The 56341-nt window shown below is 67.9% G+C and carries 39 protein-coding genes, 1 tRNA gene, 1 other RNA gene and 1 pseudogene (1 of these 42 running past the window's edge); 20 read left to right on the forward strand and 22 right to left on the reverse strand.

Going from position 1 to position 56341, the window contains the following annotated elements:
• Positions 1-611, reverse strand: the 5' portion of a protein-coding gene (locus ACFE87_RS07550) for a flagellar hook-length control protein FliK (protein ID WP_375459013.1). It extends 259 nt beyond the left edge of the window; 611 of the gene's 870 nt are visible here — the first part of the coding sequence; it begins with the start codon at positions 609-611; the stop codon falls past the left edge of the window.
• 1048 nt (positions 612-1659) lie between these two features.
• Between ACFE87_RS07550 and mnmA the strand changes: the two genes are divergently transcribed.
• The 4 genes from mnmA (at position 1660) to ACFE87_RS07570 (ending at position 5195) form a co-directional block, all read left to right on the forward strand.
• Positions 1660-2817: a tRNA 2-thiouridine(34) synthase MnmA gene (mnmA, locus tag ACFE87_RS07555; RefSeq protein WP_375459014.1), complete on the forward strand. Its 1158-nt coding sequence runs from the start codon at positions 1660-1662 to the stop codon at positions 2815-2817.
• 2 nt (positions 2818-2819) lie between these two features.
• The gene (locus ACFE87_RS07560) at positions 2820-3458 is read left to right on the forward strand and encodes a class I SAM-dependent methyltransferase (protein ID WP_375459015.1); all 639 of its coding nucleotides are present in this window, start codon (positions 2820-2822) and stop codon (positions 3456-3458) included.
• Between the two features lie 109 nt (positions 3459-3567).
• Positions 3568-4845, forward strand: coding sequence for a sulfite oxidase (locus ACFE87_RS07565; protein WP_375459016.1), 1278 nt, complete (start codon positions 3568-3570; stop codon positions 4843-4845).
• A gap of 86 nt (positions 4846-4931) precedes the next feature.
• Positions 4932-5195 (forward strand): hypothetical protein, encoded by a 264-nt coding sequence (locus ACFE87_RS07570; RefSeq protein WP_375459017.1) that lies wholly within the window; start codon positions 4932-4934, stop codon positions 5193-5195.
• A gap of 198 nt (positions 5196-5393) precedes the next feature.
• Here the strand turns inward: ACFE87_RS07570 and ACFE87_RS07575 are convergent, their stop codons facing one another.
• The 6 genes from ACFE87_RS07575 to pimA form a co-directional block, all read right to left on the reverse strand.
• Positions 5394-6425: a phosphotransferase family protein gene (locus ACFE87_RS07575; RefSeq protein ID WP_375459018.1), complete on the reverse strand. Its 1032-nt coding sequence runs from the start codon at positions 6423-6425 to the stop codon at positions 5394-5396.
• A gap of 151 nt (positions 6426-6576) precedes the next feature.
• The gene (locus tag ACFE87_RS07580) at positions 6577-7818 is read right to left on the reverse strand and encodes an acyl-CoA dehydrogenase (protein WP_375459019.1); all 1242 of its coding nucleotides are present in this window, start codon (positions 7816-7818) and stop codon (positions 6577-6579) included.
• Positions 7819-7837: 19 nt separating this feature from the next.
• Positions 7838-8173, reverse strand: a complete 336-nt coding sequence (locus tag ACFE87_RS07585) for a hypothetical protein (RefSeq protein WP_375459020.1) — start codon at positions 8171-8173, stop codon at positions 7838-7840.
• Between the two features lie 28 nt (positions 8174-8201).
• A complete protein-coding gene (locus ACFE87_RS07590) occupies positions 8202-9353 on the reverse strand; it encodes an acyl-CoA dehydrogenase family protein (protein ID WP_375459021.1) in 1152 nt (383 codons plus the stop codon).
• A 139-nt stretch (positions 9354-9492) separates the two neighbouring features.
• On the reverse strand, positions 9493-10704 hold the full coding sequence (pimC, locus tag ACFE87_RS07595; RefSeq protein WP_375459022.1) for a pimeloyl-CoA dehydrogenase large subunit: 1212 nt from the start codon (positions 10702-10704) through the stop codon (positions 9493-9495).
• Positions 10705-10861: 157 nt separating this feature from the next.
• Entirely contained in the window at positions 10862-12538 is a 1677-nt protein-coding gene (gene pimA / locus ACFE87_RS07600; protein WP_375459023.1) for a dicarboxylate--CoA ligase PimA, read from the reverse strand.
• Between the two features lie 258 nt (positions 12539-12796).
• Between pimA and ACFE87_RS07605 the strand changes: the two genes are divergently transcribed.
• Positions 12797-13999, forward strand: coding sequence for an acetyl-CoA C-acyltransferase (locus ACFE87_RS07605; protein WP_375459024.1), 1203 nt, complete (start codon positions 12797-12799; stop codon positions 13997-13999).
• Between the two features lie 7 nt (positions 14000-14006).
• Here the strand turns inward: ACFE87_RS07605 and hydA are convergent, their stop codons facing one another.
• Positions 14007-15455 (reverse strand): dihydropyrimidinase, encoded by a 1449-nt coding sequence (gene hydA, locus ACFE87_RS07610; protein ID WP_375459025.1) that lies wholly within the window; start codon positions 15453-15455, stop codon positions 14007-14009.
• Positions 15452-15825, reverse strand: a pseudogene (locus ACFE87_RS07615) (glyoxalase superfamily protein). The gene hydA and the pseudogene ACFE87_RS07615 overlap by 4 nt, the downstream one beginning before the upstream one ends.
• Positions 15826-15988: 163 nt before the next feature.
• On the opposite strand from ACFE87_RS07615, the gene ACFE87_RS07620 reads away from it, so the two are divergent.
• The 4 genes from ACFE87_RS07620 to ACFE87_RS07635 all read left to right on the forward strand — a co-directional run bounded on the left by ACFE87_RS07620 (position 15989) and on the right by ACFE87_RS07635 (position 21455).
• Entirely contained in the window at positions 15989-16888 is a 900-nt protein-coding gene (locus ACFE87_RS07620; RefSeq protein WP_375459026.1) for a fatty acid desaturase, read from the forward strand.
• Positions 16885-17901, forward strand: a complete 1017-nt coding sequence (locus tag ACFE87_RS07625) for an alpha/beta fold hydrolase (protein WP_375459027.1) — start codon at positions 16885-16887, stop codon at positions 17899-17901. The genes ACFE87_RS07620 and ACFE87_RS07625 overlap by 4 nt, the downstream gene beginning before the upstream one ends.
• A 49-nt stretch (positions 17902-17950) precedes the next feature.
• Positions 17951-20776, forward strand: a complete 2826-nt coding sequence (locus ACFE87_RS07630) for a phosphoenolpyruvate carboxylase (RefSeq protein WP_375459028.1) — start codon at positions 17951-17953, stop codon at positions 20774-20776.
• A 73-nt stretch (positions 20777-20849) separates the two neighbouring features.
• Entirely contained in the window at positions 20850-21455 is a 606-nt protein-coding gene (locus ACFE87_RS07635; RefSeq protein WP_375459029.1) for a pyridoxamine 5'-phosphate oxidase family protein, read from the forward strand.
• A 193-nt stretch (positions 21456-21648) separates the two neighbouring features.
• On the opposite strand, the gene ACFE87_RS07640 is transcribed toward ACFE87_RS07635, so the two are convergent.
• Together ACFE87_RS07640 and ACFE87_RS07645 are read right to left on the reverse strand one after the other, a co-directional pair.
• The gene (locus ACFE87_RS07640; RefSeq protein ID WP_375459030.1) at positions 21649-22101 is read right to left on the reverse strand and encodes an acyl-CoA thioesterase; all 453 of its coding nucleotides are present in this window, start codon (positions 22099-22101) and stop codon (positions 21649-21651) included.
• Positions 22098-23246, reverse strand: a complete 1149-nt coding sequence (locus ACFE87_RS07645; protein WP_375459031.1) for an iron-containing alcohol dehydrogenase — start codon at positions 23244-23246, stop codon at positions 22098-22100. Before ACFE87_RS07645 ends, ACFE87_RS07640 begins: the two co-directional genes overlap by 4 nt.
• A gap of 274 nt (positions 23247-23520) precedes the next feature.
• On the opposite strand from ACFE87_RS07645, the gene ACFE87_RS07650 reads away from it, so the two are divergent.
• Positions 23521-23596: transfer RNA gene (locus ACFE87_RS07650), tRNA-Lys, on the forward strand.
• A gap of 780 nt (positions 23597-24376) precedes the next feature.
• Here the strand turns inward: ACFE87_RS07650 and ACFE87_RS07655 are convergent.
• Positions 24377-24625, reverse strand: coding sequence for a hypothetical protein (locus ACFE87_RS07655; RefSeq protein ID WP_375459032.1), 249 nt, complete (start codon positions 24623-24625; stop codon positions 24377-24379).
• A gap of 1516 nt (positions 24626-26141) precedes the next feature.
• Positions 26142-26672, reverse strand: coding sequence for a DUF805 domain-containing protein (locus ACFE87_RS07660; protein ID WP_375459033.1), 531 nt, complete (start codon positions 26670-26672; stop codon positions 26142-26144).
• A gap of 991 nt (positions 26673-27663) precedes the next feature.
• On the opposite strand from ACFE87_RS07660, the gene ACFE87_RS07665 reads away from it, so the two are divergent.
• Positions 27664-29037 carry a pilus assembly protein TadG-related protein gene (locus ACFE87_RS07665; protein ID WP_375459034.1) on the forward strand — a complete coding sequence of 458 codons (1374 nt, stop codon included), beginning with the start codon at positions 27664-27666 and terminating at the stop codon, positions 29035-29037.
• A 583-nt stretch (positions 29038-29620) separates the two neighbouring features.
• On the opposite strand, the gene ACFE87_RS07670 is transcribed toward ACFE87_RS07665, so the two are convergent.
• Positions 29621-30259, reverse strand: a complete 639-nt coding sequence (locus ACFE87_RS07670) for a GDSL-type esterase/lipase family protein (protein WP_375459035.1) — start codon at positions 30257-30259, stop codon at positions 29621-29623.
• Positions 30260-31311: 1052 nt separating this feature from the next.
• Between ACFE87_RS07670 and ACFE87_RS07675 the strand changes: the two genes are divergently transcribed.
• The gene (locus tag ACFE87_RS07675; RefSeq protein WP_375459036.1) at positions 31312-31497 is read left to right on the forward strand and encodes a hypothetical protein; all 186 of its coding nucleotides are present in this window, start codon (positions 31312-31314) and stop codon (positions 31495-31497) included.
• Between the two features lie 232 nt (positions 31498-31729).
• Here ACFE87_RS07675 and ACFE87_RS07680 read toward each other — a convergent pair whose 3' ends face one another.
• The 6 genes from ACFE87_RS07680 to ACFE87_RS07705 form a co-directional block, all read right to left on the reverse strand.
• Positions 31730-32140, reverse strand: a complete 411-nt coding sequence (locus ACFE87_RS07680) for a hypothetical protein (RefSeq protein ID WP_375459037.1) — start codon at positions 32138-32140, stop codon at positions 31730-31732.
• A gap of 477 nt (positions 32141-32617) precedes the next feature.
• A complete protein-coding gene (locus ACFE87_RS07685; protein WP_375459038.1) occupies positions 32618-41485 on the reverse strand; it encodes a choice-of-anchor I family protein in 8868 nt (2955 codons plus the stop codon).
• 838 nt (positions 41486-42323) lie between these two features.
• Positions 42324-42548 carry a hypothetical protein gene (locus ACFE87_RS07690; protein ID WP_375459039.1) on the reverse strand — a complete coding sequence of 75 codons (225 nt, stop codon included), beginning with the start codon at positions 42546-42548 and terminating at the stop codon, positions 42324-42326.
• A gap of 109 nt (positions 42549-42657) precedes the next feature.
• The gene (locus ACFE87_RS07695; protein ID WP_375459040.1) at positions 42658-43056 is read right to left on the reverse strand and encodes a hypothetical protein; all 399 of its coding nucleotides are present in this window, start codon (positions 43054-43056) and stop codon (positions 42658-42660) included.
• Positions 43057-43077: 21 nt separating this feature from the next.
• Complete coding sequence (locus ACFE87_RS07700; RefSeq protein ID WP_375459041.1) at positions 43078-43500, reverse strand: hypothetical protein; 423 nt, start codon at positions 43498-43500, stop codon at positions 43078-43080.
• A gap of 152 nt (positions 43501-43652) precedes the next feature.
• Positions 43653-43808 (reverse strand): hypothetical protein, encoded by a 156-nt coding sequence (locus ACFE87_RS07705; protein WP_375459042.1) that lies wholly within the window; start codon positions 43806-43808, stop codon positions 43653-43655.
• A gap of 209 nt (positions 43809-44017) precedes the next feature.
• On the opposite strand from ACFE87_RS07705, the gene ACFE87_RS07710 reads away from it, so the two are divergent.
• The gene (locus ACFE87_RS07710) at positions 44018-44845 is read left to right on the forward strand and encodes an SDR family NAD(P)-dependent oxidoreductase (RefSeq protein WP_375459043.1); all 828 of its coding nucleotides are present in this window, start codon (positions 44018-44020) and stop codon (positions 44843-44845) included.
• 17 nt (positions 44846-44862) lie between these two features.
• On the opposite strand, the gene ACFE87_RS07715 is transcribed toward ACFE87_RS07710, so the two are convergent.
• Both ACFE87_RS07715 and ssrA read right to left on the reverse strand, forming a co-directional pair.
• Positions 44863-46719, reverse strand: a complete 1857-nt coding sequence (locus ACFE87_RS07715; protein WP_375459044.1) for an ABC transporter ATP-binding protein — start codon at positions 46717-46719, stop codon at positions 44863-44865.
• A 127-nt stretch (positions 46720-46846) separates the two neighbouring features.
• Positions 46847-47184: a transfer-messenger RNA gene (gene ssrA, locus ACFE87_RS07720) on the reverse strand.
• A 169-nt stretch (positions 47185-47353) separates the two neighbouring features.
• Between ssrA and ACFE87_RS07725 the strand changes: the two genes are divergently transcribed.
• The 7 genes from ACFE87_RS07725 to ACFE87_RS07755 all read left to right on the forward strand — a co-directional run.
• On the forward strand, positions 47354-48319 hold the full coding sequence (locus ACFE87_RS07725) for an MBL fold metallo-hydrolase (protein ID WP_375459045.1): 966 nt from the start codon (positions 47354-47356) through the stop codon (positions 48317-48319).
• Positions 48320-48321: 2 nt separating this feature from the next.
• Positions 48322-49113: an ABC transporter substrate-binding protein gene (locus ACFE87_RS07730; RefSeq protein ID WP_375459046.1), complete on the forward strand. Its 792-nt coding sequence runs from the start codon at positions 48322-48324 to the stop codon at positions 49111-49113.
• A 40-nt stretch (positions 49114-49153) separates the two neighbouring features.
• Complete coding sequence (locus ACFE87_RS07735) at positions 49154-50167, forward strand: LLM class flavin-dependent oxidoreductase (RefSeq protein ID WP_375459047.1); 1014 nt, start codon at positions 49154-49156, stop codon at positions 50165-50167.
• Positions 50168-50275: 108 nt separating this feature from the next.
• Entirely contained in the window at positions 50276-53131 is a 2856-nt protein-coding gene (locus ACFE87_RS07740; RefSeq protein WP_375459048.1) for a bifunctional transaldolase/phosoglucose isomerase, read from the forward strand.
• A 144-nt stretch (positions 53132-53275) separates the two neighbouring features.
• The gene (gene gnd, locus ACFE87_RS07745; protein ID WP_375459049.1) at positions 53276-54256 is read left to right on the forward strand and encodes a phosphogluconate dehydrogenase (NAD(+)-dependent, decarboxylating); all 981 of its coding nucleotides are present in this window, start codon (positions 53276-53278) and stop codon (positions 54254-54256) included.
• Between the two features lie 41 nt (positions 54257-54297).
• Positions 54298-55803 carry a glucose-6-phosphate dehydrogenase gene (gene zwf, locus ACFE87_RS07750; protein WP_375459054.1) on the forward strand — a complete coding sequence of 502 codons (1506 nt, stop codon included), beginning with the start codon at positions 54298-54300 and terminating at the stop codon, positions 55801-55803.
• On the forward strand, positions 55803-56341 hold a 539-nt coding region (locus tag ACFE87_RS07755), incomplete at its 3' end, for a gluconokinase (protein WP_375459050.1). The genes zwf and ACFE87_RS07755, both read left to right, overlap by 1 nt.

Here is a 56341-nt window from a genome sequence, read left to right on the forward strand (position 1 = left end):
TGCATCGTCTCGCGCCTGTCGACGAGGAGATGGGCCGAAACCCGGCCGTCCTCGGCGATGTCGAGCCGCACGTCGATGCCGCCGAGATCCTCCGGCGCAAGCCTGATGTCGAAGCGGTGGATGCCGCCGAGGCTCTTCAGGCCGATCTCGACCGGAACGCCGGAGATCGGCACGCCTTCCACGACCGGATGAGGGCTCGCCTGGGGCATGCTCGGCGGAGCGTCGCGAGCGGCCTGGACCGCGAAGGCGAGGCCCGGTGACGTTGCCGTGATGGGGGACGGCGTGGCGGCGCCGCCGGGGGCGGCGAGTGCGCCAGGGTCGCCCCGCCGGTCGCGCTCGCCGGCTCCGGAATGCTGCGCCTCGGCCGCGGCGGGGCCGGATGAGGCGGCTTGCGACAGCTGCTCCTCCGGTGCGGGTTCTTCGGCCGTCCCCGATACGACTTTGCCCGGCGATGCCGCCTCGGGCGGAGCCGTTTCAGGGGCCGAAGCGGAGCGGGCGTGTCGCGTTTGGCTCGGCCCCGCCGGTCCGGACGCGGGTTGGACTGCGTCCCCGCCCGTGCTGGCCGACGCGGCAACTCCCCCGCCCGCCCGGGCGAGGTCCGGCGGGAGCATGATCGCCGTGCCGGCCGGGCCGGCCGGGGCAGCCGGGGCAGCCGGGGCAGCCGGGGCAGCCGGGGCAGCCGCAACGTCGTCGGGGGCGGGATCGGAGGAGGCGGTGTCCTCGGAGACAATGCGGCCCTCCGGAAAAGCCGGCGGAGACGTCGATGGTCCGGCCCTGTCGAGGACAGCGGCTTCATCTCTTGGCCCGAGAGTGTCGGGATCAGGTGAGGCTCCAGGGCCAGGCACCTCGGCCGCGGGCATCGCGGCGACGGACGCGCTCGGGGGCGAGTCCGGGACCGGTGCAACGGGTCGGGCAGCCACAGTCACGGGGCCGTCTTGGACCGCGTGTTCCGGCATAGCCACGGCCGGCGTCGGGGGCAGAGTCGGGATCGAGACGGTCGCGCTTGGCGCTATGTCCTGCGGCGGAGACGCGGCGACCCCGAGCCTTGCCTCTTCGGCTGAGGTGGTCTTCTTATGAAATTCCCCGGAGGAGGCCGGCTCGGCGTCGGGCGTGCCGGCAGCCTCTGTCTCGGCTGAGAGATCCGGGCTCCGAACCGACTCGTCCTGCGGCATCTCGGGGGCACGAGCCTGCGCCTTGCTCGGCGGGGCTTCGGTGCGGCCTGGCGCGGCCGGGCGGGAGCCCGGAGAAGCCGGATCCGGACGGCCCTTCGGATCGGCGACATCGGAAACGACGAACCTCTCGGCGGGGCGGTCGGCCGCCAACGCCGGCTCCGTCGCCCGCGCATGCGCCGGTCGCTCCGGCCTCATTGGGGCGCGTGCGGTCCCCGGGGGGGACGAGGCGGAGGCTTGGGCAACGGACAAGATGAACGGCTCACGACGAGGGGCACGGGTAGGGGCGCAAGCTCCAGGCCAGCGCCTCCCCTTCTTAAGTGCCTGGAATGATGCGCAGTTCTCGGATCGACCCAGCGAAAGGTCCGAGCCGGGCGGCAGGTTCGGTCGCCGGCCCGGCAAGAAGTGCCGGCCGGCGCGGCCGGAGCCGCATTGTGTGGGGCAGCCCGGCCCGGCTATAGGATCGCAGCGCTGCAGCCGACGACCCCCGATGCCCAACCTTCTCGACCTACCGGGCGATCCCGCATCGACCCGCGTCGTCGTCGCCATGTCCGGCGGCGTCGATTCCTCGGTCGTGGCCGCTTTGCTGGCCCGCGCCGGCTACGACGTGGTCGGCATCACGCTCCAGCTCTACGACCACGGCGCCGCGACCGCGCGGACGGGCAGCTGCTGCGCGGGCGCCGACATCCACGACGCGCGCCGCGCAGCCGAGCAGATCGGCATCCCGCATTACGTGCTGGATTACGAGGCCCGCTTTCGCGAGGCGGTGATCGACCGTTTCGCGGCGAGCTACGCGGCCGGCGAGACGCCGATCCCCTGCGTCGAGTGCAATCGGTCGGTGAAATTCACCGACCTCCTCGACACCGCCCGCGAACTCGGCGCGGCCGTGCTGGCGACCGGCCATTATGCCGAGACACGGGAGACAGGCGGGAGCCGGGCCATCTACCGCGGAGCCGATCCCGATCGCGACCAGAGCTACTTTCTCTACGCCACCACGGCCGAGCAGCTCGCCCGGCTGCGCTTTCCGCTCGGCGGGCTCGGCAAGGACGAGACTCGGCGGCTCGCGCGCGAATTCGGGCTCGGGATCGCCGAGAAGCCGGACAGCCAGGACATCTGCTTCGTGCCGAGCGGCCGCTACGGTGACGTGCTCGGCCGGTTGCGGCCGGATGCCGTTCGGCCGGGCGAGGTCGTGGACCTGAACGGCCGGGTGCTCGGCCGGCATGCCGGGATCGTGCATTTCACCGTCGGGCAGCGCCGCGGCATCGGCATCGCGGCGGCCGAGCCGCTTTACGTGGTGGCGCTCGATCCGGAACGGGCGCGCGTCGTGGTCGGACCGCGCGCGGCGCTCGCCACCTCGCGCCTGCCGCTCCGCGACGTGAACTGGATCGGCGACGGGGCACTCGACGACCTTCCGGCCGAGGGCCTGCCGATCGCCGCCCGTGTGCGGTCGACCCGTCCGCCTCAGCCGGCTTTGCTTCGGGTCGGGCCGGATGGCGTCGAAGTGGAATTGCTGTCGCCGGCCGACGGCGTGTCGCCGGGCCAGGCCTGCGTGTTCTACGAGGACGAGACGCCAGGCGCGCGTCTCCTCGGCGGCGGCACGATCCTGCGCCCGGCCGCGCAGCTGCATCCCGTCCAGAACGCGGCCTGACCATGGCTGCGCAACCGACCACGGCCTTGATGCGCAAGGCCTATCAGCGCTGGGCGCCGGTCTACGACATCGTCTACGACAAGCTGACCGAACCGGCGGCACGCGCCGCCGTGACCGCCGTCGAGCGTAGCGGCCCGCGCATCCTCGAAGTCGGGGTCGGGACTGGGCTCTCGCTCGGCTATTACGGGCCGGGTTCGGAGGTGCACGGCATCGACCTGTCCTGGGACATGCTCCGCCGGGCGAGCCAGAAGGCCCGAAACCGCGGCCTCGCGCAGGTCAGGAGCCTGCAGGTGATGGATGCGTGCCGGCTCGGCTTCCCGGATGCCGCGTTCGATGGGGTGACGGCCCAGTTCCTCATCACTCTCGTGCCCGACCCGGAATCTGCGCTGGACGAGATGGCGCGCGTGCTCCGTCCGGGCGGCGAAATCGTCCTTGTCAACCATTTCGGGCGGGACGAGGGGGCGCTCGCGCGTGTCGAGAGCGTGATCGCTCCGCTCTGCGCCAAGATCGGCTGGAGCTCCGATTTCAAGGCTTCGCGGATCATTGCCTGGGCAAGCCGGCGCTCGCTCGAAACATTGCCGCTCCAGCCCGTCTTCCCGGGCGGGTTCTTCAAGGTGCTGCGAATCCGCAAGCCGCGCTGATCGCCCGATCCTGGGCCAGCCGGAGTACAAACTTCCTCAGCGATGCCGTATCGTGGAACGGGCAGCCATTCGGCGTGTTCGACACGGAAGAAATGGCAGGAGGGCGGACATGGTCGATCGATCGCGCGCGGCGGAAGCCCTGATGTCGTTCGGCGTGAAACCACCCGAGACGACGCCCCCGGGCGCGAGCCGGCGCGGCCTCCTGGCCGGCGCAGGGCTTGCTGCCATCGGCGCCGGCCTGGCGAGTTCGGCCGCCGCCCAGACGACTCCAGGCACGGTCGGCTCCCCGGTCCTCGACGTTCCGGGCAAGGACAAGTCGCTTGCCCTCCTCGGCGATCGCCCGCTCGTGGCCGAGACGCCCGAGGCGATGCTCGACGACGACACGACCCCGATCGCGAAATTCTTTATCCGCAATAACGGGCTCATGCCCGAGGTTCCGGCCGACCCGGAGAGCTGGAAGCTCATCGTCGACGGGGAGGTCGAGACGAAGCTCGAACTGACGCTGGCCGACCTGAAGCGCCGCTTCCCCGCAAAGACGCTCCGGATGGTCCTCGAATGCGGCGGCAACGGCCGTTCGTTCTTCCAGCCCCAGGCGAGGGGCAACCCCTGGACCAATGGCGGCATCGGCTGCGCCGAATGGACGGGTGTTGCCCTGGCCGACGTGCTGAAGGCCGCCGGCCTGAAACCGAGCGCCACCTACACGGCCCACTACGGCGCCGATCCGCATCTCACCGGCGACACGACGAAGGAATCGCTGTCGCGCGGCATGCCGATCGCGAAAGCGACGGACGAGCACAACCTTCTCGTCTTCGCGATGAACGGCCAGCCCCTCCCCCACCTGCATGGCGGACCGCTGCGTCTCGTCGTCCCGGGATGGCCCGGCTCCCTCTCCCACAAATGGGTGACCCGGATCACGCTCCGCGACCGCGAGCACGACGGACAGGGGATGACCGGCACCTCCTACCGGGTGCCGAGGAAGCCGATGGTTCCGGGCGGCAAGGCGGACGAGAAGGATTTCCGCATCCTGGAATCCATGCCGGTCCGGTCGATCATCACCCATCCGGGGAATGGTGGCCGCATGGCGGCCGGTAGCCGCAGCGTGTCCCTGCGCGGGGCGGCCTGGGCCGGCGATCTCACGGTCGCGAAGGTCGAGGTCTCGACCGATGCCGGCTCGACCTGGTCGCCGGCGACCCTAGCGGCCCCGAAGAACCGCTACGACTGGCACCGCTGGACTGCGAGCGTCTCGGTGCCGTCCGACGGCTATTACGAGATCTGGACGCGGGCGACGGATTCCGAGGGCCGCATGCAGCCGCACGTGCCGACGAACTGGAATCCGCAAGGCTATGGCGGCAACGCCATGCACCGCGTGGCGATCCTCGTCGGGTGATCGGCTCTCGCTGGAGGCCAGCGGCGGCCGCTCTCGTCCTCGCGTCGTTGCTGCCTGTCGCTGTCCGGTCCCAGCCGGCGGCGCCGATGCCCGAAGCCGTCGAGGACCTGCCGGCCGGACCCGGGCGCGAGGAGACGTTCGGCCTCTGCGCGGCCTGTCACGCCTACCGGCTCGTCTCGAACCAGGGCATGAGCCGCGAGCGCTGGGACGAGACGCTGACCTGGATGACGCAGCGCCACAACATGCCGGAGCTCCAAGGCGCCGACCGCGACCTCATCCTCGACTACCTGGCGAAGGCTCACCCGCAAAAGCCGCCGAGCCTCGGCGGCGGCTTTCGGCAGCCTTTCTGATCCGGAGTCGGACGGGCTTTGGGCGAAGCCGCCCACCGGTCGTCATTGCGAGGAGTGTGAGCGACGAAGCACCCAGGAATCAGCGCGCGGGCGCTGGGTCGCTTCGCTGCGCTCGCAACGACGGATGTTCAGGGGGCGCAGAGGCCCTGACGAGGTACAGAAAGCAGCCGACCCCCGCCTCAGGCCCCGCGGTCCGAATCAGGACACGAGTTCCCAACCCCGGTTGGCGAGCAGGATCGCACGGTCGCCATGCGAGCCGGCATCGCTCGACGATGCATTCCCCTGCTTCGCCCGGGCCAGAATTCCCTCGAGGATCACGGCGAGGCGGAACAGCGCGAAGGCGAGGTGGAACGGCGTGATCGCGTCCGTGCGGCCGGTCCGGCGCTGATAGGCGGCGACATAGGCGGCCTGGTCCGGAATGCCCAGCGCGGCGAGGTCGAGGCCGCGCATCCCCCGGAAGGCCTCGGGCGGGTTGATGTAGGGCAGGCAATTATAGGCGAGGTCGGCCATGGGATGGCCGAGCGTCGACAATTCCCAATCCAGGATGCCGATCACGCGTGGCGCGTCGGGCGCGAAGATCATGTTGTCGATGCGGAAATCGCCGTGGCAGATGGCGGTCTCTTCGCTGTCCGGCACGTGGCGCGGCAGCCATTCGGCGAGCTTGTCGATGGCCGGGTTTTCGCGGGTGCGCGACCCCTCCCATTGCTTCGACCAGCGCCCGATCTGGCGCGCGAAGTAATTGCCCGGCCGTCCGAAGCCGTCGAGGCCGATCGCCTTCCAGTCGGCGAGGTGCAGTCGGGCGAGCGCATCCGCCATCCCTTCGTAGATCGCGGCCCTCTCCTCCCGCGGCAGTTCGGGGAGGGTCGGTTCCCAGAAGATGCGGCCGCGGAGCCGCTCCATCAGGTAGAACGGCGTGCCGATGACGGAGCGGTCGTCGGAGAAGAGGATCGCGCGCGGCACCGGGACGTCGGTGCGGGAGAGCGCCTCGATCACCCGGTACTCGCGGTCCACCGCATGGGCCGATGGCAGGAGTTCGCCCGGCGGCTGTTTCCGGAGCACGTATTCGCCCCGGTCGGTCGCGACCAGGAAGGTCGGGTTGGACTGGCCACCGCGCATCTGGCGGAGCTCGGCGAAACGCTCGCCGAGCCTGTCTCCGATCAGGGCGGCGAGCCGGGTCGTGTCGAAGCGGTGAGCCTCGCGGACCGGGATGGTTTCGGAGATATCGGTCACGGGTGATCCACAATCGGCGTCATGCTGAGGAGCGGGCGGAGCCCGCGTCTCGAAGCACGCAGGACGGCTCCGGTGCGTGCTTCGAGACGGACCGCTATGCGGTCCTCCTCAGCATGACGCGGTGCGTGGATCGGCAGTGCCGGGCTGGCCATCACTGCACCGGGGCCGCCGTCCCGCCCCGCATGTTCGAGCCCTGGTGCTTGCGCAATTCCATCTTGGCGATGGTCTCGCGATGCACCTCGTCCGGGCCGTCGGCCATGCGGAGCGTGCGGGAATGGGCGTAGGCGTGGGCGAGGTGGAAATCCTGGCTCATGCCGCCGGCGCCGCAGACCTGGATGGCGCGGTCGACGACCGTGCAGGCGACGTTCGGGGCCACGACCTTGATCATCGCGATCTCGGCCCGGGCGCCCTTGTTGCCGACCGTGTCCATCATGTGCGCGGCATGCAGCGTGAGGAGCCGGGCCTGGTCGATCTGCATCCGGGATTCGGCGATCCAGTGGCGGGTCACGCCCTGGTCGGCGATCGGCTTGCCGAAGGGGTGGCGCGTCAACGCGCGCTGGCAGAGCGTCTCGAGCGCGCGCTCGGCGACGCCGATCGACCGCATGCAATGGTGGATCCGGCCCGGGCCGAGCCGCCCCTGCGCGATCTCGAAGCCGCGGCCCTCGCCGAGGAGGATGTTCGAGGCCGGCACCCGGACATTCTCGTAGGTGATCTCGGCATGGCCGTGCGGGGCGTCGTCATAGCCGAAGACGCTCAGCGGCCGGACGATCGTAATCCCGGGCGTGTCCATCGGCACGAGGACCATCGATTGCTGGCGATGTTTCTCGGCCGAGGGGTCGGTCTTGCCCATCAGGATCGAGATCTTGCAGCGCGGGTCCGGCGCGCCGGTGATCCACCATTTGCGGCCGTTGATGACGTAATCGTCGCCGTCGCGCCGGATCTCGGTCTGGATGTTGGTCGCGTCCGACGACGCGACGGCCGGCTCGGTCATGGCGAAGCAGGACCGGATCTCGCCCTCCATCAAGGGTTTCAGCCAGCGCTCCTTGTGGGCCTCCGTGCCGTACCGGATGATGGTTTCCATGTTGCCGGTATCAGGCGCCGAGCAGTTGAACGGCTCGGCCCCGATCGGCGAGCGTCCCATCACCTCGCAGAGATGCCCGTATTCGACATTCGAGAGGGCGTCGGGATCGTGGTGCTTCGGCACGAACAGGTTCCAGAGACCCTCGGCCTTCGCCTTTCGCTTCAGCTCCTCCATCACGGGCGGGATGGTCCAGCGGTCGGCGGCCTTGGCGACGAAGTGCTCGTATTCGTGCTCCGCCGGATAGACGTGCTCCTCCATGAAGGCGGTGAGGCGGTCGCGCAGCTTTTCCGCGCGGGGGGAAATTTCAAACACGGTGCACTCCAATCCGACTTCAGGCCTTGCGAAACTTGTTCACGTCCAAGAGGGCGAACCGTCCGGCGGTTACGCGGTCGGGTTTCCAGCCCTGAGGGAAGTCCTCGTCGCACGCACCATGGTAGGTACCCCAAAACATTCTCGGCGTCTCAGACCCTGAACTAAAAATCCTGTAATTAGGCGCGTACCCATCACCGGTTACTCCGAATTGCACCGTTACAGGATCGTTTGTCGTAAGGCCTTGCTTGCACATATTTTCAAAAACACTTTGGAAATAGTCCGCCCTAGCAGCGCTACCCCGCTTCTTTTGAATCTCACCAGCTAGTTCTTCCAGAGTCATGTCGGTGCTGAGCATGGCTGCCTCTCGGTTATCCCTTGAATGCTCACGCCGTCCCGAACAGGCCGCCGCTTTCGGCGAGCCTTGCGAGATGGAAATCGGCATCGCCGAAAAGGGTCTCGATCACGGTCATCCGCTTGAAATAGTGGGCGACCCGATACTCCATCGTGACGCCGACGCCGCCATGGAGTTGAACAGCGCTCTGCCCGATGAAGCGGCCGGAGCGGCCGATCTGGACCTTGGCGGCGGAAACGGCGCGGGCGCGCTCGGCCGCGTCGTCGGAGCCCGACATCATGGTCGCGAAATAGGACATCGAGCGCGCCTGCTCGCTGGCCACCACCATGTCGGCGGCGCGATGCTGGAGGGACTGGAACGAGCCGACGGAAAGCCCGAATTGCTTGCGAGTCTTCAGATACTCGACCGTCAGGTCCTGCATCTCGCCCATCAGCCCGACCGCCTCGGCCGAGAGTGCCGCGATCGCCTCGTCGACCACGCGCTCCGCCGCCGCGAGCCCCCCCTCGGGATCGCCGAGGGCGGCATCCGGGCCGACCCTCACGGTCTCGAGCGTGATCTCGGCCGCCTGCGCGCCGTCCTGGGTCGGGTAGCCGCGCCGCAACACGCCGGGCGCGTTGCCGTCGACCAGGAAGAGGCCGATCCCGCCGCGGTCGCGCCGCCCGCCGGCGACCCGGGCCGTGACGACGAGCTTGTCGGCGGTCGCGCCGTGCAGCACCACGCCCTTCTCGCCGTCGAGCACGAAACCCTCGCCGTCCCGCTTCGCCCGCGTCTCGACATCCGCGAGATCGTAGCGCGAGCTCCGCTCGACATGGGCGAAGGCGAGACTGGTCTCTCCGGCCGCCACCTGCGGCAGGATCTCGGACTGCTGCGCCGCGCTGCCGCCATGGCGCAGAAGGCCGCCGCCCAGCACGATCGTCGCCAGATACGGCTCGATCACGAGCCCGCGGCCGAAGGCCTCCATCACGATCATGGTCTCGACCGGCCCGCCGCCGATGCCGCCATGCTCCTCGGAGAAGGGCAAGGCGAGAAGGCCGAGTTCGGCGAAGGTCGCCCAGTTCTCCCGCGAGAACCCATCCGGCTCGGCCAGGAAGCGCTTGCGGCTCTCGAAATCGTAGCGATCCGCGATCAGTCGATCGACGGAATCCTTGAGAAGGCGCTGTTCGTCGGTGAGGTCGAAATCCATTCACTCCCCCAATGTCGTCATTCCGGGGCTCGCGAAGCGAGAACCCGGAACCCACTCGCATCCAAGCCCGTGCGGGCCATGGGTCCCGGGTCTGCGCAGCATCACTGCGTGCTGCAGCGCGCCCGGGATGACGGGTAAATCAAAGCCCCAAGATCGCCTTCGCGATGATGTTCCTCTGGATCTCGTTCGAGCCGCCATAGATCGAGACCTTGCGCCAGTTGAAGTAGGTCGGCGCGACGGTCGAGGCCCAATCCGGCCCGATCCCCGGCTCGTTCGAGAGACGGGAATCGTCCTCCTCCTCGGGGCTGTAGGGGAGCGCGTAGGGGCCGACGACGTCGAGGAGAAGCTCGGTCGTCATCTGCTGGATCTCGGAACCCTTGATCTTGAGGACGGAGGAGGCCGGATCCGGCTTGCCGCGCTCGCGCGTCCGTTCCGCCGCGACGACCCGCATCTGGGTCATCTCGAGCGCCTTCAGCTCGACCTCGGCGGCGGCGAGCTTCTCGCGGAAACGGGGATTCCGGATCATCGGCTCGTCCCCGAGCCGCTCGATCGAGGCGAGCTCACGGATGCGGCGCAGGCGCTCCTTCGAGACCCCGACCCGGGCGATGTTGGTGCGCTCGTTGCCGAGCAGGAACTTGGCGTAATCCCAGCCCTTGTTCTCCCGGCCGACAAGGTTCGCGACCGGCACGCGCACGTCGTCGAAGAAGACCTCGTTCACCTCGACGCCGCCATCGATCGTCTGGATCGGCCGGACAGTGATGCCCGGGCTCTTCATGTCGATGAGCAGGAACGAGATGCCCTCCTGCTTCTTCGCCGCGCCCGGGTCGGTGCGTACGAGGCAGAAGATCCAGTCGGCATATTGGGCGAGCGTGGTCCAGGTCTTCTGGCCGTTGACGATGTAGTCGTCGCCGTCCCGCACCGCCTTCGTCTTCAGCGAGGCGAGGTCCGACCCGGCGCCGGGCTCGGAAAAGCCCTGGCACCACCAATCGTCGAGCCGGGCGATGCGGGGCAGGAAGCGCGCCTTCTGCGCGTCCGAGCCGAAGGTGTAGATCACCGGCCCGACCATGTTGACGCCGAAGGCGAGCGGCGACGGGGCCGGAAAGCCCTGCAGCTCCTCGAGGAAGATGTATTGCCGCACCGGGTCCCAGCCGGTGCCGCCATATTCTTCCGGCCAATGCGGCACGGCCCAGCCCTTGGCATGCAGGGTGCGGGTCCAGTCGACCAGATTTTGCTTCGAGGCATGCCGGCCCTGGACAAGCTTCTCGTGCAAAGCGGCCGGGAGATTGTCGCGGAAGAAGCTACGCACCTCCTGGCGGAAGGCGGTCTCCTCGGGGGTGAAACGAAGGTCCATGGTGGTTTTCCTGCTGCGGCTCGCCCCCCCTCACCCTGTCGCTTCGCGACTCGACCTCTCCCCACCGGGGAGAGGCTTCGGGCCGCACCGACGCGCTCCCTCTCCCCAGCAGGGAGAGGGTCGGGGTGAGGGGGTTGCGCCCTTCCATTGATGCTGTTCACGCCGCGCCCCTCTGCGCCGCAGCCTTCGCCCGCTCCTCCGCGCGCAGTTCCAGCTTCGACAGCTTGCCGACGGCGGTGCGCGGGAGGGCGGCGCGGATGTCGAGGGCCGCCGGCATCTCGTGGCGGCCGATCTTGTCCTTGAGGAATGTCTGCAGCGACTCCAGCGTGAAAGGCTGGTGACCCGACCTGAGCTTGCAGAAGGCCTTGGCGGCCTCGCCCCGGTAGGAATCCGGCACGCCGACGACCAGCACCTCTTCGACGGCAGGATGCTGGTAGATCGCCTGCTCGATCATCTGCGGATAGACGTTGAAGCCGCCCGAAATGATCATGTCCTTCTTGCGGTCCGTGATGAAGAAGAAGCCGTCCTCGTCCATGTAGCCGATGTCACCGGTCAGGAACCAGCCATGGACGAAGGCGGCCGCGGTCTCCTCGGGCCGGTTCCAATAGCCTCGCGTGACGTTCGGGCCGCGGATGCGGATCTCGCCCGTCTCGCCGGGCGGCAGCACGCGCGAGGGATCGTCGAGCGCGCAGATGTCCATCTCGACGCCCGGCAGCGGCAGGCCGATCGTGCCGGATTTGCGCGGCCCCGCCCCGAGCCGGTTCGTGCCGGCCGGCGCCGTCTCGGTCATGCCCCAGCCGCCGATGAGGCGACGGCCGGTCAGCCGCTCGAACCGGTCCGCGACCTCGATCGGAAGCGGCGCCCCGCCGGACCCGGCATAGACGAGCGCGGAGAAGTCGCGGCTCTCGATTCCGGGCGAGGCCGCGAGCGCGATCCACATCGTCGGCACGCCGGGGAAATGCGTGGCGCGGCCCACCTCGATGTCCCGCAAGGTGGTCTCGACGTCGAACCGCATCCGGAGCAGCAGCTTCGCGCCGCGCTTCAGGCCGCGCAGCAGGATCGTGGTGAGCGCGTAGATGTGGAAGAGCGGCAGCACGCAGATCATGCTGTCCCGGCCGGTGCGATCGTTTTGCATCGCCTGGAACCAGATCTCGTACATCGAGACAGCGGCGGTCAGGTTCGCGTGGGTGAGGATCGCGCCCTTCGGGAGCCCGGTCGTTCCGCCCGTATATTGCAGGAGAAGGATGTCCTCCGGCCGCACCTCGGGCCAGGAGGTAGGCGGCGCCGCCCCGGCCATGAAGGCGGAGGCGGCGACGACGCCCGGCCCAACCGGCAACGGCTGCCGCGGCGTGCCGGACGGGCCCCAAGCCTCGTCCTCGCCGACGATCATGAGGTCGAGATGGCCCTGTGCCAGCATCGCGGCGGCGCGGTCGGCCATGCCGGCGACATTGGTCGTGACGACGACGCGCGCCCCGGAATCGGCGAGTTTGTGGACCAGTTCGCGCTCGGCATCGAGCGGCGAGAGATGCACGATGCGCAGCCCCGCCGCGGCCGCGCCGAAGAAGGCGATGGGGTGGTAGGGCGTGTTCGGAAGGTAGAGCCCGAGCGTTTCACCGGGCTTCATCCCGGCCGCGATCAGGGCCGAGGCGAAGCGGAGCGCTTCGCGGCCAAGCTCGTCATAGGAGATGTCGCGGCCGCGAAACTCGATCGCGGGCGCCCCGCCGTAGGTCGCGGCGGCGTCGGCCAGCAAGGTCGGGACGGTCGAGGGCACGATCGGCGCGCCCCAATCGAGGCCGGCCGGATAGGAGCGCTCCCATGCGAACGGACGGGGCATTCGGCCTCTCGTCCCCGCACTGGTCGGGCTCGCCATCTCCATTGCTCCCTCCCTGTCCGCCTGTGGGCGACGGAATGACGCCACTTCGAATCTTTGCCGGCGCCCTGTCAATTCGCATCCCGTCGAGGGCCCGACCCTCCGGCGTCGGGTTGTGCGCGTCGGCAGGGCCAGCCTCGATTGACGCCCCGCGAGCCCCGGGACGATAACGAACGAACGCGGCCGCGGAGCCGCCGGCCGCGGAGGCGGCCAGGAGGAATCATGCGCGAAGCCGTCATTGTCTCGACCGCCCGCACCCCGATCGGCAAGGCCTATCGCGGCGCCTTCAACGACACCCAGGCGCAGGCGCTCGGCGGCCACGCTATCGCGGAGGCCGTGCGCCGGGCCGGGATCGAGCCCGGCGTGGTCGAGGACGTGGTGATGGGCGCGGCTCTTCAGCAGGGATCGAGCGGCGGCAACGTCGCGCGCCAGGCGGGGCTCCGGGCAGGGCTGCCCGACACGGTCGCCGGGATGAGCATGGACCGGCAATGCGCCTCGGGCCTGATGGCGATCGCGACCGCCGCGAAGCAGATCCTGCATGACGGGATGGAGATCGCCGTCGGCGGCGGGCTCGAATCGATCTCGCTCGTCCAGAACGAGCACCAGAACCGCTTTCGCGGCCAGGATCCCTGGCTCGTCGAGCATGTGCCGCAGATCTACATGACCATGTTGGAGACGGCCGAGACCGTCGCCGACCGTTACGGCGTCTCGCGCGAAGCGCAGGATTCTTACGCGCTACAATCGCAGCAGCGCACGGCCGCCGGCCAGGATGCGGGCCGCTACCGCGACGAGATCGCGCCGATCACGACCACGATGGCGGTCGCCGACAAGGCGACCGGCGAGGTCACGATGCGCGAGATCACGATCGACAAGGACGAGGGCAACCGGCCGCAGACCCGGCTCGAGGACCTGGAGAAGCTGCAGCCGGTCTTCAAGAACGGGCTCCGCATCCAGGAGGGCCGCTTCATCACGGCCGGCAACGCCTCGCAGCTCTCGGACGGCGCCTCGGCGGCCGTGCTCATGGAAGCCAAGGAAGCCGAGCGGCGCGGCCTCAGCCCCCTCGGCGCCTATCGCGGCATGGCAGTCGCGGGCTGCGACCCGGACGAGATGGGGATCGGCCCGGTTTTCGCCGTGCCAAAACTCCTGAAGCAGCACGGCCTCACGGTCGACGACATCGACCTCTGGGAGCTGAACGAGGCCTTCGCCGTCCAGGTCCTTTACTGCCGCGACAAGCTCGGGATCTCGAACGAGAAACTCAACGTCGACGGCGGCGCGATCTCGATCGGTCATCCCTACGGCATGTCGGGCGCCCGGATGACCGGCCATCTTTTGATCGAGGGCAAAAGGCGCGGCGCCAAATACGGGATCGTGACGATGTGCGTCGGCGGCGGCATGGGCGCCGCCGGGCTGTTCGAGATCTACTGAGGCCCGCTCAGCCGAGCAGGAGCGCGATCTCAGGCGACGGCGTCCCCAGCGGGCGCGCGGCCTCGCCGGCATCGCGGGCCAGGAAGCGGCCGGAGCCCGGCTCGGCCCGGAGCGCGCCGTCCTCGACCAGGATACGGCCACGGCCGATCACCGTCTCGGGCCAGCCCCGGACACTGCGGCCGGCATAGGGCGTGTAGCCGGACAGGTCGTGGGTGAACCCGTCCTCGATCAACACCTCGCGGTCCGGATCCCAGATCGCGATATCGGCGTCGCCGCCGACCGCGATCGAGCCCTTGCCTGGCAGGTTGTAGATCCGGGCCGGGTTCGTGGCCGTGAGCTCGACGAATTTCCGCAGCCCGAGCCGGCCCTTCGACACCATCGCGTCGAACAGGAGCGGCAACCGCAGCTCGACGCCCGGCATGCCGTTCGCGATGCCCTTGAAGGTCGGGTTGGCGCCCGAGGAGAACTTGCCGGTCGCGTCCAAACGGTATGGCGCGTGGTCGGACGAGACGACCTGGAGGTCGCCGAGTTCGAGCGCGCGCCAGATCGCCTCCTGGTCGGAGGCCTCGCGCTGCGGCGGGCTGCACATCCATTTCGCGCCCTCGAGGCCCGGCTTGTCGAGGTCGGACGCCGTCATGAAGAGGTATTGCGGGCAGGTCTCGGCGAAGACCTTGATCCCCTCGCCGCGCGCCCGGCGGATCGCGGCCGCACCCTCCTTGGTCGAGACGTGGAAGACCATGACGGGCTGATCGAGCATCCGGGCCGCGGCGGCGAGCCGGTCGAAGGCCTCGGCCTCCGAGGCCCGGGGATGTGACATGGCGTGATAGCGCGGCGCCGTGAAGCCCTTCTCGAGCAAGCGCTTCCCCATCCAGCTGATCATGCCGTGGTTCTCGGCATGGACGCAGACGAAGGCCCGGTTCTGGCGCGCGGCCCAGAGGACGTCGAGCAGCTTCTCGTCGTCGACCCTGAGCCGGTCGTAGGTCATGAAGATCTTCACCGTCGCATGCCCGGTCCCGACGAGTTCCGGCAGGTCGATCGTCAGCGTCTCCTCGGTCGGGTCGGCCAGGATCATGTGGAAGGCGTAGTCGACCACGGCGCCGCGCTCGGCCAGCGCGTGATAATCCGCCACGACCGTCTTGAGCCGCATCCCGACATGCTGGGCCGCGAAGGAGATGATCGTCGTCGTGCCGCCGAAGGCCGCGGCTGTCGTCGCGCTCTCGAAGGTGTCGGCGTTGAGGAGGCCGTTCGCCGAGAGCTGCTCGACATGGCAATGCGGGTCGACCCCGCCCGGCAGCACGAGCTTGCCGCCGGCATCGATCTCGCGCCGGCCCGGGCCCAGATCTCGGCCGATGGCGACGACCTCCTCGCCCCGGATCGCGACATCGGCTTCCATCACGTCCGACGCGGTCGCGACCGTGCCGCCCCGGATCACGAGGTCGTAGGCGGGGTCGGTCATGGGCTCGTCCGTTCGCTGAAGGTGATACGGTTTCCGAAAGGGTCGGACATGCGAAGCTCGCGCGTCTCCCAGGGCGTCGCTTCGATTCCGGGCCGGCCATAGCCGTAGCGCTTGTGGTCAGCTCTCGATGCAGATCGTCGAGCCCGACCGTCTCCACCCGGATGTTCGCGCCGGGCGAACCGTCGCCGTGATGTTCGGACAGGTGGAGGACGAGGCCGGCCCGCGCGATGCCCATGTAGAGGGGCAGGTCCGGCGCGAAGCGGTGTTCGAAGGCAACCTCGAAACCGAGCCAGCCGAGGTAGAATTCGCGCGCCTTCTCCTCCGAGAAGATGCGCAGAACCGGGATTGTGCGGCCGAAGCTCGGAGACATGAGGCGGCACAAAAGCCCGTCTCGGGCCCCTTTTCAAGCGCGCGGGACGCGTATCTCTCCGACGGGGGATGCCGTCGCGGCGATACCGATCCCGATCGTCCCGGCGGGCCGGAGCGGCACGGATCATGCAGCGGAGACGGCGTCACGCGGAGAACGGGCCGGCATGTCGGCGGCGGTTGAGAAGATCCTGACGGGCGCGGAATTGCGCAGCCTGTCCGTCCGGTCGGACTGGCGCGGGGCGGCGCGGCTCCTCGTCCATGTCCTCCTGCTCGCCGGAAGCGGCTGGCTCGTGTGGCGGGCAGGCCCCTGGACGCTGCTGCCCGCGATGCTGCTCCTCGGGATCGTGCAGGCGGCGCTCTTCGCGCCGATCCACGAGACGATGAACATGACGGCCTTCCTGTCGCGTCGCGCCAACACGGTCGTCGGGTGGCTGGCGGCCTGCCCGTCGCTGCTGAACTGGCATTTCTACATGGCGTTCCACCTCGCCCATCACCGCCACACCCAGGATCCCGAACGCGACCCCGAACTTCTCCTGCCGGCGCCCTCGACGCTCGACGGCTATCTCTGGCGGGTGATGGCCCTGCCCTATTGGCGCACGCGGCTCACCGTTCTTTGGGACGGGATCCGGGGCGACCTCTCGGCCTATCCCTATATCGTGCCGCGCGCCGCACCCCGGATCATCCGCTCGCTCCGGGGGATGGCGCTGTTCGTCCTCGCCTGCGCAGCCCTGTCGATGGCCCTCGTCGGCTGGTGGGCGCCGCTCGTCTTCTGGATCGGGCCGCAGCTGCTCGGCCAGCCCTTCCTGCGCCTCTATCTCCTCACCGAGCACACGCTCTGCACGATGGACGATAACGGCCTGACCAACACCCGCACGACCTTGACCAATGGCTTGATGCGGCTCGTGATGTGGAACATGCCCTTCCACACCGAACACCACCTCTACCCGTCGATCCCGTTCCACCGCCTGCCGGAGGCCCACCAGGCCATGCGCGAGCGGCTCGGCGTTCTCCAGGACGGCTATGCCCGCTGGCATATCGGCTTCGTGCGCTCGCTCCGCACGTGACCGGCTGGCCGACCGAGACAGGGCTCTTCGCGCTCGGCGACCTGACGCTGCAATCGGGCGCGGCCCTGCCCGGCGCCGTGCTGAGCTGGAAGACGCACGGCGCGCTCTCGCCCGCGCGCGACAACGTCGTCCTCTACCCGACGAGCTATTCGGCCCAGCATCCCGACCTCGAATGGCTGATCGGCCCCCAAGGCGTGCTCGACCCGGGCCGCTGGTTCATCGTCATCCCGGACATGTTCGGGAACGGCCTCTCCTCGAGCCCCTCAAACAACCCGGACTGGCCGGGCCTCGTCACGGCCTGGGACAATGTCCACGCTCAGCGCCGCCTGCTGTCGGAGCAATGGGGGATCGACCGGCTGCATGCCGTCTACGGCTGGTCGATGGGTGCCCAGCAGGCCTATCACTGGGCCGCCCTGTTTCCCGGGATGGTGGAGCGGGCGGTTGTGAATTGCGGCAGCGCCCGCACGGCGACGCATAACCGGGTCTTCCTGAAGGGTCTGATGGCGCTACTCGAGGCGGCGCCGGAGCATCTGGGCGGCGGCCGGTTCGGCGCGGAGCCGAAAGCGGCGATGCGGGCCTTTGGCCGCATCTATGCCGGTTGGGGCCTCAGCCAGGATTTCTATCGCGCCGACCTGCACCGCACCGCGCTCGGCGCCCCGGATCTAGACACCTTCCTCCGTACCGATTGGGAGGAGCGTTTTGGCCGCCGTCGCGCCGCTGACCTCTACGCGCAGCTCCAGACCTGGGAGGCCGGCGACATCAGCCGCGACGCGCGCTACGGCGGCGATCTCTCGCGAGCTCTCGCTGCGATCCAAGCCCGCATGCTGCTCATGCCGGGCGAGACCGACCTCTACTTCCGCGTGGCCGACAACGCGGCCGAACTGCCGCATCTTGGCCGGGCCGAGCTGCGGCCGATCCCGAGCATCTGGGGTCACCGGGCCGGCAACCCGTCCACGAACCCGACAGACGCCGCCTTCCTGAAGGATGAAGTGAGGGCCTGGCTCGACGCATAGCGACGCCGACTCTCGCGGTGTGAGCCCCGGAGCGGCTGGAGACGAAGCCATGGACGCTCTCCCGGACGAGGATCAGAGGCGCGAGCGGGCGGCGGACCTGGCGGACGAACTCGCGGGTGAGATCGACCGGGCGCGCGAGGATGCCCGGGAGGACCCCTTCGGCAACCCGGTCCTCCGCGTCGCGCTCTGGCTGACCCGCCATTTCGACCGGGGTGAGATCGGTGAGGAGGATGCGCTCGCCCTCGTCCAGCATCTCGGCCGCGGCGCCGTGCTGGACCGGGCGGAGCGGCTCCGCGCCTATGTCGGGCTTGACGCGGCCGGCCCGGAGCCGCTGCAGGCGCTGGCGAGGGGCAACGCCGAGGCGGCCGACACCTTCGCCCGCTACAAGGACGAGACCGAGCGCTTCCGCTTCGCGGCCGTCTTCACCGCCCATCCGACCTTCGGGATGACGCGCGACCTCGCCGGCCGGATCGCCCGGATGGCCTCGCAGGAGGAGCCGGGCCGGGAAGAAATCCTCGGCCAAGACGAACTCACCTTCCGGCCCGATCCCGGCATCACGCTCCAGGACGAATTCGCCCAGGCCCGCTTCGCGGTGCTGCATGCCCGGGACGCGATCGACGGGCTGAACGGCGCGCTGCTGGACGCCGCCCGCCGGCTCTGGCCGGATCGCTGGACCGAGCTCGCGCCTCGGCCGGTGACGCTCGGCTCCTGGGTCGGCTGCGACACCGACGGCCGAACGGATATCGGCTGGTGGGACACGCTGCGCTACCGGCTGGAATCGAAGCGCGGCCAGTTCACCCGCATCCTGCAGAAGCTGCCGGACCGGCCGGCCATCGCCGACCTCCGGACGATGGTCGCGGACGCCCTCGCCGCGGTCGAGCGACAGCTCGCGCTCGCCCCTGCCCTCGCCTCGGAGCCGTCGCTCGAGGCCCTGCGGGATTTCGCCCTCGCCCTCGTCGGCGAGCGCGAGACGGCACTCCCGGATTCCGCCGGGCTGATCGCGGCGCTGGACCGCGCGCTCTGCGCGACCGGCGACGACGATCTCCGGATGACCCTCTGCCTCGTCCGGGCCGGCTGCGTGGCGCATGGCGTCTCGATCGCGCTGCCGCATTTCCGGCTGAACGCGTCGCAGCTGCACAACGCGATGCGTCGCACGATCGCGCTCGACGGCGAGCCGACCGAGCCGGCGCAGCGACGCGCCTATCTCGGCGCCGTGAACGGCGCCCTCGACAAGGTCGCCGCGCTGCCGGTCGATTTCGGGTCGCTCGCGGCCGAGCGCGCCTCGGCGTCCCGGATGATGATGACGGTCGCCCAGATCGTGAAGCATCTCGATTCCTCGCGCCCCGTCCGCTTCCTCGTGGCGGAGACCGAGACCGGCTACACCCTGCTCTCGGCCCTCTGGCTCGCCTGCCGCTTCGGGGTCGCCGACCATGTCGAGATCTCGCCGCTCTTCGAGACCGCCGAGGCGCTCGAACAGGGGCCCCGCATCATCGACGAGGCGCTCCGGAGCCGGCATTTCTGCGCCTATCTCCGACGCCACGGCCGCTTCTGCATCCAGTTCGGCTATTCCGATTCCGGCCGCTATGTCGGCCAGATCACGGCGAGCTACTGGATCGAGCGGCTGCGGCTGCGCCTCTCCGAACTCCTCACCCGCTACGGGCTCCAGGATGTCGAGCTCGTCCTCTTCGACACGCATGGCGAATCCGCCGGGCGCGGAGCCCATCCGGCGAGCCTCGCCGACCGCCTCGCCTATCTGGCCCCACCCTGGACGCGGCGCCTCTTCGACCGGGCCGGCATCCGGGTCGTGCGGGAATCGAGCTTTCAGGGCAGCGACGGCTATCTCCTTTTCGGCACGCCGGAGCTGGCGGGCGCCACCATCGCCCGCATCGCCGAGGACGCCTTCCGGGCGCCGGAGGCGGACGAGGCCGACCCGATCTACGCCGAGCCGGACTTCGCGACCGAATTCTTCCAGACCGCGCGCCAGGAGATGACGGCGCTCGTCGACGACCCGGGCTATGCCGCGCTGATCGGCACCTTCGGGCCCTCGCTCCTCGACAAGACCGGCTCGCGTCCCTCCGCCCGACAGGCCGAGGGCTCGGGACCGGCGACGATCCGTCATCCGCGCGAGCTCCGGGCGATCCCGAACAACGCGATCCTCCACCAGCTTGGATGGCTCGCCAACAGCCTGCACGGGCTCGGCCACGCGGCCTCGCGCGCGCCCGATCTGTTCGGCGCCATGCGCGAGCGCTCCGACCGGTTCGACCGCGCCTATCGCCTGGCAGAGCACGCCATGCGGTCGAGCGACCTCGACGTGATGCGGGCCTATGTCGATTCCCTCGATCCCGGCAGCTGGTTCGACCGGGCGCGCCGCACTGGCCGGGAGGGCCGCCGCGAGGAGCTGCTCGGCGTCGCGGCCGCGCTCCGCCGGCTCGACCTGTCGCCCGCCTTGCGCCGGCTCTTCGGCACGCTCACGGCCGACTGGCTGAAGCTGAAGGCCGCCGCGGGCGAGACGCCCGGCATGTCGGTGCGGCTCACCGCCCTGCACGCCCTCCGGCTCGCCGTCATCCACCGGCTCTGGCTGTCCTCGGCGCACGTCCCGGATTTCCGGCCGCAGGACGGCGTCACGCGCGCGCTCTTGGCGGAGCGGATCCTGCGGCTCGACATTCCGGGCGCGCTCGCTTTCCTCGCCGGGGTCTTTCCGCTCCAGCCCGACCCGACGCTCGGACTCGATTTCGGCGAGGCACCCGGCCCACGGGAAGGCGGCGGCACCTACGAGGCCCTGCACCGCGATCTGCTGGATCCGATGCGGCGCAGCTTCGACCTCGTCCGCGAGATCTCGGGCGCCATCCAGCACGAGATCGGCGCCTTCGGATAGCGCCCGGCCTTCCTCTTGCATGAGGCCTGGACCCACGCCCGTCCAAAGCCGGGACCGCCAGCCAGGAGCCCCGATGACCGTCCAGGCCCGCGAGACGCTGCGCTCGCGCTTCGGCCCGATGCTGCCCTTGGCTGAACGCAAGGTGCTGCCGCGGCTCGACGGGCATGCCCGCGCCTTCATCGCGCTCTCGCCCTTCCTGGTCCTCGCCTCATCCGACCCGGAAGGCGGCGTCGATGCGAGCCCGCGCGGCGATCCGCCCGGCTTCGTCCAGGTGCTGGACGACCGGACGCTGCTCCTGCCCGACCGGCACGGCAACAACCGGCTCGACACCTTCTGCAACCTCCTCGGCGGGCCGCAGGTCGGGCTGATCTTCTTCGTGCCCGGCATCGGCGAGACGCTCCGGGTCAACGGCACGGCGGAGGCGACCTTCGATCCCGACCTCCTCGCGGCCTGCGCCGTGAACGGGCGGCCGCCGATCGCCGGCCTCGTCGTCACCGTGCGGGAGGCCTTCTTTCACTGCGCGAAATCGGCGATCCGCTCAAAACTCTGGGACCCATCCCGCCACCTCGACCGCAGCGCCTTCCCGAGCTTCGGCCGCATCATCGCCGACCAGACAGAGAGCGACGCCGACGAGATCGACAGCCGCACCGAGGACGGCTACCGCACCAAGCTGTATTGAGGCCCGAGGAGACACCGCGAGTCGCCCTGCTGCGGAGAAGATGGTTGGAATCCGGCGGGGCCGCGCCTGATCCCTCCCCGGAGGGGAGGGCCGAGTCGAAGCGGAGCTTCGAACCGGGGTGGGGACAACCCGGCCGGGTGACCCCACCCGGCTCGCGCTGACGCGCGAGTCCGCCCTCCCCTCCAGGGAGGGATCAGCCCGGTGGCGGCCCGACCACCAGCGGCAGCAGCGCCGCCTTCAACGCCTCCGGCAACCGCACGGGCCGGTTCGTCGCGCGATCGACATAGACATGGACGAAATGGCCCTGGGCGGAGGCGGTGTCGTCGTCGTTCCGGAACAGGCCGATCTCGTAGCGTACGCTCGTCGTCCCGAGCCGGGCGACCCGGAGCCCGGCAGCGACCCTGTCCGGAAAGGCGACCGAGCTGAAATACCGGCATTGCGTCTCCGCCACGAGACCGACGATTGGGCTCCGCAGCGGGTCGAGGCATCCGGCCTCGATCAGGTGCTGGTTCACGACCGTATCGAAATACGAGTAATAGACGACGTTGTTCACGTGGCCGAAGACGTCGTTGTCGGCCCAGCGCGTGGTGATGGACCGGAAAAGCGGGAAGGCTGCCCGGGTCTCCGGCCCCGGACGCCCGCTCACAACGCCGCCTCGTAGATCGCCAGCGCATCCTCGTAGGCGAGGTCGCGCGGGTTGTTGATGAGGAGCCGCGTCTGCTTCATCGCGTCCTCGGCGAGCTTCGGCAGGTGGTCGCGGCCGATCCCGGCCGACCGGAGGCTCGTGTCCAGGCCGAGCTCCGGCGCAAGCCCGGCCAGCGCGGCGACGAGCTGCGCGGTCTTCTCGGCCGCGTCGCCGCAGGCGCCCGGCACGATGATCCCGGCCAGCTCCGCGTAGAGCGCCTCCGTCGCGGGCGCATTGAACCGCACCACATGCGGCAGCACCATCGCGTTCGAGAGCCCGTGCGGGACGTGGAACAGGCCGCCGATCGGGTAGGCGAGCGCGTGCACCGCGGCGACCGGCGCATTCGCGAAAGCCATTCCGGCCAGCATCGAGCCGAGCAGCATCTGTTCGCGCGCTTCGCGGTTCGTGCCGTCACGGCACACGGTCCGGATGTTGTCCGACAGGAGCCGCAACGCCTCGCGGGCGAGCGCGTCCGAGAGCGGGTTCTTCAGCCGCTTCGAGGTATAGGCCTCGATCGCATGCACCATGGCGTCGATCCCGGTCGCGGCCGTGACATGGGCCGGCAGCCCGAGCGTCAAGTCGGCGTCGAGGACGGCCCAATCCGGCAGGAGCGGAGGCGAGACGACGCCCTTCTTCTCGCCCCCGCCGGTCGTCACGATGCAGATCGGCGTGACCTCGGAGCCGGTCCCGGCGGTCGTCGGCACCAGGACGAGGGGCAGCCGCGGCCCCTTCGCCAGCCCGATCCCATAGATGCTCTCGAGCTGCTCGGTCCCGGCCGCGAGCAGCGCCGCGAGCTTCGCGACGTCGAGCGACGAGCCTCCGCCGATCCCGAGGATCCCGTCGGCGCCCATCGCCTCCGCAGCCGCGGCAGCGGCCGTGACCACGTGATCGGGCGGGTCGGCGACGACGGCGGCGAAGATCTCGAACGCCACGCCGCTACGCTCCAGGCTCTCCAGGGCCGAGGCGAGAAGGCCGGCCGCGACGATCCCCGCATCCGTGACGATCAGGACCGAGCGGCAGCCGAGCCGCGCGAAGATCCCGCCGAGCTTGGCCGACGCTCCCGCCTCCACCAGGATGGACGGCGTCGTCTGGAAGGTGAAACCCAAGCCGTCGCTCCTCTCCGGCCGGTGGCCGCCCAAATGCTCGCTCCGGCGTCCCCGGACGGGGGCGCAACATTCCTCACGCCCGAAGCGAGATCAACACCGCCCGCCGCATCGGCCCACGATCATGGGCGAAGCTTTCGCACGCCGCCCTGGTTACGGATGGCATTCGCGCGCCGAGCGGCTTTCGGGCGGCGCATCCTTGCGGCGCGCGGTGGACAGGGCGGGGGCACTTTGCTAGAGACCGCGCCTCCTGAGGCGCCCGGCGTCGACGGGCGATGGGCGCATAGCTCAGTTGGTAGAGCAGCTGACTCTTAATCAGCGGGTCCTAGGTTCGAGCCCTAGTGCGCCCACCATCGCCTTCAAGGACTTAGCTGGATTTCGGCGGAACAGTCCGGGATCACGCAGATTTGCGGACTCGTTGCTGACCTCGCGGGGCGGTTTTCGAGACGAGGTGGAGTTTCACCCGACCCGCGTCGGCAATGAAAATGCCCTTGCCGTCGGCTGCAGAGATTCAGGGCTGGCGCGGGGGGACCCGACCGGGGGTTTGAACTCCCAACCGGTATGGGGGTCGAGCGCTCAATTCTTCGGGCTCCGACCGAGGGGCGTGGAGGCAAGTTCACGCCTCTCCTGTCTATATCCCTCTCCGGCAACAGTTCCGAAGCGCATGCGGCTGAGATCAGCCGGCTAATCCATGTGGCTGGGCTGGACATTCAGTGGACTGTCGCCGCGGACCGGAAGGGCTCGTGATGCCCCCGGCGCCGCCCGAGGCGATCGGGCGGGCGGTGGGACGGTGACGGAGTGGCCGAAGGGCATCGGGCCAAGCCCAGCCGGGGAGGGAGACCAGTGATTGATGAAGCACCCGTCCCCATTCCTGCCATTGGGCGGCGCGGCGCCAACCTGCACATCCGAGCCGACGATCGACTCACTCTCGACGCGCATCTCGACATCTTGCCCCTGCGTCTCGCGGGCTTCGGCATCCTGATTGCCTGAGCATCCGGTGGCGCATGCATGCCACCTTCATCGATCGGCTCGCGGTGATCCTGCTCGTGGCCTTCGGGACGAGGTTGCTGCTTCGGTGAGCGGCACACTGCGCTGAACTGACTGCATCGGCCGGGAGCGTTGGGTCCCGCTAGTCAGGGCTTAGCCACGAGCCGAGTAACCCAACTCCACATGTCGTGCGTCTGATAGCCCGCCGCGAAGAGAACGCAGAACACGAGCGCCACTCCGTAGCCCATCGTCGACAGTGCGAACTGGATTGGTTGATCGTTGATGTCGTGGTCATGGTACTCGCCGGTCATTTGACCGGCTCGAAGTCCGTTGATCAGAAGGACAGCGCAGACCACGCCCACCCCGGCCATCATCAATCGTTCACTGGGCGACATGATTACACCTCTGCCCGATGTGATGCCTGTCCGGTAAGCACACAGAAGAAGCGCCAGAACTGGTCCCAGGTGAGCCCCAGCCCTCGCCACACAAGAACGAACCCGAGCAGCGACAGGACGCCGAACGCAACCGTGAACTGGGCAGGCTGCTCATCCCGGTACCAGCTACCGTACGGCCCGGGGCTCATTTTGATCCTTCCAGTGTTGAAGGACCATCCGAGCCAACCGATCCAGATGACAGCCAGGACTGCCGCCTGCGCTTGCTCGCTCCCCATCGCCGCGTCCTCGCTTGCGGGCGCCACCTTCGCAAGGGGGTGTGAATCAACCGTTGAACCCTGGCCTCGGCACGTTTCGTCCGGCCGCCCACACCCGGCAAGGTGGCGGGGGTTTCCGCGCGTCGTCTATTCCTTGGGAATCGGCTTTGGCCGAGCGGCGGACGTCGGCTGCGTTCCTCGCTTCCGTCGCATCGCGAAGCTTACCAGGATGGCACCCGTGATGAGCACGGCCACGGCCACAGGCCATGGGAACTGGTCGGCCGCCCCGAGAAAGATCGCCCCAGCCGCCACAATCGACACGAAGGCTGTGAGGACGAGTACGGCCCAGGTCATTCGATGCGCTTCGCACGCAAGGCCCACACCCGGCAAGGCAGCAGGGGTTTCGGTGCGTCCGTTACGCTGCCGATCGACTCGCCCGATGCTCCGGTCCTCGACGGGACGTGACGTCGGCTGCCTCGCCGAGCTTCGTCTGAGACAAGCCGAGCATGGTCCGGCGGGCGCCGATTGCCTGTCCGATGTCCACGTCGACCTGATCAGGCCATTTCGTGTTCACGCCTTCTCCTGCGTCTTGATCACGTGACGCGCGGAAGCCCGACTGACGGGTTGAAGAGAACAAGGCGATGGGCCCGGCGACTACCCGTCGGTTCGAGAGTGGTTCTGATTGCCCGACGACGGTAGCCGAGCCGTGGACACGATCGCGAGTTGGGCGTCAGGCCCGTCCGCCTAGGCTAATCTTGGGCCGCGACGCCGCGCGGTTGCCGAGATCCGAGCCGAACGTGCGGAACGCAGACCGGCACTGGACCGCCATGACTTGGCGGATCATCCCAGCCATATGAGCGAGCCGCGTCTCGCTGCACTGCTCGGCGATTGCGAGCCCAACCTCCCGAAGGTGCGCTCGCCCGTAGCAGAACACTGCCAGCCTGATCCGAGCGTCCTCAGCCATCTTAGCCACAAGGGACAGCACACCTTGAGGATCGGCTCGATGAAGCCCCCCAGCTTCTCCAGAGGCACCGGGCAGACGGTGTCCCATTCAGCTCCGCCGGACTCGTTCGCCATCGTGATCTGTCCCGCGTCGAAGGCCGAGAGATGAGCCCGCCAGCGGCAAGGGACCGTTGACCACGACAACGCGTCCGGATCACCGCGCGAGCGCAGCCGCGCGTTTCGGACAGGCGGGCCGCCGCGCCCCCAAAAACCAAGCGCGTACAAAACCGCGCAAGGTGGCGGGCTCCCGGCGTGCGAGTTCAGCGTCGGCCGAACGAGGCCCTGATTGGCGCACCGGCGCCTCCCTGCATCGATAGGGCTTCCACGCGGGTCGGGCGGGGCGGAGCTGTGGTCATTGGTGTGACGTCGTCCTCCGTGCTGGGCCAGAACAGAAGGCAAGCCAACATGACCAGGTTGAGCATCAAGCCGAACGCCGTCTGAGAGTCATGGGCCGTGGCAAACCTGGGCACGTAGACAGCTACGCAGATATCGAGAACCGCGATCGATCCCCAGCCAACGATGACGACGAATGGATCCCAGCCAATGTCCCGGAACCGCTTTGCCATCAGCGTCAGCGTGAACCAACCGTAAATCGGCATTGTGACGACGAGGATGGTCGCTAGCAGCCTGGGTGGGATCTCACCCCCGGAATGTCGCACACCGAAGCTGAGGGCCAGCCCGATGATCATTGCGAAGATTACGAACGTCAGTAACGCGGCCAATGCGAGAGTAAGGAGGAAATAGCTAAGCCGCCCGATCCGGCCTCCAAACCCGAGAAACGTACTCAGCATGACGCGCTATTCCCATCAACGAAGGCTGGATAGCAAACAAGTGTTGAACGATTGTGAAGCCACGATGCTGCAGGACTGATGTTTTCCCACCTGAAAAGCTCATGATAAACAATCTCTGTGGCGAGAACGGCCGCTGCCCGCGCGCGGCCGCCATCACATCTGTCCGTCACGGCGTCGGGTGACGGACAAGCAGCTTTTCCATGCTACGCGCTGTGCCGACCTTCTGCCACGACTGTGGTCGATCGTCCTTGTTGTATCAATAGCTTCAAGTCAGCGCTGATCATTGCGAAAAAAAGTCAGGGACCCTAGAGTGGTCCTCGCTGTCACCGCGTCGGACTTGGTCTCGCGCGAGACGGTCTTGGTGTCTACTCCGCTCGACGCAATCCATGCCTCGTCCGAAGCCGGCCGGAAGCCGTCTCTCCCTCGCGGAGAGCGATGCGGAGCAAGATGCCACCTGCCTACCATCACCTCACGCGCCTTCCACTGCCTCGCACGTTAGCATCAGTCGCCGCGATGCGCGCGTATCACCCTCACGCGAACACGAAAGGCCAGCAGCGCGATCATACCTCGGCAAGCAAGCTTTCGCTCTCAGCTCCAACTTCTCGGCCGATCGCTGATCGATCCCCACGAGTCAACTGTCAGCCTGATCGACCGCCCTGACCAGCTGGTCGATCTCGCGTGATCGCGGCCATATCCTAGGCGCCAGCGACCAGAATGAGGCCGTCGTCACCGAAATACGTCGAACGACGGCAAGCGCTGGATAGGAGACCGTACCGGAATCCGGGAGCCAGGTGCAGGATCGATTCAGCATCTTCCGGGCCTGAGAAGCGGGATCGTGTGACGTTCATATCTCCTCAAGCGACTCCCCCGCAGACACTATGGGATGTGCGCGTACATACTCATTCAGGCGCGGGAGGAGCGACTTTCCCGTCGCGCTCGATACAGGGAGGTGTCCCTTCGGTGGAGCCGCAGCGAGGCCGGATCCGTTGCATTGACCCTAGGACTTCTGGCGCCCCTGCTGTTCGGGTTCGTCGGCATAGCGGTCGACTACTCGACGTGGAGCGCACAACAATCCCGCCTGCAGAAGGCGGCTGACGCTGCCGCGTTGGGCGGTGCGCGCGAACTCCAGCTCGGGAAGCCGGACGCCGCACGATTGCAGGCAATCGTCGAAAGCATTGTGACAGAGATTGCACCAGTGCGGGGGCGAGATGGGCCCATCTCTGTCGAGGCCTCGCTCCTTGGAGGTCAGTCCGGAACCCAGACCAGCAGCTCAACGACCTCAAAGGACGGCCAGGCTCGAGGCGTCAAGGTGACCTTGCGGCAACGAAAAGACGCGATCATGAGCAAGATCGTAACCCCGACGCTGACGGATATTGAAGTGTTTTCGACCGCCTCGATGTCTGGGGGGGCGGTGGTGTGCGTCATAGGTCTCGACGAGACCTCCGCGGATACGATCAGGCTGGATCAGCGCGCCCTGATCACCGCTCCGGGCTGCGCAGTGTACGCGAATTCCACAAATTCGGTCGCGATTCGATCGGAAAACCAGGCGCGGGTAACGTCGGTCCTGACCTGCTCTGCCGGGGGTTATCGCCAATCGAGCAGCATGAACTTTCAGCCGAGGGCGCCAACGACGGATTGTCCTAAACAGCCGGACCCGCTGACTGCCCGACAGCCGCCCCCATCGAAAAGTTGCAGCCTCGACGCCAAGCCCCTCGTGCTGAACGGGGTGACCCGGACACTCAGTCCTGACACCTATTGCGGCGGCCTCGTCGTGGACAAGGGCGCAAGAGTTACGCTCCTGCCAGGTGTGTATGTCATGAAGAACGGTCCTCTGATCGTCGGGCCAGGAGGATACGTCACCACCGCGAAGACGGGGGGCGACGACGAAGATGATGACGATGACGATGACGATGAGGGTGGAGGTTCGTCGACCGTCAACACCGGGTACCTCCGTGGCACCAACGTTGGAATCTACTTCACCGGGTCCGTAAAGCCGGAAGCTGACGGCAAGATCCGCGTCATGAAGCTGATGAAGAATTCGGTTGTCGAACTCACCGCGCCCAAGGATGGCGTAATGGCGGGCCTTCTCTTTCATGAGGATCGCTCGTCCGCGCCCGATCGCCGGTTTGAAGTCCTGAGTGATAGCGCACGTCGCCTTGTGGGCACGATCTATATGCCTCGAGGGATATTCAACGTCTCAGCGAATCAGAGCGTGGCGGACCAGTCCGAGTATACGGCCATCGTGTCCAAACGGATGGAGCTGTTCCAGGCCCCCAACCTTGTTCTCAACACTCGGTACGGCGACACCGATGTCCCTGTTCCCGAAGGGATCGGCCCAAACAGTCAGGTTCGGCTTACAAGGTGAGGACCCGCCCCCGCGGTGCTGCGGTCCGCTAGCGGTTTGGGCAGTGGTGGACGATCGACGGACCCAAGCAATGGTCCTGGAATGCGAGCGGGGATCTCACCACGTCCCATGTGCTCGAGCTGCCGCCGGACGCGATGACCCTCTCGGGGACGATCGCGTGGTCGCTGGCGCGGCAGGTGACGGCCGCGGGGCGGGCGTGACCACGGTCGTCCGACAATGAGCGCTGCGGTCGCGCTAGCGATGACCCTGGTCCCCGCCAGACCTGCCGGGCCGCCTCTTGTTTGCGGCGCAGCATTCGCAACGCGCAACGCTCTTGCCCGGGAAGAGGCTGCGCTATGGTGCCCGATTTCACCCCAACTGCCGTCGAAGAGCCAAAGCCTTAATGCAAAGCTGAACAGGCTGCCGAGGTTCCGAATGCAGACCTCGCTCGGGCGCATAGCCTTTAACGGTTTGCTGTGGATCGCGGAGATCTATGCTCGACTGCGGGAACCCCGGGCGACGCCCGAAGGGAGCTTCGATCCGTCGAGGCTCTTGGACGCGATGTGAAAATGCGTGTTTTCCGTCCCTTGAATGAGCTCATAGGTCAGCGGCGAAGCCTCGCAGCGACGGGCCCTCGCACGAAGCGCTCGGCAGTTGGTAAGATGCCGGCCACCATCACCGCGACGCCCTCTGGTGACGGGTGAGTTCGATCGAAGATCGTGAATCGCGCGTCGGATGCGAGCCCTGCGTAAATGTCCGCGTAGTAGGTGGATCGGTAGCGTCGCGCGACCGCACGGAAGATGCCGTTGTAGGGAGCGCCGGCCGCGTCGGTGAACCTGATTCCGGCGACGAGGACCGGAATGCGCCGCGCCGTGAGCCGCCGCACGATCTCCGCTAAAGCAGCTTGCGCAGCCCCTGGGTCCTGACGCTTCAGCTTATCGTTCGCGCCCAACTCTAGCACGACGCCGTCCGTTCCCTCCGGGACGTCACGGTCCAGCCGGGCCAGCCCGTCCGCAGCCGTATCACCGCTGACAGCAGCATTGGTGACCACGACCGGTAGGCCACGTTGCCGAAGCGCGCGCTCCAGGACAGCCGGAAAGGCCGTCGAAGAGGAAATCAGGAACCCGGCGCTGAGACTGTCACCGAGGACCACGAGGTGGATCTGCCGGCCTTGCTGCGCCTCACTGGCTGGAGCGGCCAATACGACGGCGACGAGCGCCAGCCATGACGGTTTGCGGAACATCGAGGTGCTACCGAGCCAGGAGGAATGCCTGCCCTCGTTACGGCCGGGAGCATCGGTTGGTTGCAGCCCGCCACGTATCCTGGACGATGTGTCAGTTCCTGACCGAGCGCGACATTGCAGCACCGGCGCCGAGTGTTGCGAGCGCGAAGAAAGTTGGCGTCGTGAGTTCCTGGTCCAAGGGCCGGCCTTCGGGGACGGGTCGACGAATGAGGGCCGGCCTTGCGTCTGACAACATATGGCCTGCTACCGTGAACAAGGATGCACCTTCGTCTCACCGAAGAAGGCCGTCAGGTCCGGCCGCCTTCCTCCAGGTCACATCACCCCGGTCTCTGTCGCGCTCCCGCGCTCTGTCTTGTAAGAGTAGGAAGGACAGGAGCGGGCGCCGTGTCCGTAGTGATGGCCATCGGCAGAACAGGGCCTGCCAGCTTCGCCTGCGGGAGCGCAGATCAGGCTCTCGTCAAGGCGGACGAGTTGACCGATCGCGGCTTCAAGGAGCTCCGGATCATCGATCCGAATGATAAGGAGGGGACCGCAAGCGCTCTGGAACGATCGCTCTAGCAGCGATTGCCAGGTTCACCGCCCTCAATGCGCCATCGCCCAGGTAGGAGGGCCCTGGCCCACTAACACGAACCAGGGCCCCGGCTTTCGCCAGCACGAGAGCTGGGCGGTTCAGGTGACCAGCGAGAGCCACACTGATGCTACCGTGAATGGGCCAACCAAGAAGCGGTTGCTCAAAACATAGTAAAAGTCGCCGTTTGTGCACGGGTGCCTGTGACCCGCTCCTCGCCAGGAGCGACCGCCTCCCACTCGTCGCACCACCCCTTGCTCATCGCGCCGCGGTCGCGGAGCTGACACCGCCCGCCAAGGCCCGCATAGTCGCCGTGCTCGAGCGTGATCGCGCGTTTGCGGGACAGCCGGTTCGGGCCGGGGACATGAGTCGAGTCCGGTCGGCTGCGAGTCTGCCGCATCCGAAGCTGTCCCCGCTGGCTATCGGCGCTATGTCCGACGAGCCGATCTTCCGAGTCCAAGCGTTCGAAGACCGAGGAGACCAGGTGGTCACCGGTGAGATCGTGCCGGCTAAAGACGCTGCCGAAGCTGTTGTGAAGGCACTCCAGGCAATGGCGAGATTCGGCGGTGCGGCCGTCCTACGTTTCTCGCCGACGGGCGACCACGCCGCCCTTCATTCGACTTACGGCGAGGTGCCCAAGAGCTTCGCCGACCGCTATCGCCAGCGTTGACGCGGGCCGCAAAACGGCGGCCGAACGTGATCGTAGCTCAGCCTCGGCATTGTCTCACACTGGCCAGAGCCAGGGCCGAGAGGATCCCCTGGAAGACGACCGGCAATCCTGCTTGCCCGGCAATGTCGCCCATGCCGACAGCGGAACGGACGGATGCGGGGGCGTTCCCGACACGGTGAGAAACGGCGGAGGCGCGAGCGACCGAGGCCCGGGATATCGAGGACCGATCACACTACCGACTGCAATACGTGGCCAAAATCCCCTGCGCACTCTGAAAGCGGTTCGACATCACGCCTTGGGTGACTGAGGTGAAAACCAGCGTGAGGGGTTGACGCGTTCCATCCTGTCGCTGCTCTGAACCTCGTACCACGACGCCTTGATTGCTTTGCTGCCATCGGCCCTGCGCGACCAGGGGGACGGAAAAGCCAGCCGTCATCGCCGTATAGCTGCCCTGAGCCTGAAACCCGCCGTTTGGAAACAGGGCGAGGCCGAACTCGTAGATCCAGTTCTCAAAACGATTGTTGCTCACCGACTGGTTGGCGTGGCGGCAGCGCCACTGACCAGCGGCTCCCCCGCCCTGCGCCGACACTGGCCAGGTCGGGATCCACCACAGCAGAGCCGCAAAACAGATCCTGGCGAGCATTCCGCGACCCCCGAACTCTTACCCTCTGTGCTCATGTTGCAGAGATGCAAGCTCGTCAATTTCGGATCGCTCAGAAATGCGGCCTAGCGCCCACCATCGCCTTCGAGGGTTTGAGCTGGATATCGGAGGTCAGCAAACCGAACATCGCCTGGACCCCGGTGAACGCTTACCTGCCGCCGGCATCCGATGGCCCAGGGAGGTCGAGGCGCGCAGAGCGCATGTTGGCGTCGACCGCCGGGCATGCTCTGACACGCCGACCTTTATCAAACGCTCCGCGGGGGCGAACGCGGTCGTAAGCGGCGAGCGCTCGATCCGGCGGCATCAGCGGTGCGCCGCGAGATCGCCCTGCCTCACCTGGGGGGTCTCGTCCCAGCCCCCGATCCCTCTAGGTCAAGTCGACTGGCCGACGACCTAATCCTGATCCCCGCCCTGCCCGTGTGAGCGAGGGCGAGCCCTCGCTCACACCTTGCGGAAGCCCTAGATCTGCCAGCCGTTGCGGCCCTCGGCCTCACCGAACACGAGATAATGCTGGAGGGGGTCGATATCGGCCGCTGCGACATCCGGGTTCGCCGCAAGGTAGCCGTTCGTCGAGAACTCGCTCGACGGGTTGCGGCCTTCTTCCCACCCATAAGCCTCGAAATGGAGGAGCGGGCTTATGCCGGCGGCAGCCACGTCCGGGTTCGCAGCGAGATATTCCCGGGTCGAGAAGAAGGCGTCGGGGTCGCGGCCTTCCAGCCAGCCGGAGGTGAGGTAATGCTGCAGCGGATCGACGCGCGCCGCCGCGACGTCCGGATATTGGGCGAGGTAGAAGCCCGCGTCGAAATCGCCCGTGATACCCCGCACGCTCTCGCCCGGGAAGATGGCCCTGCCTTCGGTCGCGCCCTGACCGAGCGCATGCGCGAGCGGGTCGATCCGGGCCGCCGCGACGTCGGGATTTTGGGCCAGGTAGGCCAGGGTGCTGAATTCCGGGCCCGGGTCGCGGCCCTCCTTCCAGCCGAAGACGTCGTAATGCTGGAGCGGGTCGACTTTCGCGGCCGCCACGTCCGGGTTCTGGGCGAGGTAGGCCTTCGTCGAGAAGAGCGCGTTCGGATCGCGGCCCTCGAGCCAGCCGAACTGGGCGTAATGCTGCTCAGGATCGACGTGAGCCGCATACACGTCGCGATTTTGGGCGAAGTAGAAGAGGTCGTCGACGAGCGGCGTGCCGTCCTGTTCGTCGATCTGGCCGTCCGTGAAGACGAGGCGGCCGACCCCGGTCACGTCGCGCGTCACTCCGTCGGGGCCGGTCAGCAAGGCCGCCCCCTCCTCGAAGGTGAGAGTCGCGAAGAGGAAGGCGAAGCCGAAGCTCGCCTCCGCCGCCGGCGGGTTCGCGGCGACGCTGGCGGTCAGAGAGGCCGTGGCAGTCGCGCCGTCGCCGTCCCTGACCGTGTAGGTGAAGCTGTCGACACCCGCGAGCGTGGCGACGTAGCTGAACTGGCCGTCCGCAGCAAGCTTCAGCGTGCCGTGTCCGCCCTCGACCGTCACCATCCCGGAACCAGGAACCGCGACCGAGAGGCTGTTCGCGAAGCGGATCGAGGTGACCGCAAGCGTGTCGCCGGTATCAGGGTCGCTGTCATTCGCGAGCAGGTTGCCGGTCGCGATCGTGTGAGCCAGGGGCGCGAGGCTGTCGGGCTCGGCATCCGGGGCGGAGTTCGCCGGCAAGCCGTCCAGAACGGCGTCGGCGCGCAGGTTCAGATTCTCGATCCTGAGGTCGAGGCTCGCCGGCGTGTCGGCGATCCCAAAGGCGTCATCGGCCGTCGGGAACTCGGCCCTGAGGTAATCCTGGAAGGCCTTGATCTCGCCGAGGGCGTTCGCGGGCGTGGCCGTGACGAAGTCGAGCGTCTCGGCAACGGGCGCCGACAGGGTTCCGTCCTGGAGGAGATAGCGGAAATTCTCCCCGTTCGCCTTGACCGGGTAGCCGTCTCCGCCATTCGCGGTGAAGTTCAAGGTGACGACGCTGATCCTCGCCGGAGCGTCGGCGACCACCTGCCCATTCCTGACGACGGTCGCCAGGAGACGGTCCTCATCGTCGTAGAGAGCGACGGTCTGGACCTTCTGACCGGCCGGGAAGTCGGGATCGTAGGAGAAGCGCACGCCGCCGACCTGCGGGAAACCGCCATTCCCGGCCGGGAGCCCCGCCGCGTAGTTTAGGATGTTCAGGAGACCCTGCGGCGTGGTGTCGAACACCATCAGCTTGTTGTCGAAGCGGAGCGCGTTCTCGGCATCCAGCTGTGAGATCGCCCCTTCCGGCTTGTTCGCGGTCGGATTGGCGGCCGGGGGAAGCTTCTGGCCCGCGGCCGTGTTGTTCGAGCCGTCCGATACCGATCCGATCGAGGCCCGGATGCCGCCGCCATTCTTCAGCGAGACGACCAGCGTCTGGGACGGGTCGATCGCCTGGAGGGCGGCCGTATTCGCATCGGCCGAGATGTCGCCGAGATTGGTCTCCTCGGACCGGCCGAACACGCGGTCGCCCTCGAGATAGACGTCCGTGAAGCCGAAGATGTTGCCGTCCTTCGAGGCGATCACGTTGTTGACCGCGTTCGTGATCGTCTGGACCTTCTGGCCGATCGATCCGGTCGCGAAAGCCAGGCCGATGTCGGCGCCGTAGGCCGCCTGCAGGTTGGCCTGGGTGGAGGCATAGGCGCCGCTGATTGCCGGGTCGAGGCTCGAGAGAACCAGCTGACCGTTAGCGTCGAAATCGACCACCAGGCGACCGAGATAGGTCGATTCACTGTCGGTGGCGACGATGAGGGTCGGCGCGCCGTCCGCCCCAGCCGTCACGATCGGGTAGGATCCCTGGAAGTTGGCGTCGTGGCCCGGGAAGGCGGCCGCCGCGTCGGTCGAGTCGCCGAGCCGCGTATGGCTGCCGGCCGCCACGATGATATCCACCCCGCGCAGCAGGCCCGCGAGCGTCTGCTCGTTCGACAGGAGCTGGAGATGCGATGTCAGGATGATCTTGTTCACGCCTTGGGCGATGAGCGCGTCGATCACCGGCTGCAGCTGCGTGGCGAGCAGCTGCATGTTGTCGACCTCGGTCGTGTTGTCACCCGGCTGCCCGTTCTTCGGGAAGCCGTTCACCTCGGTGCCGGTCGGCGAGGAGATACGCTCGAGAACCTGGGTGGTCGCTCCGACGATGCCGATCCGCTCGCCGCCTTCGGTGACGATCGCGGATGGCGCGACCTTGCCCCTGATGGATGAGGCTTCCTGGCCTCCGGCCACCACCGTTCCGCGGATGAAGCTGTCGCCGGAGAAGTCGAGATCGGCCGACAGATACGGGAATTGCGCGCCGACCCAGCCCGAAGCAGGAGCATAGGCGCCGTTCAGGACCGACGAGCCGAGGTCCCATTCGTGGTTGCCCAGGGCGGAAGCCGAGACCCCGAAGGCATTGTAGATCGCGATGTCCGGGCGACCGAGAGCCGTCGTGCCGCCGACGATCGGGTTCAACGACGGGTCGGCGCCGGCGTTCAGGAAGGGGCCTGGGATGATGTTGTCGCCGCCGGCGAGCACGAGGCTGTTCACGTACTGGTCGTCGAACCGGTCGATCAGGGCGCCCATGATCGGCGCGGTGGTCGGCGTCAGGGTCGAGCCCTCGCCGTCGGACATGTGCAGAAGCTGAAGGGTGTAATTGGCCACCGGGGGCATCTCCGTGGTGAAGTCGAGTTGATCGGTCGCGAGGCCCGCGAAGCTGTTTCCGGCGTTGTCCGTGATGGCACCCGTCGGGATGATCACGTCGTAGGCAGCCCCGGCGGCGAGATTCGCAGTCGGGTTGATGGTCACCGTCGCTCCGCTGACCGTGACCTGCGAGGCATCGGTCACGGCGATCGTCTGGACGTCGCCGGCGCCGTTCGTGATGGTGATGGCGCCGGCGCCCGCCTGGACCGCTTCGCTGAAGGTGAGGACGATGTTCGAGGCCGCCGAGACCTGGGTGGCGTTGTCGGCGGGGGTCGAGGAGACGAGCGTCGGAGCCGCGACATCCGCGAGCTGGCCCGCCGCGACCACGCGATCGGAGAATGCGAAGCTCTCGACATTCACGACCGTATCGGTGCCGTCCCCACCCGCACCGCGATTGTCGGCGATCACGAAGCCGCCGCCCTGCTCGGTCACGGTGTAGTTCGACCGCGCCCCGGTGAGGACGAGGGTGTCGCCAGCGGCGCCGTTCGCGCCGCCGTCGACCGTGTCGTTCCCGGCGCCGGCCGCGACCTGGTCGTCTCCACCGAGCGCGCTGATGACGTCGTTGCCGCCGAGGCTGCCGCGCGTGCCGCCGAACCGTGCCGTGTATGAGGCCTGATCGAAGGTGTCGTTGCCCTCGGTCGCGATCGCGGCCGATCGCGAGAAGAGAAGGGACGAGACCGACGGATCGTGGTCAGAGATCTGGGTCGCGAATTCCGAGTTGATGTGGACCACATCGACCTCGGCCGAGCCGTACAGGTTGTTCGAGACGAGGATCTGGTCGAGCGCCTGGGCGTTGCCGTCGAAATTATACGAATAGCGCTCCGCGACGGGCAGCTTCTCGAGAAGCTTGCCCATGACGGGCGTGCTCGGGGCGAAGATGCTGGCCGTCCCGTCCGGGTTCGCCTGGGTGCGGACCACCTGACCGGTGATGAGGTCGATGACCGGGAAGAATTGGAAGTCGTTGAAGTCGCCCAGAGCGACGACACGGTCGTCCGTGGCCGAGGCGTTCACGAGAATGCCGTCGATATAGGCGTTGACGATCTCGGCCTGACCCTCGCGCTCGTTCTGGGTCGTGCCAGCTGCCGTCTGCGCCGCCCCGTTCAGAGGATCCGCGTAGAGCGGCAATTCCAGGCTGTTTCCGATCAGCGGCAGCGATCCGCCCTTCGAGGAGAGGTGGTTGTTGACCGTCCAGAACGTCCCGCCCTGGGCGTCGGTGAAGCCGACCGGCGACCACTCGATCGGCAGCGACTTGCGGGTCGCGGCGAAATCGCTGTCGCCCTGACCGATCTGGTTTGCCGTCGGCGCTTGCAGCACCTTGGCGCCGTTCGCGTCGGACACGATCGTCGAGAGGCCGTTCCGGTCGGTCGGCGTCACGCTATCGGCCCGATACAGGTAGGCGACGCGCTGGTTGCCGCCCGGGATTCCGCCGACCGTGTCGTCAATCGGCAGCGAGTCGATCGCGACGTAGCGCGGGCCGCCCCGCGCCGTGATCGCGTCGATGAGCTGCGACAGCGTGAGGGAGGCGCTGACGGTCGAGGAATTCGTCGCGCCGTCGTTGTCGAGCACTTCCTGGAGCGCGATGATCTCCGGCGTTCCGAGACTGCCGATGATCGCGTCCGCGAGCCCGTTGAACTTCGCCTGCGTGGTTGCGACGCCGTCGACCGGCTGTCCGACCGGGGCGAGGTTTTCGACGTTGAAAGTGGCGACCCGCAGCCGGTCGAGATTGGCCGTGATCGTCGTGGTCTCGGGGGTGATCGTGCTCGGCGTCAGCGTTACGGCTGCCGTCGGATTCAGGTCGTAGAACCCGAACTCGTAGCCCACGATGCCGGTGACGTCGCCGAGACGGTCGCCCGTCGCAGTCGGGACCGGGGTCGCGAAGCCGACGCGATCGTCGAGCTGGATCCGCTCCGGATTGAAGTCGAAGATCTTGTCGGCGGGCTGCAGCGTGCCGGGCGTCGTGTCGCTGATCGTCAGGCCGCCGCGGTCGTTGACGGAGGGGTTCGGCCCGACATCGTAGCGGACGACGATCTCGCCGAAATTGCTCCGGAACGGCCCGGTCGTGACCACGTCCTTGATCGTGACGAGCATGCCCTCGACCGATTCGTAGAAATCGGTGCCCTGGGTCGCCGGGTCGTAGACACCCATGGCGTCGTCGTCGCCGAGGCTGACGAGCGGCGGCAGGCGGCCACCGGCGCCGAGCAGCGTCGCGGCCGGCAATGCAATGTCTTGGGTCAAGACCGTTACGGTCGGGCTCACGATCTCCGTGAGGCTGAGGTCCCCCGTCCGGCCCGCGCCGACGAACTCGTCGACCGTCCCCGTCACCACGACATTCGCCCCGATCGTGATCCCGGCCGCCGGGGCGGTGCCCGTGAAGACGAAGACCGCATCGGAGGTGGCGACGTCACCGTCGCCTGTGGCGTCCTGAATGTAGAACCCGTTGGACGCGCGCGCCGTGACGATGCCCTGCGTGCTGACGACCTGTCCGTCAAAGGCGGAGAAATGGGTCGCGCCCTGGATCTGGTAGATGGCGGTCAGATCGTCGGCGACGATCGTGCCCGTCGCGACGCCGGCCGTCGGGCTGACGGCCGCCGCGATGCCGCCTTGGCTGTTTGCGGCGCCGGACAGCGTCAGGCTGAAGGTCTCGCTCCGCTCGTTCGCGGCATCGCCCGAGACGGTGATCGTCACGACCGTCGAGGTCTGGCCCGCCGCGATCGTCCCCGTGATGCTGGGGAGCGCGCCGCCGAAATCAGCCGCGTCCGCCGGGCTCGCACCCGAGCCCGCGGCGCTCGCCGTAAAGGTGAGGTCGCCGAGGGTGCCGTTCGTGCGCTCGACCGTGAAGCTGTAGGCGGTCGTTGCGCCCGAGGCGCCCTCGTTCTGCGAGATCGCCAGCGACCCCGGCACGAAGCGGAGTTCCTGCGCGAACCCTTGCTGGAGCGCCGCATACACCGTCGCACCGCCGTTTCCGTTGACGGCGGACGCGACCTCGTTCGCGGAAATAACGAGGGCCGTCCCCGTCGGATTCTGGTCGGCCGCGATGAAGGTCAGGACCTCCGGCCCGAAATCGACGGGCTGCCCTGCGGCAGCCGGGACGGGCGGGACGTAGCTGACGTAGTTGGCGTTGCCGGGATCCGTCACATCATAGACGATGACGCCGCCCTGACGCTCGAGCGCCACGAAGGCGTAGGTCCGGCCGCCGACCTGCCCGATCGTCACTCCTTCCGGCTCCGGGCCCTTGTCGTCGGACCGGGTGTCGAAGGTGTTCGGACCCTGGTTCTGATTGAACGTGCCGGCCGGCGTCGCGGCCGCACCGGGCTGCGCGGCGAAGATCTTCTCGAACTCGCCGCCGGTCTCGCGCACCTTGGTGACGGTACCGTCGCCGTTGTCGCGGAAGATCGAAATCGAGCGACCGCCGAGCGTATGGACCTGGTCGATATCACCGTCGCCGTCGGTGTCGCCTAGCTTCGTCAGGACGTTCAGCCGCCGGTATTCGGCGTTGGTCTTCAGGTTCACGATCGAGGGATCGAGCACGACCGACGCGCTCGACAACCGGGCGACGTCGGCATCATCCGCGCCCGAGATGACGCGCTGGTCGCCTTCGTTCGCGGTGATGAAATAGGTGGCCCCACCGACCTGGTAGGAGGCGATCGAGTCCGGCTGCAGAAGCGCATTGAACGGCTTGGCCGTGATGTTGATCGCGGCTGCGCCCGCTGTGCCGTCCTGATCGGACGCGTCGAACTCGTTTCCGGCCAGCCGATGGTCCACGCTGCCGAGCGGCTGGATCGCCACGATCGAGGGCGCCTGGCCCGGCGTGATGTCCAGGATGGCGACGCCGTTCACCTCCTGCAGGACCACATAGGCGCGGGTGCCGTCGGCCGAGATGGTGATGTATTCCGGCTCGATATCCTCCGAATTTCCCCGACCCGGGAAGATCGCGAGGCCCTTCGATTGCAGCAAGGCCTGATTGACGGCCTCGGCCGCGGCGTCGGCTCCGTCGAGCGCGCCAAAGCCGATCGTGCTCACGACCACCGCGCTGGCCACGTTGGCGAGACCGCCGGTCACGTCGATGACCGAGATGCCGCCGGCCGTGAGGATCGGCGCCGCCGTCGTGCCGGCCGTCTCGGCCTCGTTCGCGACCAGGATGCGGTTCCCGTCCGGCGTGAACACGAGCTGGTCGGGCCCGACCCCGACGGTCAGGATCTTCTGGAGCCCACCATTCTGATCGAACAGCGCGACCCGGCCGGCTTGGCTTCCGTCCGCATTGGCATAGGCGACGGCCACGAGGCCATTCTTAACCGCGACCGAGTTCACGCTGCCGAAGCTGTCCAGGCCCGTGAGCAGTATCTCGCCGGTCTTCGCGAGCGCGCCGGCGGACGAGATCGAGACGATCTCGATCCGGCTCTCGTTCGTGTTCTGGACGTAGAGCCGGCCCGTCGTGCCGTCGTAGGCCACGACCTCGGCATTCGGCAGGACACCGGCCGTGGCGGGATTGTCCGTCGTCGCGTAGGCGCCGAGCCGCACGAGCTGAAGCGCTCCGCTCGCGACCGGGGCCGCGCCGGCGAGCCCGGCAAGCGAGGCGGCGGCGTCGTTGATCTGGATCCCGCCGACCAGGAGCGGCGCGGCGCCCGGGGCGGCCGTCGTGAAGTTCAGCTCTCCCGCCTCGAGGCCGGAAACGGCGTTCTGCGTCCCGACGAAGGAATTGCCCGCCGCGTCGGTGAAGGCCGAGCCCGGGATGATGACGTTGTAGGCCGTGCCCGCCGCGAGCGCCGCAGTCGGGTTGATCGTGACGGTGGTGCCCGAGATCGTGACCTGGGTCGCGTCCGTCACGTCGATGACGACATCCGCCCCTGCCGCCGGGCGCAGGATGATGTTGCCGCTGCCCCGGACCACCGCCTCGTCGAAGGTCAGGACCAGGTCCGACCCGACCGCGATCGCCGTCGCCTCGTCGGCGGGGCTCGAGGTCGTCAGGACCGGCGCAACGACATCGGTCGGCGCAGGCGCCTGGCTCGAGACCACGATGTCGTCGATGCCGACCCATTCGTCGTTGCCGGCGGCGTTCGTCGTCAGGATCCTGACCTGGAGGCCGGCGGCATTGTTGGCGTCGGCCGGCAGCGTCAGGTCGAAACTGGTGACCTCGGTCGCGCCGAGGCTCGTGACGTCAGCATCGTACCCGCCCGGCACGTTGGTCCACGCGCTCGTGTTGCTGAGCCGATACTGGACGGCAAGTTGCTGCGTTGCGTTTTCCTCGTTGCCCCCGGTGACGGTGCTGTCGATATCGCGCGCCGTGAACTGCACGCGCACGTTCTGACGGCCGGTCGAGTCGAGATAGATGACGAGGTTGGGCGCATCCGCGGTACCCGAGCCCTGGAAGGCGACGGTGGGATTGGTGATCTGGAATTCGGCGACACCGCCGTTGTTGATCGTCGTCACCGTCTGATTGGCGATGACGTCGACGGCTTCGGTCGTCGAGCCGGTCAGCGTCCGCGGATCGACGTCCACGGCAGAGCCCGTGCTGATGTCGCCCAGATATCCCACGACGCTCGGGACGGTCGCCCAGCTGTCGTTCGCCGTGATCAGGCCGGTATTCGTCCAGTCTTGGCTGAAGTTGCCGGTCGAGAGCTGAAACGGGGTGGTCGACATACTAACTCCAGCGGTTTGCAACACATCACCTTCTGGTGAATTGCTGCATCGTTATTTACATACTGAGCCGAAAGACGAGTGCGTACTTTCAGCTCTGCTCGATGACTGAAGTGGCTCCCAGTCATTTGTGAGCCACCTGCAAAATTACTGCGCCTGAAGCCGGCGCGGTCGTCGACGCGGCGACGATGCCGTCGCGGCGCTAGTCAAGCATGGGCAGTGCGTCGTGAGAAAAGTGAGCAGGGCAGAAATCTGCGTCGCCCGGCCAGATCTTTCCTGCAGACAACCGATAGAGACACGTCATTCGAAAACAATTCGCGAGTGAAACCTCTCGAATGAAGGTACGAATCCTCATAGCCCCTCCTCCAACACGAAGAGAGACTTGCCCTATGGTCCCGGTTGCCTGAACGGACGGGGGTAGAGTTTTGTCGCCGCGTCCAGGCCCGGGGCTTATGGGGGGGCTATATGACGGCTGAATGAAAGTGGCTGGTCGGAACAGAGCTTTGTCTCGGCCGCGTTAAGATTTTTTTAAGCGGTGACCCGGCTGTCGTTCGCCGGCCTACGGATGCCTGGCCTCAGGCGAAGGCGCCTGGCGCCGGTTTGCGCCAGCCATCCAGCATGGTGTCGAGGCGCGGCTTCCAGGAGGCTGTCATGTAAGGTGACGCCGCTGCGCCATCCGCGACCGTCGCAGGCATGCCGACGAGCAAGCGGGACCGGTGCCGTGCCGGGCAGCGGCCGTTAGAGATGGCGGGAGGATCAGGACACAGCGAGGACGCAGGAGACGCCTGCCAACTCGGACGGCTTTCGACGGTCCGATTAACCCAGGGCAGCCGAGGCTGGACTAGCTCCCGGCGTCATACTCGGCGAGCGCGCGGCTCGCGACCATTCCGGCGATCGTCCCGTTCGGCAATTCCCAGGCGAGCAGACCGTCGCGGTCGAGTTCCGGTCGGCGCAGGCATCCGCGGCTGGCCGGGTCCTTGAGGTCGAGCGGCTTGAGCGGCGGCGCCCCCGCCATGATGCTTGCGATGTCAGCTCTGAATTGGTCCGGCACGGCGAGGTCTCTCATGGCGCGTTGCCTCCCCTAGCTGCGCCGAAAGTCGGTACGGACCGTCGAGTTTTTCGCTCCCATTTTAACGATCCACCGATCCGGCGAGGGCTGACCTCTCCCGACGACCTCAGGCCAGGGTGACCCGGATGCCCTGGAGCGGCAGGCCTCGAACCCTGGTGCTCCAGGTCTCGCCCGGCGCGACCGGAAGCGCTCGCGTCAGGGTGCCGGTCGAGACGATCTCGCCGGCACCGAGGGGCGGGCTCGCCGGGTCCCGGGCCAGAACCCCGACGAGGTGGCGCAAGGCCGCGAGCGGGCCGCCGACGAGGACGTTGGCCGCCCGCCCCTCGTCCGCGACCGCCCCGTCGCGAAGAAGCGAGATGTCGAAGCTCAACAGAGCCTCACGCCATTGCTCGGCATTCGCCGAGGTGATCGCCTCTGCCGGCCCGACGAGGAGTGCTCCATGAAGCCCGAAGGCCGCGACGGTGTCGGCGGCAGTGAAGCGCCAGCCGGCAAAATGCGACTGCACGATCTCGAAGCCGTGCGCGACCTAGTCGACGCAGGACAGGAGCGCCCGTTCGTCCATGTCCGCCCGAGGCTGGCGGGACAGGCAGAAGACGATCTCGGGTTCGATGCGCGGCTCAGCCAGGACCGACAGGCCGAAGCTTGCCTCCGGGCCGGTCAGCCGGTGCAGGGTCGTGTCGTAGACGTGGCCCCAGATCGGAGCATCGACCGCGTATTCGGCCCAGATAGTCGTGTTGGTGAAGCCGATCTTGCGGCCGAGGACCCGCTCGCCTCGCTCCTCGCGAAGGCGGCGCACGTCTGCGGCGACGCGGTAGGCGGAGGCGAGGTCGAAGGCGGGGTCGCCGTCCGACAGCGGCGCGATCTGACGGCCCTCATCCAGAGCTGACAGCACATGGCGGGCGACGTCGGAATGCCGGACGCTGCCGGAGTGTTTGCTGGAAAGGCTCATGGTCCTCGGCTTGGCATTTCGGCGGGGTCACGCACCACCGGCCAGACCTTAGCACCCGCCGCGGGATGATTCAGGACAGAGACCCCGCGCCGCCGCAAGCCGAGTGGTGGCGGTCACCGCCGGTCATCCTTGCCGGCGAACCCTCCGACACCTCACCCGCGCGGGCTCGTCGGCTCGGCGATCTCGCGAATGAGGGCGGCGACGCGGGCCCGCTTCAGCATCTTCACCTGGTCGGCCGTGTCATGATCCGTTCGAGAATCGACCCGCGGACACCTGACAGGCCGTAACAGCTTCGCGATGATCGACATGGGCAGCCTCCTGGCTCGTCCGGACCGCTATGCCGCCTCTGGATCGTGGCGGCTGTGCTCTGCCGCACGTGGATCTCACGCGGGAGCGGCAGCGACGCCTCGGCGTGCCGCCCGGCCCTGCCCCCGCGTCGCTTCGTTGTCCGGCTCCCGGGCGCCGGGCTATAAGCCGCCCGCCGGGCGCGAGACCCGGCACACGCGCGGGAGGTCACATGGCGGGGCAGGTTGAGGCGGGACGCGGAACGCGTCTCGCAGGGAAGATCGCACTCGTCTTCGGGGCCGGCTCGGTCGGGCCGGGCTGGGGCAACGGCAAGGCGACCGCCGTCACCTTTGCCCGCCAGGGCGCGACCGTGATCTGCATCGACATCAACCCGGCCGCCGCCGACGAGACCGTCGCGATCATCGCGGGGGAAGGCGGAACGGCCAGCCCGGGCACCTGCGACGTGACCTCGTCCGACTCGGTCGCGAAGCTCGTGGCCGAGGCCATCACGAGTCATGGCCGCATCGACATCCTGCACAACAATGTCGGCTTCGCCCAGATGGGCGGCCCGATCGAACTCGACGAGGCGGCCTGGCACAAGACGATCGACCTCAACCTGACGAGCTGCTTTCTCACCTGCAAGCACGTCCTGCCGCATATGCTGCAGCAGGGCGGCGGCGCGATCGTCAACGTCTCGTCGATCGCGGCGGTGCGCTACACCGGCTACCCGTATGTCGCGTATTATGCAGCGAAGGCGGCCGTGAACAACTTCACCACCGGCCTCGCCCTGCAATATGCGAGGCAAGGCATCCGGGTGAACGCGATCATGCCCGGGCTGATGAACACCCCGCTGATCTTCCAGCAGATCTCCGGCCAATACGACAGCCCGGAGGACATGGTGCGGGCCCGGGACGCGGCCTGCCCGAGCGGCCGGATGGGCACGGCCTGGGACATCGCCAACGCCGCGTTGTTCCTCGCCTCCGACGAGGCCGGCTACGTGACCGGTGTGAGCCTCGCGGTCGACGGCGGCCTGAGCGGGCAGGTCGGGGTGTCGGTGTAGCCGAACCGAGCCGTCGCCTATTCCGCGGCGGTGGCGAGGTCCCGGGTCTCGCCGATGAAGCCGCCCGATTGCCGGCGCCAGAGCCGGGCGTAGAGTCCGCCCCGCACGAGGAGGTCGGCGTGGCGTCCCTCCTCGACGACCCGGCCCTCGTCGATCACGATCAGGCGGTCGAGCGACGCGATGGTGGAGAGCCGATGGGCGATCGCCACGACGGTCTTGCCCTCCATCAGCGTGGTCAGCGCATCCTGGATGGCGGCCTCGATCTCGGAGTCGAGCGCCGAGGTCGCCTCGTCGAGGACGAGGATCGGTGCATTCTTCAGGATCACCCTTGCGATCGCGATCCGCTGCCGCTGCCCGCCGGACAGCTTGACGCCGCGCTCGCCGACATGGGCGTCGTAGCCGCGCCGGCCCCAGTTGTCCTCGAGCGTCGCGATGAAGCCGTCGGCGTGGGCGAGCCGGGCGGCGCGCTCCACCTCCTCCTGGGTCGCTCCCGGCCGGCCATAGGCGATGTTGTCCCGGATCGAACGGTGCAGGAGCGAGGTGTCCTGGGTCACGACGCCGATCTGCCGGCGCAGTGAGTCCTGGGTAACGGCCGAGACGTCCTGGCCGTCGATCAGGATGCGGCCGCCCTCGAGATCGTGCAGCCGGAGGAGGAGCGAGGTGATCGTCGTCTTGCCGGCCCCGCTCGGCCCCACGAGCCCGACCTTCTCGCCCGGCCGGATCGCGATCGATAAGCGGTCGAGGATGCCATCCTCCCGACCGTAATGGAACGTGACATCCTCGAAACGGATCTCGCCGCGCGGCACGGCGAGTTCGCGTGCGCCCTCCCGGTCCACGATCGCGTGCGGCCGCGCGATGGTGGACATCGATTCCTGGATCACCCCCACATTCTCGAAGACGCCCCGCACGGTCTGCATCACCCAGCCTGACATCGCCAGGATGCGCATCACGAGCGCGAGGCCGGCCGCGACGTCGCCGCTGGTCATCTGCCCGCGCGACCAGAGCCAAAGGGAGAGCGCCGCGACCGCGAACAGGAGGAGGCTGTTCATCACCGACAGGAGCGCGGTCACGCCCGTGATGAGCCGCATCAGGTCGAGAAAGGTGCCCATCCAGCGCCCGAGCGCGTCCCGGACCGAGGAGCGCTCGTCGTCGGCGCGCGCGAAGAGCTTGACCGTCAGGATGTTCGTGTAGCTGTCGACCACGCGGCCGACCATGACCGAACGGGCGTCGGCATTCGCGAGCGAGCGCTTCTGCGCGCGCGGCACGAAATACCACATCAGCCCGATATACCCGGCCATCCAGAGGGCCATCGGCAGCGCGAGCCAGAGCGAGATCGAGCCGAACAGCGCGAGCGCCGCGATCGCGAAGATCCCGACATAGGTCAGCGTGTCGAGGACCGTGACGGCGAGTTCGCGGATCGCGGGCCCGACCTGGGTGATGCGGTTCGCGAGCCGGCCGGCAAAGTCGGCCTGGAAGTAACCGAGCGCGTGGCCGAGCGTATAGACGTGCGTCCGCCAGCGGATCATCGTCGTCGATTGCGGCACGATGATCTGGTTCGAGACCGCCTCGTGCGCCGTGTGGAAGAGCGGCCTCAACACGACGATCAGGAGCGCGACCGCGATCAGGGCGGTGCCCTGCTCGGCCCAGAGCGTCGCCGGCTGCGATCGGGCCAGCATGTCCACGAACCAGCCGATCAGAAGGTAGAGGCTCGATTCGAGCACGCCCACGGCGACCGAGGCCGCGAAGAGGAGGAGGAGCCACCAGCGGATCGGCCGGAGATAGGCCCAGGTGAAGCGCGGCACCGTGTTCGGTGGCATCGCGGATTCCGTGAAGGGCGCGAACGGGTCGACGAGGGTCTCGAGGCGGCGGAGCATGATGTCCTGGCGAGGGCTTTGGCGACGGCAATTCGCGGAGGGAGTGAGGGTTCGGCGGATTGCGGCGATGCCGCATCACGATGGCGCCAGCATGGTCGCAAGGGAGCCCAAATGGGAACGGCACCCGAAGGTGCCGTTTCTGTTGCTAGGCTTTCCCGAGCCCCGGATGGTTACGCCGCGAGGCGAACCGCACCCATGTCAACGTTGTCGTTGGCATTTGTGGTTTTGCACTGTTAAGGCCGTAGCTCAGCCTAATCGCAGCCTAGCCTTTATTACGCCTAGTCGAACCCAAGTCGTCCCCATCAAAAGCCCGCCCAGTCTCCCACAAGCGGGCAACGGGCTCATGGTGGAGACGGCGGGAATTGAACCCGCGTCCTAAACGCCTATTCCACTCTGCCTCTACGATCATAGCCGGGTTGCCCCGACCCGATGAATATAGGGCAGATGGCCGGAATCGCAAAGGGGCGCCCGCCGGAGGCGGAACATCCGTCGCTGGACGCCTCGGCGCCCGCACATGCGCAATCGCCGCCGGCGGGCCGAACGTCGCCGGCTTGGCAAGGCAGCGCGGTCCGGGCATGTTCGGCCGAACGATGAGCGGGAGGTCGGCATGAGTAAGATGACCCGGAGAGGCATCATGGCAGGCACATCCGCATCGGCCCTCGGCGCCACGCTCCATTCCGGCCAGGCGGCGGCCGCCGCGCCGCCTGCCGCAAACGAGCAGGCCTCGGGCTTCTATCGCTACCGGGTCGGCGAGTTCCAGGTGACCGTTGTCACCGACGGCGTGAACACCTATCCGATCCCCGAAGGCTTCGTGACGAACGTGCCGAGGAACGAGGTCGGCGCCGCGCTCGCCGCGGCCTATCTCGACGGCGAGAAGATCTCGGTCCCGTACTCGCCGATCGTCGTCAACACGGGCTCGCGCCTCGTCGTCTTCGACACCGGCACGGGCGAGGCGAATTTCGCCGCCTCCAAAGGAGCCGGCGGCCAGTTCCACCGCAATCTCCAGGCCTCCGGCCTGAAACAGGCGGATGTGGACACGGTGGTCATCTCGCATTTTCACGGCGACCACGTGAACGGCCTCCTGACGGCGGACGGCAAGCCAGCCTTCCCGAATGCCGAGATCCTGGTTCCCCGCGCGGAATGGGCCTTCTGGATGGACGACGGCGAGATGAGCCGCGCCTCGAAGGGCCGGATGGAGGGATTGTTCAGGAACAATCGCCGCGTCTTCGACGCGCTCGGCCGCAAGGTGACGCCGTACGAATGGGACCGGGAGGTCGTGCCCGGGATCACGGCGGTCGGGACGCCGGGCCATTCTCCGGGTCACACCTCTTATGTGATCGCGTCCGGCGGCGCGAAGGTCTTCGTGCAATCCGACGTCACCAACGTCCCGGTCCTCTTCGCCCGCAATCCCGGCTGGCATCTCAGTTTCGACCAGGACCCGGTCATGGCCGAGGCGACCCGCCGGCGGGTCTACGACATGCTGTCGGCCGAGCGGATGAAGGTGCAGGGCTTTCACTACCCATTCCCCGCCCTCGCCCATGTCGAGAAAAGCGGCAATGGCTACCGCGAAATCCCGGTGCCCTGGAGCCCGGTTGTCTGAGGATGAGGTTCCTGGCCTTCGCCGCGGGGCTCTTGGCCCTCGCGTCCGTGGCCTCGGCCCAGGCGGTCGACCCGGCTCTTCTCCGGGACATCGCGCCGACCGGCCGCCTCCGGGCGGCCATCAATCTCGGCAACCCGGTCCTGGCCGTCCGGAGCGCGGGCGAGCCGTCTGGGGTCTCGGTCGACCTTGCCCGTGAGCTCGCGCGCCGCCTCGGGCTGCCGCTCGACCTCATCCCCTTCGATGCGGCCGGGACCGTGACGGAGGCGGCAGGCGGAAACGTGTGGGACGTGGCCTTCCTGGCCATCGACCCGAAACGCGCCGACCAGATCGACTTCACCCCGCCCTATGTCGTGATCGAGGGCGCCTATGCCGTGCCAGTGGCGTCCGACCTGCGCGAGGTTGCGGACATCGACCGGGAGGGCATCCGGATCGCGGTCGGACGGGGCAGCGCCTACGACCTTTATCTCAGCCGCACGATCCGGCGCGCGACGCTCGTCCGGGCGCCGACCTCGCCGGAATCTCTCCGACTTTTTACCGTCGACAAGCTCGAGGTGGCCGCGAATGTGAGGCAGCCGCTCGAACGCTTCGTTCGCGAGACGCCCGGCTATCGGATGATCCCGGGCCGCTTCATGATCATCGAACAGGCCATGGGGTCTCCGAGAGGCCGCGCGCTCGCGTCCCGCTACCTCGCGGAGTTCGTCGAGGAGGCCAAGGCGTCGGGCTTCGTCGCGGCAGCGCTCGCCCGGCATTCGCAGCCGGACGCTGCCGTGGCAGCGCCGGCCCGCCCGCGTTGAGACGGGCGCGGCTGTCCATCCGCATCGCCCGGAGCCCCAGGTGAAAGTCTCGATCTTCTCCGTCCAGGACCATCACCCGAGCCGCGAGCGCACGCTGCCGCAGCTTTATGACGAGGTCCTGCGCCAGGGCGTGCTGGCGGACGAGCTCGGCTACGACACCTTCTTCGTGGCCGAACACCATTTCCACGAATACGGGGCCGTCCCGAACCCGTCCGTCTTCCTGGCGAGCCTCGCCCAGCGCACGACTCGGCTCCGGCTCGGCACGGCGATCTCAATCCTGACCTTTCACAATCCCCTGACCGTCGCCGAGAGCTACGCCATGGTGGACGTGCTCTCGAATGGCCGCCTCACGCTCGGGGTCGGGTCGGGGTATCTCAAGCACGAATTCGAAGGTTTTGGGGTCGAGCCGGCGGAGAAGCGCGACCGGTTCGACGAGAACCTCGAGATCGTGGAACGCCTGCTGGCCGGCGAGCGCATCACCCGGGCAGGACGGTTCACGACGCTCGACGACGTCGCGATCAACGTCCGGCCGATCCAGCAGGAGGTGCCGATCTATGTCGCGATCCTCCGGCGCGAGGCCGCCTACCATGTCGGCCGGCGGGGCCGCCGCATGCTGTTCGTGCCCTACGCCTCGGTCGACCATTTCGACGAGATCGGCGAGCTCCTGGCCGAGTTCCGGCGCGGGCGCGAGGAAGCCGGCTTCACCGACCATGCCGAATCCGCCGCGATCACGCTCCACACCCATGTCGCCGAGACCGACGACGAGGCGAGGCGCGAAGCCGAGGACAGTTTCAACCTCTACGTCGCGACCCGGCTCTACGCGAAGAGCGCCGTCTACGACGACATCATCCGGAGCGGGCTGTCGCTCTTCGGCTCGGTCGAGACGGTCGCCGCGAAGGTGATGCGGCTCCGGAAGATGGGCCTCGGCCACGTTCTGACGCTGCAGAATTTCGGGCTTCTGCCCGAGCCTCTCGTGCAGCGCTCCATGCGGCTCATGATGGAGGAGGTGATGCCGCGCGTCCGGGCTGCCGAGACCCGGCTCAGGGCGGCGTGAGCACGCTCAGAACATCTCGCCGGATGGGGCGTTGCACCTCGCCCGGGCCTGTTGGCTGAGGGAGCGGGAAGGCGCAGAAGAGCGCCGGATGGCAAGCGGGATGTCCTCATGAACCCCCTGAAAACCCTGTTCGCCGAGCATGGCCAGGCGATCTGGCTCGACTTCGTCGCCCGCGGCTTCGTGCGGGACGGCCACCTGAGACGGATGGTCGAGGAGGACGACCTCCGGGGCGTGACCTCGAACCCGTCGATCTTCGAGAAGGCGATCGGCCATTCCGACGAATACGACGAGTCGCTGAAGGCGGCGGAGCGCGAGCCCGGCAAGGCCGTGATCGACCTCTACGAGGACCTCGCCATCACCGATATCCAGGCCGCGGCCGACGTGCTCCGCCCGGTCTACGACGCGACGGGCGGCGAGGACGGCTATGTCAGCCTCGAGGTCTCGCCCTATCTCGCGCTCGACACAGAGGAGACGCTGACCGAGGGGCGCCGGCTCTGGAAACAGGTCGGACGCGAGAACCTGATGGTGAAGGTCCCGGCGACCCGCGAGGGCGTGCCGGCGATCCGCACGCTCATCGGCGAGGGCATCAACATCAACGTGACGCTGCTCTTCTCGCAGGACGTCTACGAGGACGTGGCGAACGCTTATCTCGACGGGCTAGAGGCGCTCGCGAAGAACGGCGGCGATGTGGGCCGCGTCGCGAGCGTCGCGAGCTTCTTCGTGAGCCGGATCGACAGCGCTATCGAGAAGGCGCTCGACGCCAAGATCGCGGCCGCGAACGACCCGGACGAGAAGGCCGCGCTCGAAGCCTTGAAGGGCAAGGTCGCGATCGCGAATGCGAAGCTCGCCTACCGCCGCTACAAGCGCCTGTTCGGGAACGGCCGTTTCGATGCGCTCAAAGCCAAGGGCGCGCGCGAGCAGCGGCTGCTCTGGGCCTCGACCGGCACCAAGAACAAGGCCTATCGCGACACCCTCTATATCGAGGAGCTGATCGGGCCGAACACCGTCAACACGGTGCCGCCCGCGACGCTCGACGCCTTCCGGGACCACGGCGTGGCCCGCGCCTCGCTCGAGGAGAATGTCGGGGAGGCCGAGCGCGTGCTGGAACGCCTGGCGCAATCCGGGATCTCGCTCGAGGAGATCACGAAGACCCTGGTCGAGGAGGGCGTCACCCTGTTCAAGGACGCCGCCGACAAGCTGCTGGGCGCGGTGGCCGGGAAGCGCCTGAAGGTGATCGGCAGTGCCCTGAACCGACAGGCGCCGGCTCTCGGCAAGGCGATCGACGAGGAGGTGGCCGGGCTTGCCGAAAGCTGGCGGGCGGACGGCACCGTCCGGCGCCTCTGGAAGCGCGACAAGACCGTCTGGACCAGCACCGACGAGGACAGGTGGCTCGGCTGGCTCGACGTCCTCGACCGCCAGGAGGGTGAACTCGGCGCTTACCGGGCCTTGGCGGACGAGGTCCGGGCCGGCGGCTTCACCGACGCGCTGCTCCTCGGGATGGGCGGGTCGAGCCTCGGTCCCGAGGTTCTGGCCGAGACCTTCGGCTCGCAGCCGGGTTTCCCGAAACTCCGCATCCTGGATTCCACCGACCCGGCCCAGGTGCGGGCGACGGCGGAGGCGGTCGACCTCGCCCGCACGATCCTGATCGTCTCCTCGAAATCCGGCTCGACGCTCGAGCCCAACGTGTTCCGGGACTTCTTCCTCGCCCGGATGAAGGAGGCGGTCGGGGCCGAGGAGGCCGGCTCGCATTTCCTCGCCGTCTCCGATCCCGGCTCGGCGATGGAGAAGGCCGCCCAGCGCGACGGCTTCCGGCACATCTTCTACGGCGAGCCCTCGATCGGCGGCCGCTACTCGGTCCTGTCGGCCTTCGGCCTCGTGCCGGCAGCCGTGATGGGCCTCGATGTCGGCGGGCTGATCCGGAGCGCGCAGGCGATGGTGCGGTCTTGCGGACCCGACGTGCCGCCCGAGGCCAATCCGGGCGTGCAGCTCGGCCTTGCCATGGGCGCTGCCGCCAAGGCCGGGCGCGACAAGGTCACGATCGTGGCGCCTGGGCCGCTCCGAGATTTCGGCGCCTGGGCCGAACAGCTGATCGCGGAATCGACCGGCAAGAACGGCCAGGGCCTGATCCCGATCGACAGCGAGCCGCTCGGCCCGCCGGAGGTCTACGGGACCGACCGCCTCTTCATCCAGCTCCGCCTCGACGGACAGGCCGATGCCGGCCAGGATGCCGCGATCGCGGCCCTGGAGACGGCCGGCCATCCGATCGTCCGGATCGACCTCTCGAAGCCGGAAGACCTCGTCCAGGAATTCGTCCGCTTCGAATTCGCGACCGCGGTCGCGGGCTCGGTGATCGGCATCAATCCCTTCGACCAGCCCGATGTCGAGGCGAGCAAGATCAAGACGCGCGAGCTCACCGACGCCGTCGAGCAGAGCGGCAGCCTGCCGGCCGAGACGCCGCTCTGGTCCGGCGAGGGGATCGAACTCTACACCGACCCGAAGAATGCCGAGGCCCTGAAGCGAGCGGGCGCGACTGACCTCGCCGGCTGGCTGCGGGCGCATATCGACCGCGCCGGGCCGGGCGACTACGTGGCGTTGTTGGCCTACCTGTCCCGCGACAAGAACCACATCGAGCGACTCACCCGCATGCGGGTCGCGCTCCGCGACGTGAAGAAGGTCGCGACCTGCGTCGGCTTCGGGCCTCGTTTCCTCCACTCGACGGGTCAGGCCTACAAGGGCGGGCCGAATTCGGGCGTGTTCCTGCAGATCACCGGCAAGCCGCCCACCGATCTCGATATCCCTGGCCGCAGCTTCACCTTCGGGACGGTCGAGGCCGCGCAGGCACGCGGCGATTTCGAGGTCCTGGCCGAACGCGGCCGGCGCACCCTGCGGGTCCATCTCACGGGCAGCGAGATGGCCGGCGGCTTGCAGGCCGTCGAGGCGGCCCTGCTCAAGGCGCTGGCTTAGCAGGCCTTTACACCACCAGCCGGCGTCATGCTGAGGAGCGGGCGAAGCCCGCGTCTCGAAGCACGCGAGAGGGTTGTGCGTCTTTCGAGACGGCCGGCTGCGCCGGCCTCCTCAGGACGACCGTAGTGGAACGAGGATGACCACATGCAGATTGGGATGATCGGCCTCGGCCGGATGGGCGGCAACATCGTGCGGCGATTGTTGCAGGGCGGCCATTCGGCCGTCGTCTATGATCGGAGCGCAGACGCGGTGGCCGCGCTCGGTCGCGAGGGTGCGGCGCGGAGCGACGGGCTCGAGGATTTCGTGTCGAAGCTCGAACTGCCCCGCACCGCCTGGGTGATGCTGCCGGCGGGTGATCCGACGGAAGAGGCGGTGAACCGCCTCGCCGCGCTGATGAGCGCGGGCGACACGATCATCGACGGCGGCAATTCCTTCTACAAGGACGACATCCGGCGCGCCGCCATCCTGCGGGAGAAGGGCATCCACTATGTCGATGTCGGCACCTCAGGCGGGGTTTGGGGGCTTGAGCGCGGCTATTGCATGATGATCGGCGGCGACCGCGAGGCGGTCGAGCGGCTCGATCCAATCTTCCGGACGATGGCGCCCGGGATCGGCGAGGTCGAGCGCACGCCCGGCCGCGACGGCCGCGACCCCCGGCCCGAACAGGGCTATCTTCATGCCGGGCCGAGCGGATCCGGCCATTTTGTCAAGATGATCCACAACGGCATCGAATACGGGATGATGCAGGCCTTCGCGGAAGGCTTCGACATCCTCCGGGGCGCGAATTCGGCCGAGCTTCCGGCCGAGAACCGCTTCGACCTGAACCTGCCGGACATCGCCGAGGTGTGGCGCCGGGGCAGCGTCGTGTCGTCCTGGCTCCTCGACCTCACCGCCTCGGCGCTCGCCTCCGACGAGAAGCTCGAGAGCTTCAGCGGCTTCGTCCAGGATTCCGGCGAGGGCCGCTGGACCATCAACGCGGCGATCGAGGAAGCGGTCCCGGCCCATGTGCTCTCGGCCGCGCTCTACGCGCGCTTCCGGTCCCGCGAGGAGGCGAGCTTCGCCGACAAGGTGCTGTCCGCCATGCGAAAGGGTTTTGGTGGCCACCAGGAGCCGAAGGCCTCGTGAGCCCCGAAGCTGTGTCCGCGAGACCCCGGGCCTCGGCCCGGATGGCGAAGCCTGCCCCGCCCTGCACCCTCGTCATCTTCGGGGCGACCGGCGACCTGACCCGGCGCCTCCTGATGCCGGCTTTCTACAACCTGTCGCGCTGGTCCCTCCTGCCGGAGGGCTTCGCGATCATCGGCGTCGGACGGAGCGAGATCACGCCCGACGCGATGCGGGCCGATCTCACCGAGGCGATGCGGGGCTTCGTCGCCGACAAGGGCGGCGAACTGGCCGAGAAGGGGCTCGACACGGAGGCCTGGGACCGGGTCGTCGTCCGGCTCGACTATGTTCGGGGCGATGTCGCGGACGTCGAGACCTATGCCGAGATCGGGCGTCGGGTCGCGGCGAACGGGGCGGGCGGCGGCAGCGCCCTCTTCTACCTCGCGGTCGCCGCGAGCCTGTTCGGGCCGATCGTCAAGCTGATCGGCGAGGCGGGGCTCGCCCGGGAGGAGGACGGCGCCTTCCGGCGCGTCATCATCGAGAAGCCCTTCGGGCACGATCTCGACTCGGCCCGGGCGCTGAACCGCGATGTCCTCGGCGTGCTCAGCGAGAAGCAGGTGTTTCGCATTGACCATTTCCTCGGCAAGGAGACGGTCCAGAACATCATGGCCTTCCGGTTCGGCAACGGCTTCTTCGAGCCGATGTGGCATCGCGACCGGATCGACCATGTCCAGATCACGGTGGCGGAGGCCGTCGGCGTCGAGGGTCGCGGCGTCTTCTACGACGCGACCGGCGCCATGCGGGACATGGTGCCGAACCACCTGTTCCAGCTCTTCACGCTCATCGCCATGGACCCGCCCATCTCCTTCGCGGCCGACGCGGTGCGCGACAAGAAGGAGGAGGTGTTGGCATCCGTCCGGCCGCTCGACGAGAAGGCGGCCGTGCGGGACGCGGTGCGGGCGCAATACACCGCGGGCTCAGTGGGCGGGAAGACCGTGCGGGATTACCGCGCCGAGGCGAATGTCGACCCGCGCTCGACGACGGAAACCTATGTCGCGCTAAAACTCGTCATCGACAATTGGCGCTGGGCGGGCGTCCCCTTCTACCTGCGGACCGGCAAGTCGATGACGCGGCGCGACACCGAGATCGCGATCCAGTTCAAACAGGCGCCGCTCGCACTCTTCCGGGAGACCGGGATGGACGAGCAGGTCCCGAACTGGCTCGTGCTGCAGATTCAGCCGGACGAAGGCATCAGCCTGCAATTCGGGGCCAAGATCCCAGGGCCCAAGGTCGCGCTCGACCAGGTCACGATGGGGTTCAAATACCGCGACTATTTCAAGGTCGACCCGTCGACCGGCTACGAGACGCTGATCTACGACGCCATGGTGGGCGACGCGACGCTCTACCAGCGCGCGGACAATATCGAAGGGGGATGGCAGGTGGTGCAACCCGTGCTCGATGCGTGGGCGGCGCTCGCCGCGCCGATGGCCCGCTACCCGGCCGGAAGTGCCGGACCGAAGGAAGCGGACGAGCTTCTCGCCCGGGACGGGCGGTCCTGGAGGCCGCTCTGATGGCGAACGAACCGGCCGGCAAAGCGCCCTGCCCCGCCGTGCTGATCGTGATGGGTGTCTCGGGCTCCGGCAAGACGACCATCGCGTCCCTCCTCGCCCGCCGCCTCGAATGGACCTTCGAGGATGCCGACTGGTTCCACCCGCCCGAAAACGTGGCCAAGATGGCGGCCGGGACGCCGCTGACCGACGCCGATCGCTGGCCCTGGCTGCAGGCGATCAAGACCTGGATCGATTCCACCCGACATGCGGGTCGCCACGGCGTCGTCGCCTGCTCGGCCCTGAAGCGAGAGTATCGCGCCGTCCTCGTCGGATCCCATCCGGACGAGGTCCGCATCGTCTACCTCGACGGCGACCGCGAGTTGATCGGAACGCGGCTTGCCATGCGGTCGGGTCACTTCATGCCGCCGGGCCTGCTCGAGAGCCAGTTCGCCACGCTCGAACCTCCCGGCCCGGAGGAGCGGCCGATCACGATCTCGGTCGAGCCGCATCCGAACGACGTCGTCACGAACATCGTGGCCGCGCTCGAAGGGGAGACGGG

The organism is uncultured Enterovirga sp. (assembly GCF_964242715.1).
In the GTDB taxonomy this organism is placed as follows: Bacteria; Pseudomonadota; Alphaproteobacteria; order Rhizobiales; family Beijerinckiaceae; genus Enterovirga.

Coding starts and splice junctions, on each gene's coding strand:
- mnmA (WP_375459014.1), top strand. CDS start 1,660: ATGCCCAACCTTCTCGACCTACCGGGCGATCCCGCATCGACCCGCGTC.
- ACFE87_RS07560 (WP_375459015.1), top strand. CDS start 2,820: ATGGCTGCGCAACCGACCACGGCCTTGATGCGCAAGGCCTATCAGCGC.
- ACFE87_RS07565 (WP_375459016.1), top strand. CDS start 3,568: ATGGTCGATCGATCGCGCGCGGCGGAAGCCCTGATGTCGTTCGGCGTG.
- ACFE87_RS07570 (WP_375459017.1), top strand. CDS start 4,932: ATGCCCGAAGCCGTCGAGGACCTGCCGGCCGGACCCGGGCGCGAGGAG.
- ACFE87_RS07585 (WP_375459020.1), bottom strand. CDS start 8,173: ATGCTCAGCACCGACATGACTCTGGAAGAACTAGCTGGTGAGATTCAA.
- ACFE87_RS07590 (WP_375459021.1), bottom strand. CDS start 9,353: ATGGATTTCGACCTCACCGACGAACAGCGCCTTCTCAAGGATTCCGTC.
- pimC (WP_375459022.1), bottom strand. CDS start 10,704: ATGGACCTTCGTTTCACCCCCGAGGAGACCGCCTTCCGCCAGGAGGTG.
- pimA (WP_375459023.1), bottom strand. CDS start 12,538: ATGCCCCGTCCGTTCGCATGGGAGCGCTCCTATCCGGCCGGCCTCGAT.
- ACFE87_RS07605 (WP_375459024.1), top strand. CDS start 12,797: ATGCGCGAAGCCGTCATTGTCTCGACCGCCCGCACCCCGATCGGCAAG.
- hydA (WP_375459025.1), bottom strand. CDS start 15,455: ATGACCGACCCCGCCTACGACCTCGTGATCCGGGGCGGCACGGTCGCG.
- ACFE87_RS07620 (WP_375459026.1), top strand. CDS start 15,989: ATGTCGGCGGCGGTTGAGAAGATCCTGACGGGCGCGGAATTGCGCAGC.
- ACFE87_RS07630 (WP_375459028.1), top strand. CDS start 17,951: ATGGACGCTCTCCCGGACGAGGATCAGAGGCGCGAGCGGGCGGCGGAC.
- ACFE87_RS07635 (WP_375459029.1), top strand. CDS start 20,850: ATGACCGTCCAGGCCCGCGAGACGCTGCGCTCGCGCTTCGGCCCGATG.
- ACFE87_RS07655 (WP_375459032.1), bottom strand. CDS start 24,625: ATGTCGCCCAGTGAACGATTGATGATGGCCGGGGTGGGCGTGGTCTGC.
- ACFE87_RS07660 (WP_375459033.1), bottom strand. CDS start 26,672: ATGCTGAGTACGTTTCTCGGGTTTGGAGGCCGGATCGGGCGGCTTAGC.
- ACFE87_RS07670 (WP_375459035.1), bottom strand. CDS start 30,259: ATGTTCCGCAAACCGTCATGGCTGGCGCTCGTCGCCGTCGTATTGGCC.
- ACFE87_RS07680 (WP_375459037.1), bottom strand. CDS start 32,140: ATGCTCGCCAGGATCTGTTTTGCGGCTCTGCTGTGGTGGATCCCGACC.
- ACFE87_RS07685 (WP_375459038.1), bottom strand. CDS start 41,485: ATGTCGACCACCCCGTTTCAGCTCTCGACCGGCAACTTCAGCCAAGAC.
- ACFE87_RS07690 (WP_375459039.1), bottom strand. CDS start 42,548: ATGAGAGACCTCGCCGTGCCGGACCAATTCAGAGCTGACATCGCAAGC.
- ACFE87_RS07700 (WP_375459041.1), bottom strand. CDS start 43,500: ATGAGCCTTTCCAGCAAACACTCCGGCAGCGTCCGGCATTCCGACGTC.
- ACFE87_RS07705 (WP_375459042.1), bottom strand. CDS start 43,808: ATGTCGATCATCGCGAAGCTGTTACGGCCTGTCAGGTGTCCGCGGGTC.
- ACFE87_RS07710 (WP_375459043.1), top strand. CDS start 44,018: ATGGCGGGGCAGGTTGAGGCGGGACGCGGAACGCGTCTCGCAGGGAAG.
- ACFE87_RS07715 (WP_375459044.1), bottom strand. CDS start 46,719: ATGCTCCGCCGCCTCGAGACCCTCGTCGACCCGTTCGCGCCCTTCACG.
- ACFE87_RS07725 (WP_375459045.1), top strand. CDS start 47,354: ATGGCAGGCACATCCGCATCGGCCCTCGGCGCCACGCTCCATTCCGGC.
- ACFE87_RS07730 (WP_375459046.1), top strand. CDS start 48,322: ATGAGGTTCCTGGCCTTCGCCGCGGGGCTCTTGGCCCTCGCGTCCGTG.
- ACFE87_RS07740 (WP_375459048.1), top strand. CDS start 50,276: ATGAACCCCCTGAAAACCCTGTTCGCCGAGCATGGCCAGGCGATCTGG.
- gnd (WP_375459049.1), top strand. CDS start 53,276: ATGCAGATTGGGATGATCGGCCTCGGCCGGATGGGCGGCAACATCGTG.
- zwf (WP_375459054.1), top strand. CDS start 54,298: ATGGCGAAGCCTGCCCCGCCCTGCACCCTCGTCATCTTCGGGGCGACC.